This window comes from Fodinicurvata sp. EGI_FJ10296, assembly GCF_040712075.1.
In the GTDB taxonomy this organism is placed as follows: Bacteria; Pseudomonadota; Alphaproteobacteria; order DSM-16000; family Inquilinaceae; genus JBFCVL01.
This window is the reverse complement of sequence record NZ_JBFCVL010000006.1, coordinates 230,686-288,356: the sequence shown is the minus strand read 5'-3', so window position 1 is coordinate 288,356 and position 57,671 is coordinate 230,686. Positions and strand designations below refer to the sequence as shown.

Sequence of the window (57,671 nt, the reverse complement as noted above, 5' to 3'; positions counted from 1 at the left end):
CTGGCGACCCGCCCTGTGTGTGGTCCGATGAGCTCTACCACGAGGTCATGGTCTTCCTCCGAAAGGCCGGTCACCGGCTTCCCGCCGACGACCTTGGTAAGCTTGTAGAGACAATTAAGGCTGGACCTCCATCTAGGGACACGGAGGACGAAAATGGACAGCTGCGGGCAAGAGAAATCAGAATTCGCCTGGGCAAGCTTGCATCCTCAGGTGCCGCACTCGATGCCGAAGCCAAGATAATAGCTGACGCTTACCAACCTCCGCCGGACGAGCCGTCCGATAGAGACGAGTTCCTTGCCTGGAGTGGCAGCGTTCAATGGATCGGGCCGCACGATCATGTCCGACCCGATTGGCAAAACTCGCCTCCTCTAGATGAACTGATCAACCACGTGCGGCATGACAAAATAACAGAAGATGAATTTGAGGGCATTTGCAGAATTTGGCCCAGCCGCGCTTTCTTCACACTCCGCAAGCTGGCGGATGACGACAACTGGCCCGCAGTGTATTGGCGCCGTTTGTTATGGAGCACGAACGCCCTTCATCGAGAGAAAAAATTTCACCCCAGTCGACTGCGGTACCTTTCAACGCTTCTGTTGACAGCTCCGGAAGATTTTCATGTCGAAATTAGCTCTGCCGTTTCTTTGTTTGTCAAAGATCTTTCTGAAGCACTTCCGGTCGAAGACGAAGTCTCCGTCCGCAATCTTTGGAACAAAGCGTGGAGTTCGATCGTCGATCGATGCGATGTTGGCAGGGACGATGCGCTTACCCAAGCGCTAAACAGTGCCCCTGGTCGCCTTGCTGATGCAGCGTATGACCGCCTTTGGAAATACCAACCAGAAGCGGGTAGGGGTCTGCCTGAGCCTGTCTCCGACTACTTCGATTCTATTGCCAAGTCAACAGCCGGCCGTTTGGGTCGGGTTATGCTAGCCGCGAAACTCTACAGCCTTTTTGCAATCGCGCCGGATTGGACGACCCAGTCCCTGCTACCGTGTATGCGCTGGGGAACCTCCAACGAGGCGCGGGACTTGTGGACAGCATACGCTTGGGCGGCTCGCGCCGGACCGAATCTGCTTGCTGCGATTAAGGCCGACTTCGCGACTGCACTCGGGAAATACGCGGAACTTGGAGAACAGCGATCAAGACTCATCTACTTGTTTCTGGCAGCCAGCCTCGATGAACACACCATTTTCATGCCCGACGAAATTCGGGCCGTGATGGCCAACTTGCCGGAGGACGGGCTGGTCGATGTCGCCCATTTTTTTGAGAAGCGTCTTGGCGCCAACGTGACCGAGCAGGCGGAGAACTGGAGCACCGTCTGCTTCCCTTGGCTACAGGTTTACTGGCCGAAAGCCAAGGAGCGCAATACAACCAAAACATCAATTGCCCTCGTGCAATGCCTAATCAATACAGGTGACGCCTTCCCGGATGCGCTGCGATGGGCAGAGGAATATTTGCGACCGGGCACGGATTACGTGCTTTGGCGCGTTCGAAGAAGTGGCATTCATCAGCGTTGGCCTACCGAAACACTTAAATTGCTTACTCTCATTATTCCGGAAAATGACATCGAACACTCGCACAATCACTCGCTTCAGGAAATACTCAACGAGATGCAAAAAATCGACGAAGGAATCGCGCAGGATAGTCGCTTCATACGCCTTTCTCGACTGTAGGAAAAGCGATGGACCAGCCTAATGCTTTCAGGGCGTAGGTGCAAACCGGGGGTGACAGCGGCTGAACCGAAGGGTTCACGATGCACCGCTTACCTTCAACACAAAGGCACTACCAGGCGACCTCCGCCCCACCCTAAACAATTCCCGCCGACGGTCCGCCGGTGGAGGGGCGTTCCGCTGCCTTGGCCTTGCGATAGCCGCTCTGGCGATAGGTGGCCAGTGGGTCGATCGCGGCGCCATTGCGCAGCCGCAGCGTCGCCGTGATCGGCGCGACGTTGGTCTCATAGGCCGATTTCAGGATCCGGTGCGCCAGCAAGGCGTCGTTGTTCTGCTGGGCCGCGCGCAGGGCCGGACGATCAACCAGCAGCGCGCGGGTATAGGCGTGCTGGACCTCCATCGCCGACACCATAAGGCTTTCGATCGGATCGGTCACATTGTGCGACTGGTCGAGCATGTAGGCCGGATCGAATCCCGACCGGCCCTGATCCTCGGCATCGACCAGTTCGTTCATCACCAGGAAAAGCTGGAACGGATCGATGGCGCCGCTGTCCAGATCGTCGTCGCCGTATTTGCTGTCGTTGAAATGAAAACCGCCGAGTTTTTCGAACTGGATCAGCCGGGCCACGATCATCTCGATATTGGTGTTCGGCGCATGGTGCCCCAGGTCGACGAGGCAATGCGCCTTTGGCCCCAGTTCCCGGGCGCAGAGATAATTCGTGCCCCAGTCGGCAATGACGGTGGAATAGAATGCCGGCTCATAGTGCTTGTGTTCAAGAAACACCCGCCAGTCGTCCGGCAGGGCAGCGTAGACCTTTGCCATGCTGTCGAGATAGCGTTCCAGCGACTCGATGAACGGCTGTTGGCCGGGGAAGTTGGTGCCGTCCCCGACCCATACCGTCAGCGCCCTGGATCCCAGCGCGCGGCCGGTCTCGATGCATTCGATGTTGTGCTCGATCGCCTGCGCCCGCACATCCGGGTCGGTATGGGTCAGGCTGCCGAATTTGTATGACAGCGGCTGACCTTGCTGATCCTGAAACGTGTTGGAGTTGACGGCGTCGAAAGCCAGCCCCTCGGCCGCCGCCGCCTGCTTCAGTTCATCGGTGTCGTTGACGCGGTCCCACGGGAAATGCGGCGAAATGGCCGGCGTCGCGCGCACAAGCTGGTGGATGGTACCACAGTCGGCGATCTTCTCGATCACCGAGCGTGGTTCGCCGTCCATGGGAAAGCGTGCGAAGCGGGTTCCGCCGGTGCCCACGCCCCAGGTTGGCAGCGCGACGGCAAAGGCGCCGACACGCTCGCGCACCCGGTCGATGGCGACCCCGCGTCGGGCAAGCTGCTCCCCCAGATGATTGTAGTCGCGCTCCAGCGGTGCGGCGAGATCCGCGTTGGCCGCATCGATATGATCCTGCGTAACGCGATGAACCGGACTGGACATGGCACCTTCCCCCTGTTTCGTCGTTTCTGTCGCACCTCGGCGATTATCGCGTAAAGCTCGGCGGATGCCCGGCATCGACATTGATGATGTTGCCGGTGGACTTCGCCGCCTGTTCCGACGCCAGGAAATAGATCGCCTCGGCGACGTCCTCCGGCAGCACGCTGCGCTTGAGCAGACTGCGGTTGCGGTAATGCTCTTCCAGGTCGTCCTCGCCGATGCCATAGGCCTGGGCGCGTTCTTCCTTCCATTTGCCCGTCCAGATCCTGGACCCCCGGATGACGGCATCGGGATTGACGGTGTTGACCCGAATACCGTGCGGTGCGCCTTCCAGCGCGACCGAGCGGGCAAGCTGGATTTCCGCCGCCTTGGCGGTGCAATAGGCCGACGCATTGGCCGAAGCCACGAGACCGTTCTTGCTGGCCACGAACACCATGGATCCGCCGATCCCCTGACGCTTCATCAGTTTGAAGGACTCCCGCGCCACCAGAAAATAGCCGGTCGACAGGATGTCCATATTGCGATTCCAGAGCGCCAGCGACGTCTCATCCAGCGGCGCGGACGACGCGATCCCGGCATTCGACACCACGACATCGATGCCGCCGAACAACCGGGCGGCGTCGTCGATCATCGCCGTCACCCGCGCCTCGTCGGTCACATCGACACTCACGCCGGCCACCCGATCGGCGCCGGACTCACCGGCCAGCGTCTCGACCGCCGAAGTGACACCCTCGGCATCGACATCGGCCAGCACCACACAGGCGCTTTCGGCCAGCAACCGGCGGGCAGCCGCCATGCCGATGCCACCGGCGCCGCCGGTCACGACCGCGACCCGGCCCGCCATCGCCTTTTGCTTGGGCATACGCTGGAGTTTTGCTTCCTCCAGCAGCCAGTATTCGATGTTGAAGGCCTCCTGCTCGTCCAGGCCGACATACTCGTCAACGCCATCGGCGCCGCGCATGACATTGATCGCGTTGGTATAGAATTCCGCCGCGATCCGTGCCGTCGCCTTGTCGCCGGCAAAGGTGATCATACCGACCCCCGGCACCAGATAGACGACCGGGTTGGGATCGCGGATCGCCGGGCTGTCGGAATGGCGGCAGCGTTCGTAATAAGCCCGGTAGTCCTGACGATAGGCTTCCAGCGCATCCGGCAGACCGTCGACCCGGCCTTCCGCGCCAGGCTCAAGCACCAGCGGGCGGATCTTGGTGCGCAGGAAGTGATCGGGGCACGAGGTGCCGAGTGGTGCCAATGCGTGCAGACGTTGCGAGTTGACGAATGTCAGCACTTCCGGCGCGTCAGTAAAGTGGCCGATCTTGGCCTTCGCCGCGCCGATCAGGCCGCGGATTTCCGGCATCAGGGCCGAGGCGATGCGCGCACGTTCGTCTGCCGGCCGTGCCGCGACGCGTTCGCCGCCGAACGCCGGCGCCGATTCGTTGGCCGCCAGCCAATCTGCTGCCTTTTGTATGATCCGAAGCGTCGTGCGATAGCAGTCGCGGGCCGTCTCACCCCAGGTAAACAGGCCGTGGCCGCCCAGCACGACGCCTGTCAGGTTCGGATTTTCCTTCGCCAGGCGTTCCAGCTTCAGCCCCAGATCGAAGCCGGGCCGCTGCCAGGGCAGCCAGCCCAGTTCACCGCCGAAGATTTCTGTCGTCAATTCCTCGCCCCGGCTGGCCGCCGCGATCGCGATGACGGCGTCGGGATGCACATGGTCGACGTGGCGATAGGGCAGATAGGCATGCAGCGGCGTGTCGATGCTGGCGGCGCGCGGGTTCTGATTGAACGTGCAATGGGGCAGGAAACCGACCATCTCGTCTTCGTGGTCGATGCCGCGGTAGTGCTGCTTGATCTGTTCCAGCTTGTCGAGATAGAGCGTGGAAAACCCGCCCAGATCCATGGACCCGAGATCACCGCCGGACCCCTTGACCCACAGCACGTCGACCATCTCGCGGGTCAGCGGATCACGCATCGGAATCTTCGCCGAGGTGTTGCCGCCGCCGTAATTGGTGATCCGCTTGTCGCGCCCCAGCAGATTGGAGCGGTAGAGCAACTGGCCCGGCTCATCGAGATCCGCGGCGACGCGATCGTCCCAATGATCGTCGAGCGGTGGCATACGAGTGTCCTGGCCGGTGTCCTGGGTCATTTGGGCGAACTCCCTCTCGCGCGATTGGCCGACGTCGGCGGCCGCTCTGATATGGCGACTGTGGTGCCACACTAACGCCGGAGATAATCACGTTCAATCACGAATGCGCATTAAGGATGCGAATGTTGCGCTGCGATGCGCAGTTTCGATCTTATTCGATCATTTTCGATTGACAGCGTGATCGTTTATGACAGTCTGATAGCAAGGTGAGGAGACGACATGCATCAACGTGAACGCCATATGCTGATCCTGAATACGCTGGCCGAGCGGGGCCTGACCCCCGTTTCGGAACTGGCGCGAATCTGCGGCGCATCGCAGCCGACCATTCGGCGCGACATCGTTGGGCTGGCGGCGACGGGTCAGCTCGTCAAGGTTCACGGTGGCGCCGAACCGGTCGCCAACCAAAGGCGGTCGACGCAGGACACGGGGGCGCCCAGCCCGCTGTCCGCGCCGGTATTTCGGCACAGCGAAACGATCAACTATGCGCAAAAGCGCGCGATCGCCCGCGAAGCCGTCGCCCTGTGCCAGGATGGCGAATCGATCATCGTCAACGGCGGCACCACTACCTATCGGATGGTCGAGTTTCTGGCCGACCGCCATCTGCAGATACTGACGAATTCGTTTCAGATGGCAGCCGATCTCGTCGCCCACAGCGAGAACCGGATCATCCTGCCGGGCGGCGAGGTCTATCGCGACCAGAACATCATCCTCAGCCCGTTCGGCAACGACACGACGCAGAGCTACTACGCGTCGAAGGTGTTCATGGGCGCGCGCGGCATCGGCCCGCAGGGCATGATGGAAGCCGACCCGCTGCTGATCCAGGCCGAGCAGAAGCTGATCAATCAGGCCGGCCGGTTCATCCTGATGGTCGACAGTTCGAAATTCCACCAGCAAAGCGCGCTGATTCTGTGTCCGCTCGATCGCATCGACGCGGTGATCACTGACGACGGCATCGACCGCGCGGCCCGGAAAATGCTGAGCGATGCGGGAATCGACCTGGTCGTGGCGACGGTCAGCGAGGAGGACCGCGGCGCATTTCGGGCCGCATAGGGTACGACAAGGGGGGGGCAAGTCCGAAAACGGAACCCCCGCGATACAACCACAACCACTTGAAACTTTGGGAGGAAACCATGCGATTTACCAGGACCCTTACAGGCCTTGCCGGTGTTCTCGCACTGGCCCTGGTCGGCGGCGCCAACGGTCAGGCCGAAGCCCAGGACGATCTGCGCATCGCCATGGTCGTCAAGTCGCTCGGCAACAACTTCTTCGAGGCCGCACGCGACGGCGGTCAGGAGGCGGCCGAAGAACTGGGCAATGTCGAGATCATCTACACCGGCCCGACATCGCCGACCGCCGAAGGGCAGATCGAAACGATCAATTCCCTGATCGCCCAGCAGGTCGACGCGATCGTGGTGTCGGCCAATGATCCCGACGCCCTGGTGCCGACGACCCGCCGTGCCATGCAGCGCGGCATTCCGGTGATATCGTTCGACAGCGGCATCAGTGCCGATGGCCGGCTGATGCATCTCAACCCGTCCAACAACGAGCTGATCGGCCGCAAGCAGATCGAAATGATCTCCGAAACGCTGGGCGGCGAAGGCGACATCGCCATCCTGTCGGCGACGGCCCAAGCCACGAACCAGAACATCTGGATCGAGGAAATGGAAGCCGTGCTGGAAGAGGACGACTACAGCGGCCTCAACCTGGTCGACGTCGTCTATGGCGACGACCAGTCCGACAAGAGCTATCGCGAAGCCGTCGGCCTGATCCGCTCGCATGAGAATCTGCGCGGCATCATCGCCCCGACGACGGTCGGCATTACCGCCGCCGCTCAGGCGGTCGCCGACGAAGAACTGATTGGCGACGTCTACGTCACCGGCCTCGGGCTGCCGTCGGAAATGGCGGGTCACGTCGAGTCCGGCGCGGTCGAAAGCTTTGCCATCTGGAACCCGATCGACCTCGGCTACACGGCCGTACACCTCGGCTATCAGTTCGCCACCGGCGATTTCGAGGGCGCGGAAGGCGAGGAGATCCCGGCCGGGCGCATGGGCACGATCACGATCGGCGAAGGCGGCGAGGCCGCCATGGCCGAACCGTTCGAATACAACGCGGGGAACGTCCAGGATTTCGTCGACGTATTCTAATCCGGCAAATCCTGAAATGCCCGATGGACTGCGCCGGTTCGGCACCCCCTGCCGGGGGTATCGGGCCGGTCGCGACCGCCGACGACCCTAAGGATCGAACCGTGGCGCTTACCGCTGAAACATCCACCCGTTCGACGTCGGACCCGAGCTCCGCAACCGGCACCCGGAGCAACGGAACGCCGGTGCTGTCGCTGAGCGGATTGTCCAAGAGCTTTCCGGGCGTAAAGGCACTGTCCGACGTCCATCTCGACGTCTATCCGGCCAGCGTGCTGGCGCTGATCGGCGAGAACGGCGCCGGCAAATCGACGCTGGTCAAGATCCTGACAGGGGTCTACACGCCCGATACCGGCACGATCGAAGTCGACGGCCGACCCATCGTGCTGACCGGCACACAAGACGCGTGGTCCGCCGGCATCACCGCGATCCACCAGGAAACGGTGATGTTCGACGAGTTGTCGGTCACCGAAAACATCTACATGGGGCGGCCGATCCTGCGCTCCGGCGGTCTGCTCGACTGGGCCGCCATGCGACGGCAGACGGCGGCGATCCTGGAGCGCCTGGAAATTCCGGTCTCGCCCGACGACCAGATCAAGAACCTTAGCGTCGCCCAGCGCCATTTGGTAGAGATCGCACGGGCTCTGTCGCACGACGCTCGCGTGGTCATCATGGACGAACCGACCGCCGCGCTGTCGCAGCGCGAGATCGACGACCTGTATGCGATCATCCACCGGCTGAAAGCCGAGGGCAAGGCGGTCGTCTTCATCTCGCACAAATTCGATGAGATCTTCGCCATCGCGGACCGCTATGCAGTGCTGCGCGACGGCCAGTATATCGGCGACGGCGCGGTGCAGGACACCGATCAGAACGCCCTGGTGACCATGATGGTCGGCCGCTCGCTCGACAGCGTCTTCCCGAAGGTCACCGTGCCGATCGGCGACGTCACCATGTCCGTATCCGGCGCGCGCAACGCAACCGAGTTCGCGGACATCGATTTCACGCTGCGCCGCGGCGAGATCCTGGGGTTCTATGGCCTGATCGGCGCCGGGCGAAGCGAGTTGATGCGCGCGCTGGTCGGCGCCAACGCCATGACCGGCGGCACGGTCACCATCGGCGGGCAAACGGTGCGCATCCGCTCGCCGCGCGACGCCATCCGCGCCGGCCTGGTCTATGTGCCCGAAGACCGCCAAACCGCCGGCGCCGTGCTGCCGATGTCGATCAAGGACAACATCACGCTGCCCCTGCTCCGGCGCATCACCGGTTCGTTGCTGCTGAACCGGAGAAAGGAGCTGGACGTGACGCGGCGGTACGGCGAACGGCTGTCGATCCGTGCGGCATCGTGGGCGCAGCCGGTCGAGACGCTGTCCGGCGGCAATCAGCAGAAAACGGTGATCGCCAAATGGCTGGCGACGCGGCCCGACATCATCATCCTGGACGAGCCGACCAAGGGCATCGATGTCGGCTCGAAGGCAGCCGTCCATGAATTCATGGGCGAGCTGGCCGGCGACGGTCTGGCCATCATCCTGGTCAGTTCCGAACTGCCCGAGGTGCTGGGCATGGCCGACCGCGTCATCGTCATGCACGAAGGCCGGATCACTGGCGAGTTCGATCGCGCCGACGCTACCCCGGCAGCCCTGGTCACGGCGGCAACGGGAAACCGGCCCGCCCCTTCGAGCCGATCGGGAGGCGAGGCATGAGCGTCACCACCGCACCTCTGGCGGGCGTCTGGAATCCGGCCGGCTGGCTGAAGCGGCGGGAACCGGTTCTGGCCATTCTGCTGATCGGGATGATGTTGCTGATCGGCCTGCGCGCGCCGGTCTTCCTCAGTCAGCGGAACCTGGATACGGTCCTGACCGACAGCACCATCCTGGTCATGCTCGCCGCCGGACAGATGCTGGTCATCATGACGCGCGGAATCGACCTGTCCGTCGCCGCCAATCTGGCGCTGTCGGGCATGGTGGCGGCGTTGATTCAGCTGCAGTTCCCCGGCGTGCCGATCGGCTTTCTGATCGCTGCGGCCATGCTGGTCGGGCTGACATTGGGCGCTTTCAACGGCCTTCTGGTCGCCTATGTCCGGATTCCACCGATCGTGGTGACACTGGGGACGATGTCGATCTATCGCGGGCTGATTTTCGTGGTGTCCGGCGGCGGCTGGGTCACCTCGAACCAGATGACCGACATCTTCCTCAACCTGCCCCGCATGCGCTTTCTCGGCCTGACCAGCATGGTCTGGTGCGCGGTGGTGGTCGTGGCCCTGGTCTACGTCTTCCTGCGCCACACCCGCTATGGCCGCGAGCTTTATGCCGTCGGCGGCAATCCGGTGGCGGCGCGCTATCTGGGCATCGACCTGCCGGCGCGCCAGTTCATGGTCTATTGCCTCTCCGGCCTGATCGCCGGATTGTGCGGCTATCTTTGGGTGGCGCGCTATGCAATCGCCTATACCGAACTGGCAATGGCGTTCGAACTGCAGGTGGTCGCGGCCTGCGTCATCGGCGGCATCAGCATCGCCGGCGGCATCGGCACCCTGGGCGGCGCCGTATTGGGGGCATTGTTCCTGTCGGTGATCTACAACGCCCTGCCGGTCATCAACGTGTCGCCGTTCTGGCAGATGGCGATCGCCGGCATCGTGATCCTTGTCGCCGTAGCGATCAATGCCCGCGACGAAGCATCCGGAACCAGGAGAATCCTTCGGGAAAGCCATGCGGGTTCCGGTAAGGGGGAGAGACCATCGCCATGACGTCACGGCACACAGCCATACCGGACCGCCCGCCCTGGACCGTCGGCGATTTCCTGCTGCGATGGGAAGTGATGCTGATCGGGCTGCTGGCGGTGGTGGTGACGGCCAACAGCCTGATATCGCCCTATTTTCTCAACATGTACAGTCTGGCCGACAGCACGTTCAATTTCTCGGAGAAGGCCATCATCGCCCTGTCCATGGCGCTGGTGATCATCTGCCGCGACATCGATCTGTCGGTCGCGGCGATCATCGCCCTGGCGTCCACGGCAATGGGGTTGGCGGCTGAAGCCGGTGCCGGTGTGCCCATGCTGGCGGTGATCGGCATTGTAGTGGGGATCATCGCCGGCGGGGTGAATGGCGCGATCGTCACCCGCTTCGCGGTGCCGGCGATCGTCGTCACAATCGGCACGATGTCGCTCTACCGTGGCATCTCCTATATCGTCCTGGGCGATACCTCGCTGTCGGAATACCCTGCCGATTTCTGGGTGCTGGGCCAGGGCTATGCGTTCGGTCTGATCCCTTACGAGTTCATCATCTTTCTGGTCCTGGCGGCGATCATGGCGTTCGTGCTTCACGGGACCGTGATCGGCCGGAACATCTATGCAATCGGCAACAACCCCACAGCCGCACAATTCTCCGGCATCCCCGTCGACCGCTATCGCTTCTGCCTGTTTACCCTCAACGGCGCCTTTGCCGGGCTGTCGGCGGTACTGCTGACCTCGCGCATCGGCAGCACCCGGCCCAATATCGCGCTGGGCTGGGAGCTGGAAGTCGTCACGGTCGTCGTGCTGGGTGGCGTCAGCATCCTCGGCGGTTCGGGCACGATCCCCGGCGTCGTGCTGGCTGTGCTGGTGCTGGGCATGTTCACCTTCGGGCTGGGCCTGATCAATGTGCCGGGCATCGTCATGTCGATCTTCATCGGCCTGCTGCTGATCGGCGCCATCGCGCTGCCCATCCTGCTGCGCCGCGCGATGGAGCGCCTGCGCAGCCACTCATGAGTTCCGGGACCGAGATCATGGAACAGATCGCCTTCAAGATGCATCTGAACCCCGGCCAATCGGCGGCATACAAGCGCCGTCACGATGCCATCTGGCCGGAACTGGCGAAGGCGCTGCGCGATGCCGGCGTCCGTGACTATTCGATCTTTCTGGACGAGGAAACGAACACACTGTTTGCCGTGTTGAAGCGTGAGGACGGCCATACCATGGACGCCTTGCCGGAAACCGCGATCATGAAACAGTGGTGGGCGCATATGGCCGATATCATGGCGACCAATGACGACAACAGCCCTGTTCAGTCGCCGTTGACCCGGGTTTTTCACCTGCCATGACAGCCTACGCTGGCCCCATACGGCGCCCGGCCGTGCTGGACATCGGCAAGACCAACGTCAAGCTGGTCGTCCTTGACGCCGCCGGGAGAACCGAGTGGCAGGACGAAACGGCAAACACCGTGTTGCCGGGCCCGCCCTATCCGCATTTCGACATCGACGGCATCTGGCACTGGGTCCTTGATGCACTGTCGCGCGCCGGCCGGGACCATGCGATCGACGCCATCCTGCCCGTCACGCATGGGGCGGCGGCGGTACCGGTCGACAGCGGCGGCGAAGCGCTGCCGGCGCTGGACTATGAATATGACGGTCCGGAGGGTGACGCGGAGTACGACCGCATCCGGCCTTCCTTTGCCGAAACACTGTCGCCCGCCCTGCCTGGCGGCCTGAATATCGGACGTCAGTTGCATTGGCTGAAGACCGCCCATCCGGCGCTCTGGTCGAAGGCGGCCGCGGTCCTGCTGTATCCGCAGTACTGGTGCCGGCGCCTGGGGGGCCGCGCTGTCTCGGAATTCACTTCAATCGGGTGCCACACCGATTTGTGGGTCCCGGCCCGGGGTGAATTCTCCTCGCTGGCCCGGGCCGAGGGTTGGGATGCGCTATTCCCGCCCTTCGAACCGGCCGGAGCAGACCTTGGGCCGATCGGCGCCGATATCGCCAGGCATACCGGCCTGATGCCGGATTGCCGCGTACTGAACGGCCTGCACGACAGCAACGCCTCTTATCTGCGCTATCTTTCGACCCGGTCACGGCCGTTCACGGTGCTGTCGACCGGCACCTGGATCATTACCATGTCGGGCATGGAATCGGGCGAACCGCCGCCCCTGGACCCGAAGCGCGATACGCTCGCCAATGTCGATGTCAACGGCAAGCCCGTGCCATGCGCCCGGTTCATGGGGGGCCGGGAATACGCCGCGATCTCCCCGACCAAGGATGTCGCCGCCACCATCCAGGACATTCAGACTCTCATTGATTCCGGAACCATGGCGCTGCCGAGCCTGGCCGGGCACAGCGGCCCGTTTCCGCATGCCAAAGGACGGATCGCCAATCCGCCGGACTCCGATGCCGGACGGACGGCCCTCGCCGCCCTTTATTGCGCGTCGATGACCCGAACCTGCATTGAACTGGTCGACGGTCGGGGCGACATCGTCGTTGACGGACCGTTCGCACGCAACGGACTCTATTGTGGAATTGTGGCTGCCCTGTTTCCAGACCGACGTGTCATTCCAGCGGTTCCAGGCGTAGGCACGGCGGCGGGGGTGGCAACCCTGATCATGAATGCGGGGAAATCTGATGCCGACCAATCGCCAGTGTCACCCCTGCCCCTGATCGACCTTGACGCGTATTCGAGGGCCTGGTGTCACGAACTGAAATCGGAGCTTCCTGAATTGTAACTGCGCGGGCATAGCGCCACCCTCATTTGGCAACGCGGCGCCGTTGTTGCCCGGCACCGCGCATTTGCCCTGCGTCAGACTTCCTCAGGTCGGACGGATGCCGCGAATACGTTCGTTCCGGCGGCGCAGCAGTTCAAGGGTGGTCAACAGCAGCACCGAGATCAGCACCAGCAATGTTGCAACGGCCAGGATCGTCGGGCTGATCGACTCCCGAATACCAGACCACATCTCGCGGGGGATCGTTCGCTGCTCGACACCTGCAACAAAGAGCACGACAACGATTTCGTCAAAGGATGTGATAAAGGCGAACAGGGCACCGCTGATCACGCCGGGCGTTATCAAGGGGAGGATGATCTTGAAGAACGTCGTTGTCTGATTTGCGCCAAGGCTGGCCGATGCCCGGATCAGGCTCTGATCGAAGCCGGACAATGTCGCCGTCACCGTGATTACGACGAATGGCGTCCCCAATGCGGCGTGGGCGAGAATGACGCCAAGAAAGCTCTGAGCCAGACCGACCGATGAATAGAAAAAGAACATGCCAGCCGCCGAGATGATCAGCGGAACGATCATCGGTGAAATCAGGACACCCATCAGCAGGCCACGATAGGGCATGTGGCTGCGCGACAGGCCCAGCGCGGCAATGGTTCCCAACGTCGTCGCTATGAATGTCGATGCAACGCCGATGATCAGAGAGTTCCTGATGGAGGACATCCAGCGCTCGCTGCCGAAGAAGTCCTGATACCACCGCAGAGAGTATCCTTCCGGGTTCAGCGTGAGCATCTCGCGGGTATAGGTGAAATACGGCTCGGCATTGAAGGACAGCGGGATGATCACGATGATCGGCATCATCAGGAAGAAGAAGACCAGCCCGCAAATCACGAGATAGGAATAATGCCAAACCCGTTCGATCGGCGACGTATAGGACGGAAGTGCCATGATGTTGTTCCTATTCTCTCGCTCAACCGAATTTCAGCTTTTCCACACCGACGAGCCGGTTGAAGAGCCAGTAAAGGATCAGGACGCCGGCCAGGAGGATCGAGCCCAACGCCGCTGCAAGCCCCCAGTTCAGGGATGACTGCATGTGGTGGGCGATCAGGTTCGAGATCAACTGCCCCGATTGTCCGCCGACCAGGGCCGGGGTGATGTAATAGCCGATGGAGATAATGAAGACGAGAATGGCCCCCGCCGCGATACCGGGCACGGTCTGCGGCACATAGACCCGCCAATAGGCCAGGAAAGGATGGGCACCCAGCGAACAGGCAGCCCGCATATAGCTCGGCGGAATGGTTTTCATGACGCTGTAGAGCGGCAACACCATGAACGGCAACAGGATATGCGTCATCGCAATGACCGTCCCTGTCGCATTATAAACCATTTGAACGCGGTTATCGTCAGACAGCAAACCCAGTGAAACCAGTATCTCGTTGATGACGCCCTGTTGCTGAAGCAACACGATCCAGGCTGACGTTCGCACCAGCAGCGACGTCCAGAACGGCAGCAGCACGAAGATCATCAGTAGATTCGAGTATCGCATCGGCAACGTTGCCAGCAGATAGGCGATAGGGAATCCAAGCGCCAATGTCGTCAGTGTGATCGAGATGCTCAGAACGAGCGTCCGCCCGAACAATGGCAGATAAATTCTACGATTTTCGTCCTGAAATTGGACGCTGCCGTCTTCGCCGTAGCCCATATCGACCGCGGCAAGATAGTAACTCGCCGTAATCGGCGAGGCCTCGCGCTCGATGATCCGCCATGTTGATATTTCGCCCCAATTGGGATTGAGGTCGATCAGCGCTTCCTTGTAGGGCGGCTCAAGTTCATCGGCTCTACGCGCCGAACCGGAGAAAAGGCTTCTTGCACCGCTCATCTCGTAGTTCAGGCGAACAGCGACCTGTCCGATTGTCCGGTTCTCGCCGCCCACGATCAGATCGTCGACCATCGCAGCGTAGACCGCCTCGTCGGGCAGGCCGTCACCGTCCCAGGTTTCGATGGCTTCAACGGTATTGGGAAGGTATGTGACAAGGGCCGGATTGTCGACGCTGCGCCACAGCATCGAGGCAATCGGCAAAATAAAAGTAACGATGATAAATAGCAGCAGTGGTGTTACCAGGAAAAAAGCTGCCAGCTTCTTGCGCCGTTCCGCACGTTTGAGGCTGGATTTGAGCGGCACGCCGTCCGCCGTGACGAGCTTGGGTGCCGCGGCGCCATCGGCGACTTGATTTTCTGCGTGCTCTACCGTCGTCATCCGCTCAAAGCTCCGGCCTTAGGGGGCAGTCGTAACCTGGGTGATTTTTTAACGCTGGCCGGCCCGCATTTGCGGACCGGCCTCCGTCAAAGTAATACCGCGGAAGCGGACTACTGCAGCATCCAGTTGCTGAACCGTTCCCGCAGCTGGTCGCCATAATCCGCCCAGAAGTTGTTATCGAGCAGAATTGGCGCGAAGTAGTTATCGGGATTGGTCGGCATATGCTCGACCATATCGATACCCAGATCTTCGTGCTCACCAACCAGGTCCGCAGAGGACGCGCGCGCCGGACCGTACGAGATGTACTTGGCCTGGTCAGCCAGTCGCTGGGTGTCCGTCGCCCAATAGAGGTAGTCCATCACGGCGTCGAGGTTGGGCGTATCGAGCGGCACGACCCAGCCATCCCATTCCACGATCTGACCGTCCCAGATGATCGCGAAGGGCTGACCTTCGACTTCAGCGGCGTTGAAGATCCGGCCATTGTAGCCGGTCGCAAACGAAACTTCCTCGTCGGCGAGCAGCTGCGGCGCCTGGCTGCCTTCGGTCCAGAAGACCAGTTCGTCCTTGATCGTGTCGAGCTTGGCAAAGGCGCGATCGACGCCTTCGGGGGTCGCCAGGACATCGTAGATATCTTCGATCGCCACGCCGTCGGCATAAAGCGCCCACTCGAGATTGGCGGCAGGACGGTCCTGAATGGCGCGACGTCCCGGATAGTCTTCGACGTTGAAGAAATCATCGATCGAAGACGGCTGCGCATCTTCCGGGAACATGTCGGTGTTGTACGACATGATCGTCGAGTAGACGATCTGGGGAATGAAGCAGTCCCCCAGCGAGCCCGGCAGAAAATCTTCTGAAGCGGGGGTTCCGTCCGGCGCAGGCGCAAGCATCTCGTCGTGATCGATCTCCATCAGGAGACCTTCATCACAGGCCAGCTGCGCGTCGGACGGAAGCATGTCAACCAGATCCCAGGTGACGTTGCCTGCTTGCGACTGCGCACGCAGACCGGCAAGGGCATTGGCCGAGCTGTCGTCGTTGACGATCTCGATCTCCGGATTGGCTTCCATGTAGGGGTTATGGTATGCGCGCTGCTGGCTCTCGGAATAAGCACCGCCCCAGGAAACCACCGTCAGGCTCGTTTCCTGCGCATTGGCCGAACCGGCGCCGAGTGCCAGCAGTCCGCCAGCCGCAAGAACTGTCGTCGAAAGTGCGATTGATCGCATTAATAAAGCCTCCTCATTGATTTTCGTGAGCGGGTATCGCGCATTCGATCCCCGCCCGGCTGCTCGGCCGCGGACACATTGGTGCCCGCCATATACAGCCTACCGCAGTCTTCTCCCGCTTACCGATCGGCTGATCCGAACAACCTACCCGACCTGTCGAGTGACAGAGGCGAGTCAGCCGTCCAGCGCGCGGCAATCTTCGAGAGACCACCCAACATCGATGGTATCACCGACCGTCAACCTTGCGTGGCGGCTGGCGTTCGGCACCTTGACAATGAAATCGTCGTTTCCACAAACGGAGACGCGGGTTCTTATATGATCGCCCAAATAGATCAGTTCCTTGACACGAGCCGGCACGACATTTGGATAGGTACCAGCCTCCGGCGCGATCTCGACCCGCTCTGGCCGCAACGACAACGTCGTCCGATCACCCTTCTTGTCAACATTGACCTTGAGGGCTCTGATCGCCGTCCCGTCGGCAAGCCGAACCACGCACTCATCGCCGTTGATCTCAGCCACGGTTCCGTGAAACCGGTTGTTCTCGCCGATAAAGGCAGCACAGAAAGCATTCATCGGACGCTCGTACAGATCTTCGGGCGGCGCCAACTGCTGCACGATACCGTCGTCGAAAACCGCAATGCGGTTCGACATCGTCAGAGCTTCGGTCTGGTCGTGCGTCACATACACGACCGTGACGCCAAGGCTTTCATGGATGTGCTTGATCTCGTACTGCATCTGCTCACGCAGAGTCTTGTCGAGCGCGCCCAGCGGCTCGTCCATCAGCACCAGATCGGGTTCAAAGACCAGAGCACGGGCGACCGCGACCCGCTGTTGCTGTCCGCCCGATAGCTGAGCGGGTCGACGCCCGCCCATTTCCCCGAGCTCGACCATATCGAGCGCACGCTTCACCTTTTCGGCGGTCGTGGCCTTGTCCATCTTCCGGACTTGCAGAGGGAAAGCAAGATTTTCGGCGACTGTCATATGCGGAAACAGGGCATAGTTCTGGAACACCATGCCAATGCCCCGCTTGTGCGGTGCCACGGAATTGATCGCACTTCCGTTCAGGACAATGTCGCCAAATGTCGCCGACTCGAATCCGGCGAGCATCATAAGGCATGTCGTCTTACCGGATCCGGACGGCCCCAGCATTGTCAGGAACTCGCCCCGCGCGATCGAGAGGTTCAGGTTTTTGACGACAAGTGTTTCGCCGTCATAACTTTTCTGAACATTACGGAATTCGACAAATCCATCGTCCGTTTCAGGCATGCAGCCGCTCTCTTCTAGTTATTGCCCAGCCGGTAGCCGGAGAGGACCACAATAGGATTGCACCCTCGCCGCCCTGTTCAACCACGCCGTTCATCCAGCATTTGATCGATTAAATGACCGCAGCCACCTTATGTCAAAGCAAAAATTGATACGGTCCGACCCGGACGCTGCCGAGAGGCCGTCATGGCGGCCAAATATCGGACAGCATTGTTGTACCGTTTACGGGATACACCGCGCCGAATCGGGGAGTTTAGAACTGATTCATAGTGAATAATACGGATACTGGGCAAAAAACTTCGTGCTCAAACCATGAACCATTTCCTTTCATGGGTAATGATGCTGTGCATTTTTTGCCACCCGGTCGTTCCAGCTACGGCAGTCGGCTTCAGATGACACCCTGCGCCAGCTGCGGTCAGTAGCATTTATCTCAATCACTAGTCTCGAAAGCAAGATGATACGCGGATTTGCCGGCATTCACCGTTATACGCTCGCGATTCACGTGCATGAGGCTTCCCCGTATCAGGCGAGCCGGTAGAACCGGGAAGCGGACTCCGACAGGACAGCGCGGCGCTCGCTCTCTGACAGTTTCGCCAGATATTCCTTAATAACGGCAGCCCACTGCGGGTAGGTTGTCGCCAGTGTACAAACTGGCCAGTCGCTGCCGAACATAAGGCGGTCGGGTCCGAACGTTTCAAGCGCGACGTCCAGGCAGGGGTCAAGATTGGCGACCGTCCAGTCGCTCCCAGCCTCGGTTGCCAGGCCGGAGAGTTTCGCAAATACATGATCCATGGCCGCGAGGGCTCGCATCTGACGCCGCCATTCCCGCAGATCGCCGCTGGCAATTGGCGGCTTGCCCAGATGATCGAGAACCATGGGAATATCGGGACATTTGGCGGCGAAACCGAGGGCGGCATCGAATTGGCTCGCCCGGATGCAGATGTCGAAGGACAACGAATAGCGACCGAGTAACTTCACGCCCGAAATGAATTCTTCCCGAAGGCAGAAATCGGGATCCGGCTCATCCTGGATGAGGCGCCGCACGCCGCGCACCAGAGGTATTTCGGCCAACCGATCAAGGGTCGGTGCGGCGTCGTCGCCAGCTTCCAACGGCGCCCACGCGACGATTCCGCGAATCGGCATTCCCTGCGCCGCCAGGCCGGATACCCAGTGGACCTCCTCGACGGACTGATCGCGGCGGCATTCCGCCTGAACGAAAACGGCACTTTCGACACCGGCCTCGCGCATGAGCGGCATCGCTTCCGCTGGAAGATGCGGCCTGTTGATCGGCGGCACTGCGGCAAGCCAGCCATAGTCCAGATGATCCGTGTCCCAAAGGTGAAGATGCGAATCGATGATGTCCGCCGTCATGCCGGGCCTCCCTGCTGCCTGATCCGGTTTCTTCGAACCGCGGGCACCAGAGTACACCATCCCGGGCCGGCATTGCGAGACGCCCGGTTCTGCCCTGCCCGGCCCTACCCTGCCGCTGGCATGGGCGAATGCAGCGGATCCTGAAGCAGATCGCAACTTCTCGCCGGCGTCCCCGGATGTTGCGGTACCGTTCGGTTACGCCAGACCGGGAGGCGCTGCCTGCCTAACGGTGCGCGCAGCCCGACTGGGTGCAACTGTCGAGGATCGCCTGCCGCACCTCCGGTAACCGATCCATACCGCGGGGATAGCGCAAACGCAGGACGGGAACCGTGGTTGCTGTTCGGGCGAGAAGATTCAGCCGCCGTTTCTGCCACCCCAATGCGTCAACCCAATCGACAGCGAAGGAATTGCCCAGCAAATACGCCAGGACCTCGCGCGTGGACAGGCGCTCCATCTCGACCTGTTGGCTGTCATCAGCAATCATTTCCGGCACGAAAAGGCGCGCCACACGCACCGCCCGATCGTGAAAGGCTCCCAGTCGCTGTGGGCAGACATCGATGCGGCGCTTGGTGAAGGCCGGATGAACTGTTTCCGCATCGCTCCAGTCGGCCAGGAAATGGTCCGCTACGTCGGGCCACATCCGCATTTGCGGGAAACCGGGATGACCTACCACGCCTCCGGCCGTCGCTTCGAGCGGCAGGATGTCGTCGGTCAGCAGTGGGCAGTCCGTCTGCATCAGGCTGGCGGCGAGCGACGTCTTACCGCCCTTGTTGCTGGCCAGAAACCCGATGCAGGCGTCGCCGATCACAACCGCCGAGGCGTGCAGCGCGATCACCCCCCGGCGTTCCAGCCAGACCGAGAATACGTCGCCGAGCAGTTGAATCTCGACGAGGTAGTCGGAGGTCGGATGGCGCCGATGCGTGACGATGCGGTCAAGATAAAGAAAATGGTCGGCCGACTCCGGGTAGTTGAGTACCAGCACCTCGTCCGGGGTGCCGGCACGCAATACATAGATGCGAAAGAATGGCACGCTGTCACCCGGACGAATTGGACTGACATATACCGGCAACTGCGCATCGGGGTCGAAGTCCTCCGGCGCCTCGCGGACGCGGGCGAAGACAAGATCAGGCGCACCATCGCCCTTCGACAGGCGATTCCGGAAGGGAAAGTCGCTCGCCATGGTGAGGCCATACAGTCGATGGCGTCGCAGTGACGGCGCCGCGACCGCCCTTGAACCTCGATCAATCGTCACCGTCTTGTCTCCGCTGCAGAAGCCCCTTGCCGAACAGGGTTTCGGCAAGGGCCTGGAGGTCGCGGCCGAGGGTGGCGTCGTCTACATCATAAGCCGCGCGCAAGACGGCAAGGGCGGGTCTGGTGTCGCCGGTTGTCACCAGGGCCCGCCACATGTCGGCCCCGACATTATCGAGTGCATGGGTGCGCCCCGAACTGGCCTCGCCGACAAGAATGGTGTCGCCAAAATCGGCATAAAGCACGCCCTTGCCGACAACGATGGGGCCCGTGTCGTCCTTGTTCACCTGGATCCGCGCGGCATCGGGATCCCAGCCAATCCGGTTCTTGAGGCAAAGCTCGGGTGGCAGGAGATTCCAGTGCTTCTCCCGTCGGCTGGTCACCGGATTCCAGAATCCGACATCCGGTTCGTTCCAGGCAAAGCCGAAGGGGGGGTACTGACCGCACCAGTAGCCGCCATCGCCGCCTCTTTGCCGCTGGAATTCCAGCCAGTCCGCATATCCTGCACCTTGCCGGACGGGCGCTTCGTCCTCCAGGTCATTTGCACTCAGGCAATCCAGCACGCGCGGCTCCCGCTCAACGATCGCGCGGCGCAATGCCGGTGGGGAATAAAGTGGTGTGAAGATGATGTTGTCGCTTGCAAGCCTGGGCAAGAAGCCTTTGAATCGGGCGCCGCTCAGGGCGCAGTCATCGACGACGACCAGCGGGACCTGAGGCGAGTTGGGGGCCGAGTCGGGGAGCGTAAAGCGTTCGGCGGGCAGGTCGAGAGCATAGGCCAGCATTCCAAGGACGATGTGCCCGCCTCGCGGAATCGCGGCATACTGAAATTCATCCCGGGCAGCGCTTCCGAAACGCGCCTGCAGTAGAGAGGCCAGGTGCAGGCAGTCAGCTTGCGCCTGATCATAGCCGACATGGTGAAGCCTCGGCAGGTCATCCTGGATGCGGTGAAGCAGGTACTGCAGCCGCACCTCATCCGAATCATCGAAGTACCCGGCTACGGCGATGCGTGCTTCCGGTTCGGTCCGTACAATGAGGACCGCTTCGCGAAATTCACGCCAGACAGAGCTGCTCGCCAGCGCGCGGGCAATCGACTCTGCGTCTCGCGCGCTTAAAAAATTATCGAAGCTGACTCTTTCTGTTCCTGGCGGGACATGATCACATGAACCAGCCAGGAAAACAAATCTGCCTGCCTTCATCCGACGCGGTCACCGGGAGCCTTCTCCTTGTCAACGTGCCGGACCCGGCAGCATGACTGAACCACCCATAGGCCGACCACGTACCGTATCCGAGCCAGGGTTCGTAAGACCGACTCGAGTCAGTTCCTTCGCTGTCCCAAGATCTTCAAGGACGGGACGGTGATATGGCTTTTTAGGTGGGTTCATTGCATTGCCCTCGTTTCATAGTCCAAAACACGACCGAAGGATTGGCCTGCAGTCTTGGGAGGACAATCCGCTTACTACAACAGATTGGTTAACATACACACGCCTATCAAGCAAGAACAATAGCGCATTCACCGAAAAATTGTATTTACTGGAGAATCTATCGCCTTGGATGGATATGACGCTGTCATTACCGATTTCGTTGACAGAAGCGCCGATCGCAGCGACAAAAAGATATGGATGCAATTACGGTCCGATCGGTTGTTGAAGCAAAGCCGGAGCCGCTGGCGGCGCCGCTGGCCGAAGGGCTTGTAATCTTACAGGTTGAGACTGACCGCTACTACAACCTGAATGAACTGGGAACCGAGGTCTGGGGGCTGATTCAGAAGCCCACGACGGTCAACGAGATCGTCGATAATATCACCTCGACCCATGACGTCGACGCCGAGCGCTGCGAAGCCGACATCGTCTCGCTTCTGCAAGACATGGCGCGCGCACGACTGATCACGGTGCGCTGAAATGCGGATGGCCGGAGACAAGCACGAGCTGGACCGTCGGCTCACCCCAGGCGGTGCAAGCACACGTACGGGACGTCGCATGAACCGGGCAGCATCTTCGTGGCAACAAAGGATCTTGCGCTTTCTGCGCTCTCCGGCAAATGAGCGCCGGCTGTTTCTGCGTGCGGTGCCGATCCTGGCGGCCGTGCGCATCGCCCTGTGGCTCGTGCCGCTAAAAACCGCGTTGCGGCTGACCTGTCGGGCGCGGGATCGGCGTGGTCTGTCCCGCGCTGACGGGCCGGGGGTTCACGACCTGGCGCAGGCGGTCCAGCGTGCAGGCCGTGTGATCCCCAAGGCCAACTGCCTTCCCCAAGCCTTGGCCAGCCAGATTATGCTTGGCCGCGCGGGCCATGAGAGCGAGGTGCGGATCGGGATCCGTCAGGACCCTGAGCGTGGCTTCGAGGCACATGCCTGGATTGAGCATCGGGGCGAAGTCGTGGTGGGCGAACTTCCGGACATGGCGCGGTTCACACCGATGCCCTCGCTGGAGCGATATCTCGGACGACACGTTCCCCGGTGAGTGGAGTCTGCGGAATCCTCAACCTTCAAGGCGGACCGGCCAACCGGACCTCGCTGCAGGCCATGCTCGATGCCGGATCGCATCGCGGCCCCGACGGCGCCGGAAACTGGGTCGGAGACAGTGTCGCTCTCGGTCATTTGGCGCTTCATGTCACGCCAGAGGACCGGGCCCCCCAGCCACTAGTGGAAGGCGGGCTGGTTATTGCCGCCGATGCGCGGATCGACAATCGCCAGGACCTGCTGAATGCATCGACGGTGGACGGAGGAGAGGCTGCCGGCAGTGCGCGTCTCATCCTGTCGGCCTATCGCCGCTGGGGGCGCGCCTGCGTCGACCATCTGATCGGCGATTTCGCCTTTGGCATCTGGGATCGCACCGAGCGACGCCTGCTTCTGGCGCGAGATCCGATGTCATCGCGCCCGCTCTATTACCGGCTGACCGATCACCAATTGATTTTTGCGAGCGAAATCGCCCAGATCCTTGCCGTCCGGGGCGTTCCAGCCGAGCTTGACGAACTTATGGTCGCAGCGCATTTGACCGCCCAGCCGGTGGCGCTGGATCGGACCTTCTATCGCGGTATCGCGCAGTTGCCCCCGGGCCATGCCCTAACGATCCAGCAGGGACGAACGCGGGTCTGGCGATACTGGGACGTCGAGGCCGGCCGCCGGATCCGCTATCGCAACGCCAGCGAATACACCGATCACTTCCGCGAGCTTTTCAAGGAGGCGGTCTGCTGCCGGCTGCGTGGTGACCGTCCTGTTGGCTTGATGCTGAGCGGGGGCGTGGATTCCGGCTCAGTCGCGGCAACGGCCGGCTGGCTACTGGAGAATGATCCGGCGGGCCTTGGTGAATTCCGCACTTATTCCCATGCGTTCGAGCGTCTGGCGCAATGTGACGAGCGTCACGTCAGTCGCCTGATTACTGATCGCTATCGCCTCCCCGCGACCAACGTTCCGGCTGATGATGCATTTCCGCTTGCGGACCACCCCGAAAACGGGCCAACACCAGACGCGCCCACGACATTGATATTTCGCCCACTTAATGATCGCGTGCTTTCTCGCGCGCGCGCAGATGGCGTCGCGACGATGATCACCGGTTTCCGTGGTGATCTCCTGGTGGGGGTATACTACGATGCCCTAAGCTTCTTGACAGCAGGACTGTGGCAGGATCTTTCGATGGTGCTGAAACCCGACCGCCGAACATGGCGTCGGTTCCCGAAATCGGTCACCAAGCACTTGCTCTTGCCGGCGCTGATGTCATGGGGACCAAGCGGGCTCCAGGCACCGATACAGCGATGGTTTTGGCATCGAATGATCGGCCGACCCAAGGTGCCGCCATATCCGGACTGGCTCCGCTCCGAATTCGCCGAGCGGGCCGGTCTGGCGAAACAACTGGCATCCGTGGAAGCACCAACCTCGGTTCGAAACGCCTCGGTGCGCCGGCGTTATCAGACTATCTTCGATCCTCTTTATGCTTTCACCATGGTCGATTTCGAGCGCAACCATGCGCGACACGGCCTGCTACATGCCGATCCGTGGAGCGATCGACGCCTTGTTGAATTCGTGCTGGCCATTCCGCAGGAAGAACTGAACCGACCGAGCGGTTACAAGCGCTTGGCCCGGGACGCCATGAAAGGCATGATGCCGGAAGACGCAAGGCAGAAGCTGGACAAGGTGTCGCTGGGTCCGCTTTCGCAATACGCCCTGCAGATCGGAGCGCGCGACACGATCACCCATCTGATCACCGACTCTCAGGTCGCTGCCCGCGGCTTTGTCGACGACGCCAAGCTGCAAGCCCTGTATGAAGCGGCCTCCCGCGGCGGGAGCACGACGGGTCTATGGGAGATTCTTTGCCTCGAAGTCTGGCTGCGCCGGTATTGGACCTGACGTTTCCAGCCCCTGCGCATCGCTTAAGGGTTCGCAGAGCGGAACGGCCGGGCCTGTCGCTCGAAGAGTTGCGCATAACGGCCCTGCCGGGCGACCAGGGCCTCGTGGGTGCCGTGCTCCAGGACCTTGCCATCACTGAGCATGTAGATGGTGTCGGCCATGCGAATGGTGGACAGCCGGTGCGAGATGATCAGCGCCCCCCGGCCTTCCAGCCTGGCGCGAAAATTGTCGAAAAGCTCGGCTTCGGCACGCGGGTCGACGGCGCTGGTGGGTTCGTCCATGATGATGAATTCGGAATGCGGGAAGAACGCCCGCGACAGCGCGACGCGTTGCCATTGCCCGAGACTGAGTTCGTGACCGTCGTCGAAGAGTTTGGTCAACGGAGTTTCCAGCCCTTTCGGAAGCCGCCGGATGAAGTCGCTGCCCCCGCCCAGATCGGCGGCGTGCGCTATTCTCGGATCGCCACCTTCGACGGTGATATCACCGAAGCGAATATTTTCACCGACCGTTTCGGCGTAGCGTGCGTAATCCTGGAAGATGACGCTGAATATCCGCCGGTATTCGACCGGATCGAACTCGCGGATATCGACGCCATCCAGCGTTATGCTGCCCTCGGTGGGATCATAGAGGCGGCAGAGCAGCTTGATCAGCGAGGTCTTTCCCGAGCCGTTCTCGCCGACGATGGCCGTGATCTTTCCCGCCTGCAGTTCGAAATCCACGCTGGAAAGGGCGGGGGTCTCGGTGGCCGGATAAGTGAAGGTGACCCCGTGAAAGCGTATACCTTGGCGAATTGGGTGCGGTAGCAGCGCCGGCTGTGCCGGCGTCGTGATTTCGGGGCTGACCTCGAAGAAACTGAAAAGATGCGACAGGTAGAGCTGGTGGTCGTAGGTCCCCGACAATGCCGTGACAAATTCGCGTCCGCTGGCTTCGGCGCGCCGGAAAAGCAGCAGGAAAAGCACAAGATCGCCCAGCCCTGTCGTTCCTTCGATCACGCGCAACACCAGCCATGTCGTGGCACCGAAGAAGACCAGCGCCGCAGCCGCCGCAGCGCCGACCTCGGCCACCATTTTGCGCTTTTCGATGGATAGCTGTTCCGAACGGATCTGGCGGCGCAGGCGACTGTAGCGGTCGCGCAGCTCGCCCCCGAGCCGGCCTATACGCAGTTCCTTGGCGTGTTCGGCCGACGTCAGCAGCCAGTCCAGATACTCGGCGCGGCGTTCCATCTGCGCACGGCGATGCCGCCACAGATGGAGCAGACGCGTGAAATGCATCCGCACCACCAGGGCCGCCGCCATGCTTACCACAATAATCGGGACCAGCCGCCAGTCCAGCGCCGCCATCAGGACGAGAATTGCTACGAGAAAGAGCACACTGCGGAGAAGCTGCGAAAGGGTGGTGATGACCATCGCCGGCCGCTGGCTTCCGGCCGCACGGGCGCGCTGCAGTGAGTCGTAGTATTGCGGATTTTCGTAGAACGATAGGTCTACCTGGATGGCGCGTTCGTGGATCAAGCGGTCGACGTAGTCCGCAACCTCCATGCCTTGCCGCTGACCCGCATAGTCGCCGAGGCGCTGAAAGGCGACGGCCAGCACCATCATCAGGCCGATCAACCCGAGATACAGGAATATCTGCGCCGGATTCGCGATGCTGCCCCCCTCCCCGAGTTGCTCGGAGACGACATCGACCAGCAGCTTGACGAAATAGAGCAGCGCGATCCCGAAGACCGCCTCGGCAACTAACAGGACGGCCACGACGAGGCTCAGGCCACGGCTGCTGAAACGCAAGAGGTCGTAAAGCTTGCGCCACAGGCTCAGGCTCTGGCGCGCTCGGGCAGTGAGGGTCATTGCCGTCGAGCCCGTTGCAGCCGTTGAATAGCGTAGCGGGGAATCCGGTAACCGGTCGCCAGCGCATAGCGTAGTCGACGCAGCCTGAACCCCCCTGGCAAGGCGCGGAAATCCGCGTAACTCGGCCTGAACTTCTTCAACAACGTCAATTGCAGGAAGCGCCAGCGCGACACCGGCATTCTCTGCCATTCGAAGGAGAAGGCATTCAGGACTTGTCCCTGACGCATCTGCGCCTCGAGTTCGTCATCGCCGGCAAGGCCGTCGACGCAGGCGCGCAGCAGATCGCCGCCGGGCGTCGCGCGATCGAGATCGGCCGGGTGAAGCGCGTTCGATGCCAGTTCGTGGAATTCGAGCGTCGCGGCGACCGTGGTGTCGAGCTTTACGGCGCGCGCATAGTCCAGAACCGCGCCCCGGTCGAATTCGGGATGCGCACAGATCGCGTCGAGATCGGCGAGCCAGTTGAGCTTGCTCCACAAGTGGCGTGTGTGGTGATAGCAGATGAAGGTAATATGCGGGGCATCCGGCAACACCTTGATGCGGTGGTTCCGGGTCGCCGTTTCCTGTGCATCGCGCAGAAGATCGTCGGTGCGGAACAGCTTCGTGTGCTGGTCGATCTCTCCATGGATTTCCACCAGTAATCCCTGCGGCATCAGCACGCTCGGGACCGGGTTCATATACACGAACTCTGCGAGCTTATCCTCGGTGCTCAAGTCAAATTCAGTGTCCGGTTCGTCTTTCAGAAAGACTGTGCAGCCCTGATTGATCGCGCAAAGCAGCATCTCGGGCAGGCGATCGGGCGGCACCAGAATGTCGACATCCCGGAACATTCGCAGTGCCGGGTCCGGATAGAAACGGGCCGCCAGGGCGCGGCCCTTCAAATATGCATAGGGCACGCCCGATGCGAGGACGCAGCGTTCGTGGAACCAGTCGAAGGCCGCGTGCCAGCGGAGCATTCCCGACGTCCCGAGCAGAGCAAGGGGGCGCATGATCGCCAATACGTCGTCGGTAGGCGCGCCACGCCCCAGCGCGGCAAGGTTCTGGTAGACCAGGGGCAGGACGTATTTGCGCCATGCGGTGTCGACGAGTGCCTGCCAATCAACAACCTGCCGAACAAGCACGCGCGCGCGTTCCTGCTGCGCGGCCGACAGGGCGGGGCGCGACAGCAAAAGCAGAAGTCGCACCTCGGAGGGCAGGAGAACCGGATGGATCAGGGCGAGAGCAGACGCCTGGGTCATGAAAGCTCGCTGGTATCGCGAAAAGCAAGCATGGCGCTGTAACCCGATACCTGACCGAAACCAAAGCGGGTAAATGTTAATGAAATCGCGGCTTTGAGGCAAGACGCATCACACGGGGTGTCGATAACCCGTGACCAGGCGTTGGCGGTCGCCGCATCTGCCCGGCTGGCGCGAACACGGCGTGCACCGGTTGACGGGCACACCGGATAAGTCCGCCGAACCACGTTCAGGTTCATTGAACCGGAACGCAGTCCGTAACCTAAAAGTCAAATGATTGAAAATCTTGGTGGGCCCGGAGGGACTCGAACCCCCAACCAGACCGTTATGAGCGGCCGGCTCTAACCAGTTGAGCTACAGGCCCCAACCGTTGCGAAGGGTTAGCCTTCCCGGTCGTTCGCGTCAACGATCAATTGCCGCTGTCGCGCCACCGATGCCAGGGCCGATGGCACGGCAGCCCTAGTCGTCGGTCTGGCGGAGAGAAACTATATAAGCTACAAGATCGGCTTTTTCCCGTTCATACAGGACATCCGTCGGCATATCGATCGGAGCGCCGAGGCTGTAGACCGGGTGGGTCTCATCCATGAAGTCCAGAAGCGAACTTCGCGTCGTGTCCGGTCTGTTTGCCACGGCAACAAAGGCCGGCGCTCCGGCCTCGACACCCGGCGCCGTAGCGTCAACCTGGTGACACGACGAACACCAGCGCTGCGCGGTGAACCGGCCCTGAACGACACTGCCGGTCATCGCGTGCGCGTCTTCTTCTGCGCCAGAACTGGCGACGTCCCCGGTTCCAGCGGAATCACTGCACGCCGCAACAAGCGACAGAGCCAGAAACACGACGCAACCTTTCACCGGGCGCGAATTCACGGCATCACGGCCGAAACCGGGCTTCAGCGCCATCCCTTTAGCTGCCATCTATCTTTTGTCCTGCCACTGAAATGCTGCGAAAATATCCCGTGAACGAGGGGCCGACGCCACCCGGCGCCAACAACCGCCCCCAGCGCCTCAGGTATCCAGAAACGAGCGCAGCTTACGCGACCGTGAGGGATGCTTCAACTTGCGCAGGGCCTTGGCTTCGATCTGCCGGATACGCTCCCGGGTCACCGAGAACTGCTGCCCGACCTCTTCCAAGGTATGGTCGGTGTTCATCCCGATGCCGAAGCGCATGCGCAGAACCCGCTCCTCACGCGGGGTCAAGCTGGCCAGGACCCGCGTCGTGGTCTCGCGCAGATTGGACTGGATCGCAGCGTCCAAAGGCTGAACCGCGTTCTTGTCCTCGATGAAATCGCCAAGATAGCTGTCTTCCTCGTCCCCGATCGGCGTTTCAAGGCTGATGGGCTCCTTGGCGATCTTGAGCACCTTGCGGACTTTTTCCAGCGGCATCATCAGCCGCTCCGCCAGTTCTTCCGGCGTCGGCTCGCGGCCGATCTCGTGCAGCATCTGCCGGCTTGTCCGGACCAGCTTGTTGATCGTCTCGATCATGTGGACCGGGATACGGATCGTCCGCGCCTGATCGGCGATGGACCGGGTAATCGCCTGACGAATCCACCATGTCGCATAGGTCGAGAACTTGTAGCCACGCCGGTACTCGAACTTGTCAACCGCCTTCATCAGGCCGATATTTCCCTCCTGGATCAGATCCAGGAACTGCAGGCCGCGGTTCGTATATTTTTTCGCAATGGAAATCACGAGACGCAGGTTTGCCTCGACCATTTCCTTTTTCGCCCGGCCAGCTTCCTTTTCTCCCTTCTGGACGGTCGCGACGATGCGCCGGAACTCGGACACCGGCAGACCGGCCTGTTCGGACACGTCACGGATCGCGGATCGAATCACCTGCGCCTGCTCGCCGCTCCGATCGACGAACCGGCCCCAGCGCTTGTCCTTGGCCTTGACCCGCTCGACCCATGTCGGATCCAGCTCACGGCCGAAATATTCTTTCAGGAAATCGTCACGCGGAATCTTGGCGTCGGTCGCCAGGCGCATGAGCTTGCCCTCGTGCCCCACCAGCGTCCGATTGAGCACGTAGAGTTGCTCGACCAGTTGTTCGATACGGGCGTTGTTGAGACGCACGCCGTCCATCAGGCGAACGAGGTCCGATCGCTGCTTTTCGTATTTTGCGTCCGCTGTTTTGGGTGGTGGCTCGCCGCGCTGAAGATGAGACAGCCGCTGCTCTTGCAGCTTGTACATCTTGCCATACGTTTCCTCGATCTGGTCGAACGTTTCGAGGACCTGTGGCTTCAGCGCCTCTTCCATCGCCGATAGCGACATGCCCACGCCGTCGTCATCGAGGTCGTCTTCGTCGCCGTCATCGACCCTGGGCTCGTCATCATTCGATGCAGATGTGCCCGGTACCGCGCCTGATGCTTGCGTCGATGCGGCATTGCCGGACTGTCCGCCGCCGGTCCGGAGCGCCGAATGGACGGCCTGCCCGGCAATCGGGTTGGTTCCTGCCCCATCTCCGGATCGATCCGCATTCGGCTCGCCGTCAGCCGCTCCGGCGGCATCGGCGGTTTCCGATTGGCCCGTCCCCGACTGGCCCGCTCCGGCGCTATTGTCCGGCCCGTTTCCGCCATCAGGTCCGGCGCCATAGGTAGCGTCGAGATCGATGATATCGCGAAGCAGCAGTTTGCCTTCCTTGATGGCATTATGCCATTCGATGATGGCGCGAATGGTCAGCGGACTTTCGCAGATGCCGCCGATCATCATCTCGCGGCCAGCCTCGATCCGCTTGGCGATGGCGATCTCACCCTCGCGCGAAAGCAGCTCCACCGACCCCATTTCACGCAGATACATCCGAACGGGATCGTCCGTTCGACCGATCTCATCATCGTCCAGATTGCCTGATACGCGGGAATCGCCGTCCTTGTCGGCTTCCGGAGCCGCACTGGCGGAGTCGTCGGCCTCCTCCGGTTCGATCACATTGATCCCCATCTCCGACAGGGCCGCCATGACGTCTTCGATCTGCTCCGATGACGTCTGGTCGGGGGGAAGAACGGCGTTCAGCTCATCATACGTGATGTAGCCCCGTTCTTTGCCCTTGGAGATGATCTTCTTGATCGACTGGCCGACATTGTCCAGAAGCGGACCTTCACCAGCATCGTCGCGGGCTTCGTTCGTCTCCGCGGAATTCGTCGTCTTCGCCATATACTACTCGCAATTTCCGTCCGACAAACGGGACCGTCCGATCAGATTATCCTCGTCGAAAGCGACGATGGGCCGCGCGGCAACCCGCGCCATCCATTGCCTGTGTTCGGTCGCACTGGGCGCCGAAAACCTGCGACGAGGCCGGAACCCCCACTGAAACGTCGATGCCCGCAAACGACCCGGGTCGGCTGCGGGCATGGACGAAACGTGCAGAGGTCAACTCAATGGAACCATAGCCACCGGCATTGCGCTATGAACTGCACCAAACAGGACAGTATAAAAGAGCCTGAACATCCGCATTCATTCGTGTCTCCTTATTGAAAAATGGGCCGTGTTGCGAGCCTGGCAAGCGATCTGCAGCTGACCCATCCGTATGGAGCCGCGCCGAGTTCACGGGCCGGTGCCACGGTTTTCCGCAACGATGGACTTGAGGGCCGATATCCGCTGCCGATTGCCTTCGGACGGATCGCCCTCGAGCAGTGACAGTGCCCGCCTGATCTCGTCACGCACCTCACGAACGCCATGTAAACGCCATGTTTCTCGCCACCCGTCGATCGCAGCCTCGTCGCTCCTGTCGGATCCCACATATGGCGCATGGTCGTAAACGCCCGAAAGGTCAAGTCTTTTCAGCGCATCAGTATCGAGTGAATTGATTAGATGGCCTTTGGCGGCTTCCGAATCAAGGACGGTCTCACCCTGCGCGTCCGCAGCGCCCGGCACTGGCCCCGGTTGAGTCTCCAAGTCGGCCCCGGTTTCCGATTCATATGCCGAAAGCACGGCTATTACCTTTTGGCGCAGTCTGTCGAGTTGGGCATCCTCGATACGCAGCAGCCCCAGAACTTCGCCATATTCGTCGAAGGCACGCGGGTGATTGATGATCAGGGCCAACAATATCAGCGGCATCAACGATCGCGCGTTCGTTACCCGCGACGGCGGCTCGACCGGCAATGGCGCGTAGCGGGACACATGGGAACCACCCGCACCAGCCGCGCGAGCACCATTCGCGCGGCCCTGGTTCCCGAACCAGCCGCCTCTCCCTCGTCCGCCGGATTTCCACGCTCCGCGCGAATCGGATCCCGAACCCGGTCGGGCACTTCTGCCGTTATCGTTACCCCATCCTGCGAATCGGTTGCCCGATGGGAAAACTTCGGCCAGGCGGTCCCGGAAATGCTGCTGATAATAGGTACGAACCGTTGAGTCTCCGATCGACTGCGCCCGTTGGTCGAGCCCTGCCCTGAGTCCCGCCAGACCTTCCGGTGCGCTGACATCGTGACGGGCATATTCCTCGCGCCACACGATTTCGGCCAGGGGCAGCGCCGCCGTCAGGACCTTGCGCACAGCCTCTGTGCCGTCACGACGCACCAGCGAATCCGGATCGTCGCCCGACGGCAGAAACGCGATCTTGATCGTATGGTCCGGACGCAGTCGGGGCAACACCCGTTCCGCTGCGCGAAATGCAGCCCGAAGCCCGGCATTGTCGCCATCGAAACAGATCACCGGCGCGCGCGAGACCTGCCAGAGAACATCGACCTGCTCTTCGGTCAGCGCCGTTCCCAGCGGCGCGACGGCGCCGTGAAAACCGGCCCGCACCAGTGCCACGACATCCATATAGCCTTCGACCACGATCAATCCGTGCCCGCGCTGCACGGCGGGTGCGGCACCGGCAAGGTTGTACAGAAGCCGGCCCTTGTGAAAAATCGGGCCATCGGGACTGTTGAGATATTTCGGGCCATTGTCGTTGAGCGCACGGCCTCCGAACGCCACGACGCGCCCACGTCGGTCGGTGACGGGAAAGACGATCCGGTCGCGGAAAAACGCGTACGGCTTGCGACCGTCCTCCGGTGTACGAATGAGACCGGCCTCTTCAATTGCCGCCGGGTCGAACTCTCGCGCCGTCAGGTGCTCCACCAGCCTTTGACCGGCCGCGGGCGCGTATCCGATCCGGAACCGGGTGATCGCCGCATCGTCCAATCCGCGTCCCTTAAGGTAGTCACGTGCGGTTTCACCGTCACGCGTGTTCAAAGCACCTTGAAAATAGCGGCACGCCTCCTCGACCAGATCATGAAGGGTCTTGCGACGCTTTTCCCGCGCCTGATCACCAGGCGCCGGCCTCGGCACTTCCATTCCCGCCATCGACGCGAGCGTCTCAACGGCGTCCATAAAGGACAGGCCGTCATGATCGGTCAGAAAGCCGATGTGATCGCCATGGGCACCGCAGCCGAAGCAGTGAAAGAAGCCCTTGTCGTTGTTGACTGTGAAACTGGGGGATTTTTCCTTGTGAAACGGGCAGAGGCCGGAATATTCCCGCCCTGCCTTCTTTAGACGTACGGACCGTCCGACCAGATCAGACAGCCCGATACGGCTCTTTACGTCCTCAAGGAACGACGGCGGTATCGACACGTCAGCCCCTCCGGTTTCTACGCACGCTTTGCCCGATCAGCCACTGAGCGCCGCTTTGGCGACGCCGCTCGCCTTCGAAAAATCCATGGTCCCGCCGTGGCGGGACTTCAATGTCGCCATTGTACGTCCCATATCCTTCAGCCCGGTAGCGCCGATTTCCGCGATGACCGCATTCACGGCCTCGCGGATCTGGTCGTCCGACATCTGCTGGGGCAGGAACCGCTCAATGATCGCGATCTCTGCCTGCTCCCCCTCGGCCAGATCGACCCGCGCACCCTGCTCGTAGAGCGCAATGCTCTCGCGGCGCTGTTTGACCATTGTCTGGAGCAATGAAACGATCTCCTGATCGTCCAGGCCGTCCTGGCGTCCCGTCTTGGTTCGAACCGCGATATCCCTGTCCTTCAGCGCTGCAAGGATAAGACGAATGGTGCGCACCGTCCGATCGTCACGCTCCTTCATCGCCTGCTTCAGGCTATCGGTCAGTCTTTGGCGAATCATCGAATCAGGCCTCCGGCAAGCCATGCCGACGATCGACAGGCCGAGATTGTCCCTATTGCTGCCGCGCCCCGATCTGGGGTTTCCCGACAGAAGTCTACTGATCTGCTGCAGCACGCAACACCTAAAGATCGGATTTTCATGAACGGAACTGGATGAATGGGCCGCAAACCGTAATCCGTGACGCCGCTTCGCGAACCCTCGCGGCACGACCGCTCAACCCGCAGTTCCAAGGCCCGCCTGTCGTTGATCCTGTTCCGGATCAGGCGTTCTGCACGGCACTCGGTCCAGACATGCTCCGGGATCACTGGCGTTCTACCCCGGAATCATGCTTTATCGGATTGCCGATCCTCGTGGCCGACCGCCCCGAGTTAGGAGGTCGGCGCGTCTTCGTCAATTGCAAAGTCGATATCGGGCAGACATACCTATGATGCAGTCCACACCTTTCAGCTCAACGGCCAGCGCCCCGGCACCTTCGTCGGGCTCCCGATCGGGAGTGCGCGAGGCCACCGGCGCTCTCGTCCTTGCGGATGGAACTGTCTTCCGCGGCCGCGGGATCGGCGCCCACGGCCGTGCCGTCGGCGAGGTGTGCTTCAATACCGGCATGACCGGCTATCAGGAGACCCTGACCGACCCGTCATATGCCGGCCAGATCGTTACGTTCACCTTTCCCCATATCGGCAATGTCGGCGCCAATGTCGAAGACGTTGAAACAACGACGCCGGCCGCTCGCGGCCTCATCGTCCGGCATGACCCGACCGCGCCATCAAACTGGCGCTCTGAACGGTCGCTGGACGACTGGCTCAAGATGAACGGCATCGTCGGCCTGTCGGGCATCGATACCCGGCGGCTCACCCGGCGCATCCGCGACGGCGGCCCGCCGGTCGGCGTGATCGTGAATGCCCCCGATGGAAATCTGGACATCGATGCCGCTCTCGACGAGGCCAGGGCATGGCCGGGTCTGGAAGGTATGGATCTGGCCCGCGACGTGACGTGCACGCAGACGTACAGCTGGCGTGAAACGTGCTGGTCGCTCAACGACGGCTATGGCGTGCAGGACAACCCGACCCGGCACGTCGTCGCCATCGACTATGGCGCCAAACGCAATATATTGCGGTGCCTCGCCACGGCGGGATGCCGTGTGACCGTTGTACCGGCGACGGCCACGGCGGAAGACATTCTGTCCCATCGGCCCGACGGAATCTTCCTGAGCAACGGTCCGGGCGATCCGTCCGCCACGGGCGCCTACGCGGTTCCGACACTGCGGTCAATTCTCCAGACGGACGTGCCGGTCATGGGAATTTGCCTCGGGCACCAGCTGCTGTCGCTGGCCCTGGGCGGTCAGACACGAAAGCTGGAGCGCGGCCACCGGGGCGCCAATCACCCGGTGAAGGATCTGGCGACCGGCAAGGTCGAGATCACGAGCCAGAATCACGGCTTCGCGGTCGTTCCGGAATCCCTGCCCGAGGGCATCGTTCCGTCGCATGTCAGCCTGTTCGATGGTACCAACGAAGGGATCCGGTTGCAGGACCGTCCTGTCTTTTCGGTTCAGTACCATCCCGAAGCATCGCCCGGGCCGGTCGACAGCCATTACCTGTTCGACAGGTTCATGGAAATGATCGACCGCAGGGCCTGACTGTCGCATCGACAGGCCTTCCAACGTTCCGGCGACGGCGCTATAACGGCGCCGCCCCTTGCAGGGCGGCGGGTTGCCGTCACAACCGTTCCTTACTGTTCCTTGCCCAAATTGGGCGCAATTGGCCGAGAGACCTTCGATCCATGCCCAAGCGCACCGATATCCGCTCGATCGCCATCATCGGCGCCGGCCCGATCGTCATCGGCCAGGCGTGCGAGTTCGACTATTCCGGGGCTCAGGCCTGCAAGGCGCTCAGGGCGGAGGGCTATCGCGTCGTTCTGGTCAACTCCAATCCCGCAACGATCATGACCGATCCGGAACTGGCCGACGCGACGTACATAGAGCCGATCACCCCGGCCACGGTCGCGCGCATCCTGGAACGGGAGCGCCCTGACGCGCTTTTGCCGACCATGGGCGGCCAAACTGCGCTGAATACGGCCATTGCCCTCGCGGAGGACGGCACGCTTGAGCGGCTCGGCATCGAAATGATCGGCGCCGACAAGGACGTGATCGCCAAGGCCGAGGACCGGCAGAAATTCCGTGAAGCCATGGACAGCATCGGCCTGGACAGTCCCCGGTCGCGTCTGGTCAGCGACTTTAATCAGGCAACCGATGCGCTAGAGTATGTTGGTCTGCCCGCCATTATCCGGCCCAGCTATACCCTTGGCGGCGCTGGCGGCGGCATTGCCTACAATCGGGAAGAATACGAAAACATTGTCCGCAACGGGTTGAGGCTCAGCCCGGTTCACCAGGTCCTGATCGAGGAATCCGTACTGGGTTGGAAAGAGTACGAGATGGAAGTGGTCCGGGATCGGGCCGACAACTGCATCATCATCTGCGCCATCGAGAACATCGACCCGATGGGGGTGCATACCGGCGACAGCATCACCGTCGCGCCGGCACTGACACTGACAGACAAAGAATACCAGATCATGCGAAGCGCCTCGATCGCGGTGCTGCGGGAGATCGGCGTCGATACCGGCGGTTCGAATGTGCAGTTTGCCGTCGACCCGGAGACTGGCCGACTGGTCGTGATCGAAATGAATCCGCGGGTATCGCGGTCGTCCGCCCTGGCGTCCAAGGCCACCGGATTTCCGATCGCCAAGGTGGCCGCAAAGCTGGCCGTCGGCTATACGCTTGACGAACTGACCAACGATATCACCCGCGTCACGCCGGCCAGTTTCGAGCCGACGATCGACTATGTGGTCACCAAGATTCCCCGGTTCACCTTCGAGAAATTCGCCGGCGCGGAACCGATGCTAAACACGTCGATGAAATCCGTCGGCGAGGCTATGGCCATCGGCCGCAGCTTTTCCGAGAGCTTTCAGAAAGCGCTGCGATCGTTGGAGACCGGCTGGACCGGCCTGAACGAGATCGCCATCGAAGGTCTCGACGACGGCGCGCCGGTCAAGGATCTCAATCCGGTGCGCGCGGCCCTGTCGCGGCCGACACCCGATCGAATTCTCGTCATCGCCCAGGCGCTGCGCCTCGGCATGTCGCCGGCCGAAATCACCAGTATCTGCAAATACGATCCGTGGTTCGTCGATCGGATCAACGAAATCGTGACTGCCGAAGCGGATTTGAAGAAGAACGGCCTGCCCGAATCACGCGGTGACTGGCTCGACCTGAAGATGATGGGGTTCGCGGATGCGCGCCTGGGCGAACTGGTCGGCATGGATGAGCGCGCGGTGTCGGCGGTGCGGCGGGCGCGGGACGTCACGCCGATTTACAAGCGGATCGATACCTGCGCCGGGGAGTTCTCGACCCCCACTTCGTACATGTATTCGTGCTATGAACCCGACGACGGCAACCCGCCCGATTGCGAAAGCCTGCCGACGGACCGCCGCAAGATCATCATCCTCGGCGGCGGGCCCAACAGGATCGGGCAGGGAATCGAGTTCGACTATTGCTGCGTCCACGCCGCCTATGCCCTGAAGGAGGCCGGCTACGAGACCATCATGGTCAACTGCAACCCGGAGACGGTATCCACTGACTACGATACATCGGACCGGCTCTATTTCGAGCCACTGACGACCGAAGATGTCATCGAGATCGTGCGCACGGAACAAAGAAACGGCGCCCTTCTGGGCGTCATCGTCCAGTTCGGCGGGCAGACACCGCTGAAGCTCGCCGGTGATCTCGAAGCCGCCGGCATACCGATCCTGGGCACACCCAAGGACGCCATCGACCGTGCGGAGGATCGCGAGCGGTTCGCCGACATGCTCAATGACATCGGCCTTCGCCAGCCTGCGAACGGTCTTGCCCGGTCGGCCGAAGAAGCCGAGCGGATCGCTGAACGGCTGGGCTATCCCCTGCTTCTGCGGCCGAGCTATGTCCTCGGCGGCCGCGCCATGGAGGTGATCCACAACCGCGAGGAATTGCGCCGCTACATCACTACGGCCGTTATCGTTTCGGGGCGCAACCCGGTACTGATCGACAGCTATCTTCAGGATGCCGTGGAGGTTGATGTCGACGCCGTCTCCGACGGCAGCGACGTCTATGTCGCCGGGATCATGGAGCACATCGAGGAAGCCGGAATCCACTCGGGCGACAGCGCCTGCGCCCTGCCGCCTCACAGTCTGACCGACGCCGTCATGGCGGCGATCGAGGATCAGACACGGCTTCTGGCCAAAGAGCTGGGCGTCGTCGGACTGATGAACGTGCAGTTCGCCATCAAGACACCCGAGGGAGGCCCCGAGAACGGGCCGGCCGAAATCTACATCATCGAGGTCAATCCCCGCGCCAGCCGGACCGTGCCGTTCGTCGCCAAGGCGACCGGCACGCCAATCGCCAAAATTGCCGCGCGGATCATGGCCGGCGAACCGCTGTCGACATTCCGCGACCAGAAGCTGCTGCTCGGCCACCGGCCACCCCATGTCGCGGTCAAGGAAGCCGTGTTCCCGTTCGCCCGATTCCCCGGGGTCGACACACTGCTCGGGCCGGAAATGAAGTCCACCGGCGAGGTCATGGGTCTCGACCGAAGCTTCGGCCGCGCCTTTCTCAAGTCACAGCTGGGCGCAGGGGTAACCCTGCCGCGGGAGGGACGGGCTTTCCTGTCCGTTCGCAACCGCGACAAGGCCAACCTGGAACCGATCGCCCGCGGTCTGGCCGCACTCGGCTTCACCCTGGTCGCTACGCGCGGCACCCAGGCCTTTCTCGCGTCGCACGGCCTGACGGTGACCACCGTCAACAAGGTGCTGGAAGGCCAGCCCCACATCGTCGATGAAATGAAGAACGGGGTCATCGACCTCGTCATCAATACGACCGATAGCGCCCAGGCCGTACGCGACAGCATGGGGTTGCGGCGAACCGCTCTGGTCAATACTATTCCCTATTATACGACGATCGCTGGGGCGCGCGCTGCGGTAGAGGCCATCGCCGCACTGAAGGAAGGTGAGCTTGAAGTCGAGGCGCTGCAATCTTATGTCTTCGGATCGTAACCTGCCGGGTGCCGGCCGGGAATTGTAACTGGCCGGGTATCATGACCGGCCTGGAACCGTGACTTGCCGGAGCCGCCGCAGCAGAGGTTGCGGCGGTTTATGTTCGTTAACGACTGGCGGGCGGCGTTAAGGTTATCGCCGCTCGAATTTTCCTTAGAAGGTAGACAGAATATGGAGAAGGTCCCGATGACCGCAACGGGCTACGCCCGTTTGCAGGACGAGCTAAAGTTTCTGAAATCGACCGCGCGACCGGAAGTCATCCGTGCGATCGCCGAGGCTCGAGAACATGGTGATCTCTCCGAGAATGCCGAATATCACGCCGCGCGGGAGCGTCAAAGCTTCATCGAAGGTCGTGTTCTGGAACTGGAAGACAAAATCGCCAGAGCCGAAGTTATTGATGTTTCCAAACTGTCGGGCGATATAATCAAGTTCGGCGCAACGGTAAGCCTCGCCGACGAGGATACTGATGAGGAAATCACCTATCAAATCGTCGGAGAAGACGAGAGTGACATCAAGGATGGCCGTATCTCCATCACCGCGCCGCTGGCTCGTGGCTTGATCGGTAAAAGTGTCGGCGATCTTGTCGAGGTTACGACCCCCAGCGGCGCCCGCTCGTACGAAGTGATTTCCGTCACCTATAACTGACCCATCCCGGGGGTTGCGTTTGCCCTGCTCCGGCGAATGCTACCCGGGGTCTCAATGTCGCTCGGGTAGCATATGAATATTGATCGGCGGATTGTCGTCTGGTGCCTGATCGCGGGCGTCGGCATACTGTTTCTGTGGTTCGTATCGGATATTCTGGCGCCTTTTCTAGTCGGGATACTGCTGGCGTATCTTTGCGACCCGGCCTGTCGCTGGCTTGAAGAGCGCGGTGTGCCCCGAATTGCGTCCGGTATGCTGATCGTCGGTGGATTCTTCGTCGCCATTGCGGGGCTTATCGTGGCGGCCATGCCGATCCTTATCTCGCAGGCTGCAGGGTTCGTCACTGCGCTCTCCGATCTTCAGCAAGCGATCGCCAACGAAGAACTGACACCGCTGATCATCCTGGACGAGTTCCTTCCCGACGGATGGGGCGACCGCATTATCGACATCGGCAGTGAATCCGTCGGCTGGGCAATGGAATCAGCCGGACAGGTCGGGCTGCAGCTACTTAGCGGCGGCATGGCTCTCTTCGACTTCGTCAGCCTGATGTTCATCACGCCGATCGTCGCGATTTTCGCAATGCGCGACTGGCCCGCCTTGCTGACGCATATGGACGATCTCGTTCCGCCAAAGCAAAGGCCGATCGTGCGCAGCCACGCACAGGCCGTCGATGACGCCATCAGCGCATGGATGCGCGGTCAGGTTCTGGTGTGCCTGATTCTGGCGGCTTTCTACAGCGTCGGATTGACTCTCCTTGGCCTTCAGTACGGCATCTTCATCGGGGTCGTTGCCGGCATTGCTGCATTCATACCGTTTCTGGGATTTGCAGTTGGGCTGGCACTGAGTCTCATCGCAGCCCTGGTGACCTTTGACAGCTTTTATCCGATCCTGGCAACGATCGGAGTCTTTCTGGCGGGACAAGCGCTGGAAAGCTATTACCTGACGCCTCGGCTGGTCGGCCGCAGCGTGGGATTGAGCGAGGTGTGGATTCTGTTCGCACTGTTGGCCGGCGGCGCGACGTTCGGCTTCGTCGGCATACTACTGGCCATGCCCGTAGCGGCGGTGCTCAACGTCCTCATTCGCAGTGCCATCACGGCCTACAAACAAAGCGCGCTCTACTACAACGAACTCTAGAACAGACCACGTTCGGCAATTGCCGCCTGCCCCTCATTCCTCGTCATGGTCATCCCCTGCGGGACCGACATTGACGTCGACGGGCACTCCGGGAAGGCTCTTGCCCGTCCGGATTGCGAGTGAAGATTTCACATGACTGACATTCGGCGCAGCCGTGAGTTGCGTCGTCAGAAACTTCTGATAGCTGTCCCAGTCTTCCGCAACGACTTTAAGCAGGAAATCGGTCTCCCCGGCCAACATGTGGCATTCCCGCACGAGAGGCCAGGATGCCACCAGATCCTCGAATGCCCGAAGATCGTTCTCGGCCTGGCTCGTCAGCCCGACATGGGCAAAGACCATAACGCCATAGCCCAAAGCCTCCGGGTTGATGTCCGCGTGGTAGCCGCGAATGAACTGGGCTTCCTCCAGCGCCCTGACGCGACGCAGACACGGCGGCGCCGAAATACCTGCCCGACGAGCCAGTTCGACATTGGTCATACGGCCATCGTCTTGCAGATCACGCAGGATCCGACGGTCGATTCGGTCAAGTTTGACGCGGCGCATTGATATCTCGCGGAACACTTTGAGGGTCATTTGGGTAAAGATATTACTCGTGCCGCATCAAACGCAAGGAGTAATAATATTCCCCTGCAGACCAGTCACAGCATCCGACCGAAGGAATGCAGCGGCCGGTCACACATCTGAAAATTTGAAATGGCCCCGGTCCGCTGTCAATTTGAACGATAACAAAAAGAAAAGGCGTCAGGCTGCAGCCGCCGCATCCGCATGCCCCGAAGCGTCGGCGACATCGTCTCCCCATTCCTCCTTGAGTTCGGCCTGCCGCGCGGTCATTTCGTCGATCTCTGCCTGATAGCGCATCGCCATGAACGTGCTCACCGCAGGCGGAACCGAAAAATAGAGCAGCCACCCGAGCGCAGCCGCAGCATACATGACGAGCCATGTAAAGGGATCCGCCAGCACCGATGCAACGCCATCGAGCGAATGGGTACCCCCCCACAGCGGTATGGCCGTCGACATCACGCCGCAGAAGTTCAGCGACCCGACCGTGATCGGCGCAAACTTGTTCGGGTCCCGATCGACGATAAGGGCCACGATCGTCGGCGCCATTCCCACCGCGAACAGCAGGGTCGTCGGCAAGGCAAGCAATGCAAAAGGAAGCGCGCAGATACCGATGAGCATCCCCAACTTCCAGCCGGTCGCCGGTCGCCTCCGGGCCTTACCCTGACGGGATACCAAGGGCGCGGTGCCGGACTTGGGGCCGCCCTGTTTCGAGACCGTCGTCATCGAGCGTACTTTCCATTTCCATTCGTGCGTGCCGATTGACAGGAGTCGGACGGCTCGCCAGTGGCTTCATCGACGGGAAGGGCCGGCCCGCCCGCCATCCTAAACGGCCTGAACCAGTATGATCCCAACCAACAGCACCATCGACATGACACCGGCGGCGACGGCCGCGATCTGGCGGCCAAGTTCGCCGTTGACGGCCGGACTGTCCTGAATGTCTTTTCGGCGCTGGGCGATTCCCCGGTTGGTGTACTCGAATTCGCGTCTGGCCATGTCGAACCCGGCGGCGTCGCGACGGGCAAGATCGCCATTGTGGATCAATGAATAGAGGTTTCTCACCATACCGGTCTTCGCCTGCGCCGCGAGTTCCTCTGTCATTCGGGTTCGCAGGGTTCGGCTATGGTAGAGCGCCACCGCCGGTTCGATCAGGGCCGCGAGCCACACGCACAGGTTAGGCACGCTCTTGATACGCGCCTGCTTCTGCAGTTCCAGGAAGATGTCGAGAATGGCGATACGCCGGGCAGGGTCCTCTCGGTCGCGATTCAGCTTCTGCACGAGTCTGTCATCGAGCCCGCCGTGGCGGGAAAGCATGAAAGCCATGACATGACGGTCCACGGGTTCCTGCGGTCCCGCCCCCTGCTGGCCGCTGCCGTGCTTTCCCTTCTCCGCCATGGATTCCAGGGCCGTCAGCAATGCATCGAGTTCGGTGACATAGTGCCCCTGAAGGATGGAGCTTTGGCAGGGTAGCGATTGGTTCAGTTCATACAGGCACCGCTCAATTCCAAAGCCGATGCCGGTATTCTCCAGATAGCCGCGCATCTGGTCGAATTTCTTCGCCAGAGGAACGAATTCCGGCCGGAACGTGCTTTGAACATTGACCCAGAACATGGGGAGTTGAGCCGACACGATTTCGGCCAGTTCCTGGGTCGACCGGCCGGTGCCCAGCGCCTCGGCCAATGCGCCGCCGAGCCCGTCGGGCATCACCGCGACGCCCTTGTAGCGAACGGGTCCTTTTGGATCGAGCGCCATGATCACGCGGGCGACACGGCGTTCCTCGATTGAGCCGCCGCGCCCCATACCCGCCGTTCGCATGGCCTCCAGCACCCGCTTCAGCGTCGCCTCGTCATCAAGGCTGCGATTGAGCCAGTGTTCCAGCCCGCCGCTTTCAATGACGCCATTGGCCTCGGCCGTCTGTTTGCGCATGGCATGGGCAAGCGATCGGGCGGTCCAGTGCTGACCACCACTGAAATCGATAGGCCGGACCGCCCGTTTCGGCGGCTGCGCCTGCTTTGGCGAAAGGCGCCGGCCGCTCGCCCAAAGGTCGAGATCGTCAAGCGACCAGCGCTGACCGCTGTCATCGATGAGCAGACCGCGCACCGGCTCTATCAGCGCAGCCGGCAATTTCACATCGCCGGCCAGAAGCTGGAAAGTGCCCTTTTCCATTTTCTGAAGGGTGATTTCCTCGTCGGACAGATGAGCGACAGGATTGTAGCCGAGCGCCAGGAAAACACAGGTAACGCCGAGCGCGTAGAGATCGTCCTCCAATACGCCGGTACCGCGGCCACTGGGCATTGCCATGCCCCGTTCCAGCGGTTCGAAGACGGTCGGCTGCATCGCCCCCGGAAGACAACTGACGCATTCGCCCAGCTGCACGCCACCGCCGTCGTTCATGAACAGGTTCGTCGGATTGATAGAGCCGTGAAACACACGCCGAACCCGAAGCTCGCGCATTGCCGCGACCATCGGGACCAGTATTTTGCGAGCGATCTGATCTTCCGACATCGGCTCCCGCCGATCGTTGATCGTCCGCGCCAGACGGGGGCCGTTGGGCTGTTCGAAAATGACCACCAACCGCTCGGTTTCGTCGCGCCCCCACGGAACGACGCCGAATTCGATCATGCGCAGGATGGATACCTGGTCGATGCCCCGGAGCGACCCCATGACATCCAGGCGATTCGGCCGCAGCGGGTCGAGCACGAGGCTGAACAGACTGCGGCCCGCTTCTTCCCGCCCCCGTGCCGCATAGGCCGACGCGGTGTGCGAATCGAGGTCCGGCAAGGGGCTTTCGGCATCGATTTCGAAACGATTGTGCAGCCGGACTTTCAGCGACGCGGCCGATGGCGCGCCACCCGCCGGTCCCTGTTGTCCGCCCTGACCCGATACGCCGTCACCATCCAGTGCGGCGCCATTGCCGGTCTCCGTGGCCTGATCGGGCAAAAGCGTATCGTCGGTGGCCATGTCAGTTGCGCGTCCCGTATCGGCGAGAATGGTTGACACTCGCGGGTTGCCCCGCAGTCTCACCGACACGCTAGCGCCATAAGCCAAACGAACCGTTAACCCGGATCAGACAGGTCGCGGCCGGATATCTGCCGGCGTCATTGATTTAAGCGGTCCGTAGCCCTCAATCGCCGAATGGATCGGCGGTAACGATCGTGTCGTCCCGCTCCGGGCTTGTGGACAGCAGGATGACGCGCGTTTGAATCAGCTCCTCGATCCTGACGATGTATTTGATCGCATTGGCCGGCAATTCCGCCCAGCTCCGGGCGCCCTGGGTGCTGTCGGTCCATCCGGGAAGGGTCTCGTAAACCGGCTCGACCTCGGCCTGCGCCACCTGAGAAGCCGGCAGATGATCGAGATCGCGGCCCCGCCACCGGTAGCCGACGCAGATTCTGAGATGTTCGAAGCCGTCGAGGACATCCAGTTTGGTCAGAGCGATGCCGGTGATACCGCCAGTCTTGACGGCCTGACGGACGAGAACGGCATCGAACCAGCCGCATCGCCGTGCCCGGCCTGTAACGGTCCCGAATTCGCGCCCCCGTTCCCCCAGGCGCTGCCCGATATCGTCGTCCAGTTCCGTTGGAAACGGCCCCGAGCCTACGCGGGTCGTGTAGGCCTTGGTGATGCCCAGAACACGGCCCAACGCGCCGGGTGCGCTGCCGGATCCCGTCGCGGCCTGCCCGGCAACGGTATTGCTGGAAGTCACGAACGGGTACGTCCCATGGTCGACGTCGAGCAAGGCGCCCTGCGCACCCTCCCAGAGGATCCGCTTGCCCTCCTGGCGGGCGGCATCCAGCGTGCGCCAGACGACGCCGGTATAAGGCAGGACCTTCGGCGCGATCGCCCTGAGTTGCGCAACCAGTTCGTCGGCCTTGAACTCCGGGGCACCGAGACCGCGCAGCAGGGCGTTGTGGTGGAGCAGCAAATCGTCGATCTTCTGGGCTAGGATGCCCTCGTCTTCGAGATCGCAGACGCGGATCGCCCGGCGGGCGATCTTGTCCTCATAGGCCGGGCCGATACCACGGCCGGTCGTGCCGATCTTGTTCTCACCCCGTGCCACCTCGCGCGCCTTGTCGACGGCGCTGTGGAGGGGAAGGATTAATGTCGCGTTCTCCGCGAGCATCAGGGATTCCGGCGTGATATCGACGCCGAGCGCACGGACCCGCTCGATCTCGTCGATCAGCGCCCACGGATCGACGACGACGCCATTGCCGATCACCGACAGCTTGCCGCCGCGCACGACGCCTGACGGCAGCAGGCTCAATTTGAATACCTTGCCGTCGATGGTCAGCGTATGGCCGGCATTATGGCCACCCTGGAAGCGCACGATCACATCCGCGCGATTCGACAGCCAGTCCACAACCTTGCCTTTGCCCTCATCGCCCCATTGAGAGCCGACGACAACCACATTCGTCATCTGTGCGTCTTTCCGTAATTCGGCGGGTCCCAATTGCCCGCATCTGCATCATCGCGATTCATCGGACGATTCGGCGCTACGCCTCAATCGACCGGATGGACCGCACCATCAACCAGGATGTCCGCGCAGCCGAGGCGGCGCGCTTCGTCGCGCGGCCCAGCATCGGCAGAGAGACCGGAGATGACGATCCGTCCGCTGTCGCGCAGTGCGGCCACGGCCGCCGCATCGGCCCCATAGGGGGCATAGATGCGGCGCATTGGCGTCGCTGCCGGTATCGTATGGAGAATACTGTCCAGATAGAGAGTTACCCCCGTCGCGGGCTCGCCCGCGCGTCCGGCAGGCGAGGCCGTGATATAGCGTCCGCCACGCCCGAGTTCGCCCCGGCCGCGCCGTGCGAACAACGAGAACGTCACGCCGGTATGATAACGAAAACCGCGATGCTCGACGAAGTCGATCGTCAGCGTCGTTCCGGGCGCCAGAACCCGCAGGCGCGCCACGATATCGGCCAGTTCGTCAAGGTCTGCGGCGACGCTGTCGGGAAGCGCCAGTTTTCGTGCGGCATCCAGTGCCTTTTCCGCGGCCCCCTCGGCCCGCAGCAAGGCATGCAACAGCTTGGCGACCGGGGTTCCGAGCGCCCGCACATCGGCCGCGTCCTTGCGGTCGAGCGCCGCCATGATCCGGTCGCGATCGCCGTCCCCGTCGCCCTCCCGATCAGCATGGGCATGAGCGTCGAGTATTTTTCCCACCAGTGTTGGCACCGTCAGATCGAGGGACAGCCCCGTGACGCCAACCTTCTCCAGAGCTTTGAGCGCCAGAGCGGCCACTTCGGCATCGGCGGCCGGACCGGTCGCACCGATGAGTTCGGCGCCGACCTGCGCGATCTGACGTTCAGGACGGATCTGGCCGCCGGTCACCCGCAGCACCTGACCGGCATATCCAAGACGAAGCGGCCGCGGCGCGCTGCTCAGGCGTGACGCCGCAAGCCGCGCGATCTGTGTCGTCATGTCGGCCCGCAGACCCATCATCCGCTGGCTGGCAGGATCCATGAGCCGAAACGTCTCTGACGCAAGGGCCTGTCCGGCACCGGCGAGCAGCGATGTTTCGAACTCGCAAAGCGGCGGCTTCACCCGATCATAGCCATGCGACGCGATACAGGCCATCAGCCCGTCCACGACCTTGGCCTCATGCTCGGCAAGAGGCGGCAAGCCGTCGTGAAATCCGGTCGGCAGCAGCGCCCAATGGGCATCGGTGCCCGGCGGTGCTGAAGCGCCGCTGGCCTGACTGTCGGGGTGAGTGGCTGTGTCGGTCATGGTCGCGATGATGTGGTGGCTGTGACTGGCGGCGCAGTGCCCTCCGTTGCCGGCATCGATCCCAACGAATCGATCCCGGACGCGGTGGCCGGAACGGGCGGATCAGATACCAACCGGGTATCGATCCGCCGCGCACCAGTCTCTTTATGGCACTTTCCGACCATCAGGCACAATGCCGGCCGATCAGAACTTCAAAGCGCGGACGTTGGTCACGCTGGGAAGGTGACGCACATCCTCGACGACGTTCTGCGGTACGGCTTCGTCGACCGAGACGAGCGCGACGGCGCCGCTGCCGTGCTCACGGCGGCCGAGATGGAAGTTGGAGATGTTGAGCCGGCTGTTGCCGAGCAGCGTGCCCAATGCGCCGATAAGGCCCGGCTTGTCCTCGTTCGTGACAAAGAGCATGAAATCGGACAGTTCGGCTTCCAGGATGATGTCGTCGATTCCTACGATACGGGGCTTCTCGCCGGCGAAAACCGTACCGCGCACGGTGAACTCGCCCTTGTCGGTGACGATCTGGAGCCGCACCAGCGTGTGGTAGCCCTTGGCCTTTTCGCGCTTGGTCTCGGAAACGTCGATGTTCCGTTCCTTGGCGACCATAGGCGCCGACACCATGTTGACGCTGTCAAGCTGCGGCCGCAGAACGCCCATCAGAATGGTCGCCGTCAGTGGCTTGACGTTGAGGCCGGCGATTTCGCCTTCGTAGGACACGGCGATCGACTTGATGCTGCTTTCGGCCAATTGACCGCCGAAACCGCCCAACTGCTCGGCCAGCTTCATATAAGGCCGCAGACGCGGCGCGTCTTCGGCGCTGACCGACGGCATGTTGAGGGCATTGGTAACAGCGCCCGTCAGCAGGAAGTCCGACATCTGCTCGGCGACCTGAATGGCGACGTTCTCCTGCGCCTCACTCGTGCTGGCGCCCAGATGCGGGGTGCACACGACGTTTTCCATACCGAACAGCGGATGCTGTTTTGCCGGCTCTTCCTCGAAGACGTCCAGCGCCGCACCGGCAACGTGTCCGCTGTCGAGAGCGTCCTTCAGGGCCGCTTCGTCGACGAGTCCGCCGCGCGCGCAGTTGATGATCCGCACGCCCTTTTTCATCTTCTTGAACGCCTCGGCATTCAGAATGTTGCGGGTCGCGTCAATCAGCGGCGTGTGCAGGGTAATGAAGTCGGCTCGGCGGAACAACTCGTCCAGTTCGACCTTCTCGATCCCCATCTCCTCGGCCCGCTCAACGCTGAGGAACGGATCGTAGGCAGCGACATGCATGGACAGGCCGACGGCACGGTCCGCGACGATCGCGCCGATATTGCCGCAACCGATCAGACCGAGAGTCTTGCCGTAGACCTCGGTCCCCATGAATTTGGACTTTTCCCATTTGCCGGCATGGGTGCTGGCATTGGCCTGGGGAATCTGCCGGGCGAGAGAAAACATCATCGCGATGGCGTGTTCTGCCGTCGTGATGGAGTTCCCGAACGGCGTGTTCATGACAACGACGCCCTGAGCCGTCGCCGCCGGCAGATCGACGTTATCGACACCGATACCGGCGCGCCCGACCACCTTCAGGTTGGTCGCTGCTTCAAGCACGGGCGGGGTGACCTTGGTTGCCGACCGTATGGCCAGGCCATCATAGTCGCCGATGATCGACATCAGGTCTTCGGGAGACAGTCCCGGCTTGAAATCGACCTCGATACCGCGCTCGGTAAATATCTCGATCGCGCGATTGCTGAGTTTGTCTGAAATCAGAACCTTGGGCATTTAAATACCTCCATTGTCCCGATTGCCGGGACGGTGGCGTCGCCACCACCCCGAGCCATCGGAATCCGCGTCGGGCGCTTTGCCCGATCGCCTGTAAATGCAAGAATGAGAGTCCGGCGCCGCAGCGGGCGACTGGAATCGATGATCAGGCGGCTTTTGCTTTTTCCGCCTTGACCGCCTGGTACGCCCAGTCGAGCCAGGGCAGCAACGCCTTCATGTCGGTCGATTCGACAGTGCCGCCACCCCATATCCGGAGGCCGGGCGGGGCGTCGCGATATCCGTTGATGTCGTATGCGACGCCTTCACTTTCGAGCAGCTTGGTGATCGCCTTCGGCACCTCACCCTGCGCCTTTTCATCAAGGCTCGTGATGGCCGGATCGACGATCCTCAGGCAGATCGAGGTCGAAGACCGGGTCGCCGCATCGGCGGCAAGGAAATCGACCCAGGGAGTCCGCTCGACCCATTCGGCCACGGCGGAGAGATTGGCCCTGGAACGGTCGATCAGGGCGGGCAATCCGCCGATCGACTCCGCCCAGCGCAAGGCGTCGAGATGATCTTCGACCGCCAGCATGGACGGTGTATTGATCGTTTCGCCCTTGAATATGCCCTCGTTGAGTTTTCCGCCCTTGGTCATGCGAAAGATCTTGGGCAGCGGACGGCCGGGAGAGAACGATTCCAGCCGCTCGACCGCGCGCGGGCTGAGCACGATCATGCCGTGCGCGCCCTCGCCGCCAAGGACCTTTTGCCAGGACCATGTGGTCACGTCGAGCTTCTGCCACGGCAGATCCATGGCGAACGCCGCCGACGTTGCGTCGGCAAAAGTCAGGCCCGTGCGGTCGTTGGCGATCCAGTCAGCATTCGGGACCGCGACACCCGATGTGGTACCGTTCCAGGTAAAGACCACGTCGCGGTCGGCACCGACACTGCCGAGATCCGGCAGGTGACCGTAGTCGGCGGTCATGGTGCGTACGTCGTCGAGCTTGAGCTGCTTGACGACATCGGTGACCCATCCCTCGCCGAAACTTTCCCAGGCGAGCATGTCGACGCCGCGCGCACCGAGCATCGACCACAAGGCCATTTCGACGGCGCCGGTGTCCGACGCCGGCACAATACCAATTCTGTAATCGTCGGGAATACCGAGTATCGACCGGCTTCGATCAAGGACCTCGGCGAGGCGCGACTTGCCGATGGCAGCGCGATGCGAGCGTCCGAGAGAGTCGGTCTTCAGTTGTGATAGGGACCAGCCCGGCCTTTTGGCACACGGACCGGAAGAGAAATTCGGATTCGCGGGGCGAACCGTTGGCTTCGTCATGGCTATTCCTTCCAGAATAGTTGCACCCCGTTGGGGAGGTGTGGCCCGCCGCCGACCATACAGATATCGATCCCCGCGTCAACCGAGCCTTCAAAATGATCGTGGGTTGCTGCTGCGCGCCTGGGTCATGGCGACGGGACCGGCACCAGGCCGGGCCGACAAGACACCGTCCGTCGCCGCGCCTGATGACGCGCGGCTTCGATCGCGGTAAACATGGGCCGAATGATGACAAACGGCAAAGCGGATACCATGACCGACACGGTGACCGTCGCCTTGGGCGAACGGCGTTACGACATCCTCATCGGCAAGGGGCTGCTCGCCCGGGCCGACCGCCTGATCACCCCGGTAATGCGGTCGCGGCGGGCCGTTATCGTCACCGACGAGACCGTCGCCCGGGCTCATGCCGGCGACCTGGTCGCTGCGCTGGATGCCGCAGGGATCGCCGCGGCGGTCGAAACCGTACCGGCGGGCGAATCGTCCAAGAGCATGACCGTACTGGCGGATCTGGTTGAACGGCTGCTGGCTCGGGGCATCGACCGATCGACGACAATCGTCGCGCTGGGCGGCGGCGTGGTCGGCGATCTCGCCGGTTTCGCCGCGGCCGTGCTGCTGCGGGGCGTGGATTTCGTTCAGGTGCCGACCAGCCTGCTGGCCCAGGTGGACAGCTCGGTCGGCGGAAAAACCGGCGTCAATGCCGCTGCGGGCAAGAACCTGATCGGTGCCTTCCACCAGCCGCGCCTCGTTCTGGCCGACACGGGGACGCTCGACACGCTGCCAGACCGCGAAATGAAGGCAGGGTACGCGGAAATCGTCAAATACGGAGCCATCGACAGGCCCGACTTCTTCGACTGGCTCGAAAGCAATGGTCGCAGCGTGCTCGCCCGGGAACAGGCTGCCCTGGCCCACGCCGTCGCTGAGAGCTGCCGCTCGAAAGCCGCCATCGTCGCCGCCGACGAGCGCGAACATGGCGGTCGCGCATTGCTCAATCTCGGCCATACCTTCGCCCACGCGCTCGAGGCCGAGGCGGGATATGACGGGTCTTTGCTTCACGGCGAAGCAGTGGCGATCGGCATGGTCATGGCGTTCGAGTTTTCCGTCGAACTCGGGCACTGCTCCGCGCCCGACGCAAGGCGCCTTCGCGATCATCTGGCCGATGCCGGCTTGCCGACGACGATCGGTGAACGCTTTGCGGCGCCACCGCCGGCGAAACGGCTGTTTCATCACATGACGCACGACAAGAAGGCGTCGGGCGGTCGGGTGACCCTGATACTGACGCGCGGCATCGGCGGTGCCTTTACCACAGCCGAGACGCCCGAAACGCGGATCCTGTCGTTTCTATCTCACGCGATCACAGAGGTTTGAGGGCCGAAAGATGGACACAGCCATGTGGCTGACGATTGGCGGCATTGCCGTGCTGCTGCTCCTTTCCGCATTCTTCTCGGGGTCGGAAACAGCATTGACCGCAGCCAGCCGCGCAAAGATGCACCAGCTGGAACAGGACGGAAATACCCGGGCCGCGACGGTCAACCGTCTGCGCCTCGACAAGGAACGCCTTATTGGCGCGATCCTGCTCGGCAACAATCTGGTCAACATCCTGGCGTCCGCGCTGGCAACGACGCTCTTCATTGCCGTCGTCGGCGAAGGGGCGGTCCCGATCGCGACCGTAGTCATGACACTTCTCGTTCTGGTTTTCTCCGAAGTGCTGCCCAAGACGGTCGCCATTCAGCAATCCGATCGGATTGCGCTCGCCGTCGCGCCGCTGCTCCGCATGGTCGTGATGGTCCTGGCCCCGATCACCTATGGCATAGGATTTCTGGTCCGGCTTTTGATGCGAGGCATGCGCCTCAGCACCGACAACATGTCGATGACCGACTATGTCGACGAATTGCGCGGCGCAATCGAGCTGCACAGGGGACCTGAAGAGGAAACCCAGCACGAGCGCGCCATGCTGCGGTCGATCCTGGACCTCAGCGATGTCGAGGTCGGCGAGATCATGACTCACCGCCGCAACATTCTTGCGATCGATGTCGACGAGCCGCTGGACGTCATCGTGGAAGCCGTCCTCAACAGCCCCTTTACCCGCATCCCGTTGTGGCGGGATGATCCCGACAACGTCGTCGGCGTTTTGCACGCGAAGGACATGTTGCGCACACTCCGGCGGCAGGGCGCGTTAACCGATGCCTTCCGCGAGAGCATGGGCGACAGTGCCCCGGGTACCTATGCGACCAGTTCCGACGCATCGGCAGCGCCTGACGCAACGGCGGCAATCGACGAGCAGCCGGCAGTTGACGCCGGCAAGACAGCCGGATCAGCCGACGACGACCGGACCGATGGCGACTCAACCGACAACCAATCAACTGACGCGGGGGGCTTCGACCTGCTCTCGATCGCGGCAACGCCGTGGTTCATTCCGGACTCGACGTCGTTGCTGGATCAGCTGCACGCCTTTCGCAAGCGGCGCGAGCATTTCGCACTGGTCGTCGACGAATATGGCAGCCTCCAGGGCGTCGTTACGCTGGAAGACATACTTGAGGAAATCGTCGGCGATATTACCGACGAGCACGATATTCCGGTTGCGGGTGTTCGCCCGCAGACCAATGGCAGTTATATCATCGACGGCACGGTGACGCTCCGGGACCTGAACCGGCAATTCGAATGGCGGCTTCCCGACGAAGAGGCGGCGACTCTCGCCGGGCTGATCCTCCACGAAGCCCGCCGCATACCCAATGTCGGACAGTCGTTCCTGTTCCATGGCTTCCGGTTCGACATTCTTCGCCGGCAACGCAACCAGATCACGCTGATCAGGGTTACGCCGCCGACGCCAGGGCAGGAGGAGGCTCCCGACTGACAACGGGACTTGAACAGAGCGGGCCCAAAAACCTGGCGATAGCTAGGCCATAGCCTGGCCCATCCCTCGCCCCGCTTTCGATTTTCTGCATTCCGTTGTAGGTTCGCCCCGCAAACAACGACAGCAAGAACCCCTGCACGAGGAAACGCAACGGATGACGGACATTGCATTTTTGGGTTTGGGAATCATGGGCACCGGCATGGTGCGCAATCTGCTCAAGGCGGGGCACGACCTTGCCGTCTGGAATCGAACCACGCGGCCCCTGGCCGAGGAACTCTCCGGGGCTCAGGTCGCCCCGAGTATTTCCGAAGCTGTCGGGGACCGCGACATCGTCATGCTCTGCCTGACCGGACCGGACGCCCAGCGTGCCGTGTTCTATGGGGGAAGCGCGACCGGCAATGGCGGCGCCGACGGGCTGATTGCCGCCCTCACCCCGGGGAAAGTCGTCATCGATCTGACGACCACCGACCCCGAGTTGACGAAGGCTTTGGCTGCGGCCGTCACGGACAAGGGAGCCGCCTACATCGATGCACCCGTCTTCGGGAGCCGCAACGAGGCATGGGAAGGGACGCTCGACATCGTCTGCGGCGGGCAGCGGGGAACATTCGACAAGGTGAGACCACTTTTGGACGTGCTGGCCAAATCCGTGCACTACATGGGGCCGACCGGCAGTGGCGCAACCATGAAGCTTGTCGGCAACCTGCTGGTCGCCGCCCAGATCCTGTCGACCGGCGAGGCATTGTCCATGGCCCGCAAGGCCGGGCTTGATACCGACGCCATGATGGGTGTGCTGAACGTTACCGATTACAGCTCAGGTGTGGTGGTCGGCACAGCATCGGCCACGCTGGCTGGTGACTTCTCGCCCAATTTCTACCTCAAGCATATGCTCAAGGACGCCCGTCTGATCGGCACCCACGCCCAGGCGCTGGGCATCGCCGCGCCATCGGCAGCCCTGATCGCCGAAATGTATCAGGCGGCTCTCAACGCCGGTCTCGGCGATGAAAACGCCTCGGCACTTCACAAACTTTCATTCACGCTTTCGGGGCTGGACACGCCGTCGGCATAGTACCAAGGGCCGAGAGGGGCGGAACGTCGATTATCGGCGCCGCTCCCCGGCCATCCGGATCAATCGACGGATAGGCCCTCTGCTCTGCCGCGTCGCCGCTGACGGCCGATGGATGCGATTGCTGAAGGCCCAGCGCAAACATCATGGCCAGAACCAGAAGCGTGCCTATTCCACTCAAAGCCAGAAAAGAATGCCGTCTCATCGTGTCGCCGCTTCAGTTAGTGGTTAAAAGGCATCTAATCCGGGATCGGCGACCGACGCCAACGTCCCCGAAGCCACCCTCACGCAGATGGGTACGCCGGATCGTGCGACGCGGTCAATTGATCCGGCATCTCCCCCCAAGGGGCAAAACGTCTCAGCACATTGTGTGCTGCGGGGGGCTGCCAACGGCACTTGTCGGCAAAAACGGCGAACTGCCCTTGCAATCGGGAGCGACTCGGCTTTAGGTGACGAGCGCGCGCAATCGGGCGTGCGTTGTTGAGCGAAACGAGGCGGTTATGGGGTACAAGGTCGCGGTCGTCGGTGCCACGGGCAATGTCGGGCAGGAAATGTTGCAGATCCTGGCTGAGCGGGACTTCCCTGCCGACACAGTGGTTCCACTGGCGTCATCCCGGTCTATCGGGACGGAAGTTTCATACGGCGAGGAGACGATCCTCAAAGTCAGGGATCTGGATGACTACGACTTTGCCGGCACTGATATTGCGCTGTCATCGCCCGGCGCGAGCGTGTCGGCGCAATTCGCCCCTCGCGCTGCCGAGGCGGGATGTGTCGTCATCGATAACACCTCTCAGTTCCGCATGGACCCGGATATCCCGCTGGTCGTGCCCGAAGTGAACCCGGAGGCGTTGTCAGGTTACGCCCGGCGCAACATCATTGCCAATCCGAATTGTTCGACGATTCAAATGGTCGTCGCGCTGAAGCCGCTTCATGACCTCGCCGGCATCAAGCGCGTGGTGGTTTCCACCTACCAGTCCGTTTCCGGTTCGGGGCGCGAGGCCATGGACGAGCTTTTCAATCAGACCCGGGGCGTCTTCGTCAACGACCCCGTGGAGAAGTCGAAGTTCACCAAGCAGATCGCCTTCAACGTCATCCCGCATATCGATGTCTTCATGGACGACGGCGCCACCAGGGAAGAATGGAAGATGGCCGCCGAGACCAAGAAGATCATGGGATCGTCGATCAAGGTGCACGCCACTTGCGTCCGCGTCCCGGTCTTTGTCGGCCATGGCGAAGCCGTGTCCATCGAATTCGAAAACGAGATCGACGTCGAGAGCGCCCGGCGCGCATTGCGGGCGGCACCCGGCGTGATCGTCGTGGATCATCGCGCGGACGAAGGCTATGTCACGCCCATCGAATGCGCGGGCGAAGACGCGGTGTATGTCAGCCGGATTCGTGAGGACCCGACGGTCGAAAACGGGCTGTCGATGTGGGTTGTCTCGGATAATCTGCGCAAGGGCGCGGCCCTGAACACGGTTCAGATCGCCGAGCGGCTCATTGCCGACCATCTCGGCTGAACGCCGCGGCTCAGTTCCAATCCTGCGCCCGAAGGAATGCACGGGCGCGTCCGTCTGAATAATCGAGGAAGAATTTGACCATGGCAGACAAGAGCTACGACGTCGTCGTCATCGGCAGCGGTCCCGGGGGCTATGTATGCGCCATTCGATGCGCGCAGCTCGGCCTCAAGACCGCCTGTATCGAAAAGGACGCCACGCTCGGCGGCACCTGCCTGAATGTCGGCTGCATCCCGTCGAAAGCTCTGCTCCAGGCGTCCGAGAAATACACCGAAGCCCGTGAACACCTGAAAGACTTCGGCGTATCCGTCGGCGAGGTTGGCCTCGACCTAAAGGCTATGATGAAGCACAAGGACAAGACGATCGACGGTAACGTCAAAGGCGTCGAATTCCTGTTCAAGAAGAACAAGATCGATCGGCTCAACGGTCATGGCCGGATTACGGGCAAGAATGCCGTCGAAGTCACCGGCGCTGACGGCAAGACGACGTCGGTCGAGGCGAAGTCGATCGTCGTCGCTACCGGTTCGGAATCCATTCCTCTGCCGAATGTACCTGTCGACGAAAAAAAGATCGTCTCGTCCACCGGTGCGCTTTCCCTGCCGGAAGTGCCGAAATCAATGGTCGTTGTCGGCGGCGGTTATATCGGCCTGGAGATGGCATCGGTCTGGTCGCGTCTGGGAGCCGAGGTCACGATCGTCGAGTTCCTCGATCGCATCGTCCCCGGCTGCGACGGCGAAGTGGGCAAGGCCATGCAGAAGATCCTCCAGCGTCAGGGTCTGAAGTTCAAGCTGTCGACAAAGGTGACCAGCGCCGAGGCGACGAAGAACGGGGTCAAGCTGACCGTCGAGCCGGCCAAGGGCGGTGACGCGGAAGTCATGGATGTCGACGTCGTCCTGGTCGCCATCGGGCGCCGACCCTTCACGCAGGATCTCGGTCTCGAAACCGCTGGCGTCGAGGTCGACGATCGAGGACGGATCAAGACCGACGGCGAATGGAAAACGACGGCCGACGGCGTCTATGCAATCGGCGACGTGATCGAAGGCAAGATGCTCGCCCACAAGGCAGAGGATGAAGGCGTCGCGGTGGCTGAGATTCTTGCCGGCCAGTCGGGTCATCTCGACCCCGACACGATCCCGGGTGTGGTTTACACCGCACCGGAGGTCGCGCAGGTCGGCAAGACCGAGGAAGAGCTGAAAGAGGCAGGCGTCGACTACAAGGTTGGCAAGTTCCCCTTCACGGCCAACGGCCGCGCCCGGGCGATGAATGCGACGGACGGCTTCGTCAAGGTGCTGGCCGACAAGACAACCGACAAGGTTCTGGGCGTCCATATCCTGGGCGCGGAAGCCGGAACCATGATCGCCGAATGCGTCCTGGCAATGGAGTTCGGCGCATCGGCCGAAGACATCGCCCGCACCTGCCACGCTCACCCAACGCTCAACGAAGCGGTCAAGGAAGCCGCACTCGCCGTGGATGGCCGAGCCCTCCATATGTAGGATGACCGGAGCCGGCCGAGGGGGTCACAGCCGCGACCTCAGCGCGGCCGGTTCAATGGCTCCAACGCCTCATCGAGCGTATGCGCAACAAGCGCGCGCTCGATGGCGGCGTCGAGAACGTCGGCAAATTCGCTGGACAGAAGTTTCCGGAGAATTATATCCGCCGACCCGAACCGTGCCTCCAGAACGCGGACGAGGCTGTTGGCCCGACCCCTGGCTTCTCCTTCTGCCAGTCCCTGGGACGCCCTTCTTCCTGCCACTGGCGGATGGCGATCGACATCACTTCATCCTCCTCACCCGGTCTGGCGGCGGCGACAAGATCCCGCCATTTTTCGCTGTCGATAGACGGCTGATTTATCAGAATATAATGGATCAGCTGTTTCAGCAATTGGCTGTCGCCGCCGGGCAGCTTCATGATTCGAACCAGAATTTCGGCCGGAACGTTCTCATCGCGTAAATGCTTGAATGCCAGAAAGACCGCCTCCACCTCGCGGTTGCCGGACAATGTTTCTTCGGGTCTCTGGTTCAGATGATGCACCATATACCGGAAGTCGCGGATTTGGTCCGTCAGCGCTTCGTCCGCATCAATGCAGTCCGCAATCGTCGTCGGAACCGTCCAGCGCTGCATTCCGTGATAGAAGACGATGGGAATGATCGGTGGCAGCCGGCGCAAATCACCACTTGGTTCAGCGCCGTATCGCCGCCAGATCCGCAACAGGTATGTACCAAGCTGGAGCGGCGTGGCGACATCCACCGCGCTCTTGTGTTCCAGCAGCGTATAGACGAAGCCGGCCCGCCCGTCCCGGGTCCGGATCCTGAACAGGCGATCGCTCTGGCTGCTCGCCAGAGCTTCGTCAGCGAAACTGCCGTCGACCGGTTCGGGTAAAGAGTCCTCCAG

Annotated in this window: 44 protein-coding genes and 1 tRNA gene (2 of these 45 only partly in view); 20 read left to right on the top strand and 25 right to left on the bottom strand. The window is 61.8% G+C overall.

What is annotated here, in order from left to right:
• Nucleotides 1-1,670: the 3' portion of an SIR2 family protein gene (locus ABZ728_RS14995; RefSeq protein ID WP_366657026.1), read on the top strand. The gene continues 1,975 nt to the left of window position 1, outside the view; the window shows 1,670 of its 3,645 coding nt (coding positions 1,976-3,645); the start codon falls outside the window, past its left edge; its stop codon occupies nucleotides 1,668-1,670.
• Nucleotides 1,671-1,803: 133 nt separating this feature from the next.
• Here the strand turns inward: ABZ728_RS14995 and rhaI are convergent, their stop codons facing one another.
• Nucleotides 1,804-3,105, bottom strand: a complete 1,302-nt coding sequence (gene rhaI / locus ABZ728_RS14990) for an L-rhamnose catabolism isomerase (RefSeq protein WP_366657024.1) — start codon at nucleotides 3,103-3,105, stop codon at nucleotides 1,804-1,806.
• Between the two features lie 43 nt (nucleotides 3,106-3,148).
• The gene (locus ABZ728_RS14985; RefSeq protein ID WP_366657023.1) at nucleotides 3,149-5,245 is read right to left on the bottom strand and encodes a bifunctional rhamnulose-1-phosphate aldolase/short-chain dehydrogenase; all 2,097 of its coding nucleotides are present in this window, start codon (nucleotides 5,243-5,245) and stop codon (nucleotides 3,149-3,151) included.
• 219 nt (nucleotides 5,246-5,464) lie between these two features.
• On the opposite strand from ABZ728_RS14985, the gene ABZ728_RS14980 reads away from it, so the two are divergent.
• From ABZ728_RS14980 to ABZ728_RS14950, 7 genes are all read left to right on the top strand, one after another.
• On the top strand, nucleotides 5,465-6,295 hold the full coding sequence (locus ABZ728_RS14980; protein WP_366657022.1) for a DeoR/GlpR family DNA-binding transcription regulator: 831 nt from the start codon (nucleotides 5,465-5,467) through the stop codon (nucleotides 6,293-6,295).
• A gap of 80 nt (nucleotides 6,296-6,375) precedes the next feature.
• Nucleotides 6,376-7,389, top strand: a complete 1,014-nt coding sequence (rhaS, locus tag ABZ728_RS14975) for a rhamnose ABC transporter substrate-binding protein (protein WP_366657021.1) — start codon at nucleotides 6,376-6,378, stop codon at nucleotides 7,387-7,389.
• Between the two features lie 101 nt (nucleotides 7,390-7,490).
• The gene (locus ABZ728_RS14970; protein ID WP_366657020.1) at nucleotides 7,491-9,083 is read left to right on the top strand and encodes a sugar ABC transporter ATP-binding protein; all 1,593 of its coding nucleotides are present in this window, start codon (nucleotides 7,491-7,493) and stop codon (nucleotides 9,081-9,083) included.
• Nucleotides 9,080-10,123 (top strand): ABC transporter permease, encoded by a 1,044-nt coding sequence (locus ABZ728_RS14965; protein ID WP_366657019.1) that lies wholly within the window; start codon nucleotides 9,080-9,082, stop codon nucleotides 10,121-10,123. Before ABZ728_RS14970 ends, ABZ728_RS14965 begins: the two co-directional genes overlap by 4 nt.
• Entirely contained in the window at nucleotides 10,120-11,121 is a 1,002-nt protein-coding gene (locus ABZ728_RS14960; protein ID WP_366657018.1) for an ABC transporter permease, read from the top strand. The genes ABZ728_RS14965 and ABZ728_RS14960 overlap by 4 nt, the downstream gene beginning before the upstream one ends.
• A 17-nt stretch (nucleotides 11,122-11,138) precedes the next feature.
• On the top strand, nucleotides 11,139-11,453 hold the full coding sequence (gene rhaM, locus ABZ728_RS14955; protein WP_366657202.1) for an L-rhamnose mutarotase: 315 nt from the start codon (nucleotides 11,139-11,141) through the stop codon (nucleotides 11,451-11,453).
• The gene (locus ABZ728_RS14950; RefSeq protein ID WP_366657016.1) at nucleotides 11,450-12,844 is read left to right on the top strand and encodes a hypothetical protein; all 1,395 of its coding nucleotides are present in this window, start codon (nucleotides 11,450-11,452) and stop codon (nucleotides 12,842-12,844) included. The genes rhaM and ABZ728_RS14950 overlap by 4 nt, the downstream gene beginning before the upstream one ends.
• Before the next feature lie 84 nt (nucleotides 12,845-12,928).
• On the opposite strand, the gene ABZ728_RS14945 is transcribed toward ABZ728_RS14950, so the two are convergent.
• The 7 genes from ABZ728_RS14945 to ABZ728_RS14915 form a co-directional block, all read right to left on the bottom strand.
• A complete protein-coding gene (locus tag ABZ728_RS14945; protein WP_366657015.1) occupies nucleotides 12,929-13,780 on the bottom strand; it encodes an ABC transporter permease in 852 nt (283 codons plus the stop codon).
• Between the two features lie 22 nt (nucleotides 13,781-13,802).
• Complete coding sequence (locus tag ABZ728_RS14940) at nucleotides 13,803-15,089, bottom strand: ABC transporter permease (RefSeq protein ID WP_366657014.1); 1,287 nt, start codon at nucleotides 15,087-15,089, stop codon at nucleotides 13,803-13,805.
• Between the two features lie 110 nt (nucleotides 15,090-15,199).
• A complete protein-coding gene (locus ABZ728_RS14935) occupies nucleotides 15,200-16,309 on the bottom strand; it encodes an ABC transporter substrate-binding protein (protein ID WP_366657013.1) in 1,110 nt (369 codons plus the stop codon).
• Between the two features lie 174 nt (nucleotides 16,310-16,483).
• A complete protein-coding gene (locus ABZ728_RS14930) occupies nucleotides 16,484-17,575 on the bottom strand; it encodes an ABC transporter ATP-binding protein (protein WP_366657012.1) in 1,092 nt (363 codons plus the stop codon).
• 519 nt (nucleotides 17,576-18,094) lie between these two features.
• Complete coding sequence (locus ABZ728_RS14925) at nucleotides 18,095-18,943, bottom strand: amidohydrolase family protein (protein WP_366657010.1); 849 nt, start codon at nucleotides 18,941-18,943, stop codon at nucleotides 18,095-18,097.
• Between the two features lie 223 nt (nucleotides 18,944-19,166).
• Nucleotides 19,167-20,195, bottom strand: a complete 1,029-nt coding sequence (locus ABZ728_RS14920; RefSeq protein WP_366657009.1) for a hypothetical protein — start codon at nucleotides 20,193-20,195, stop codon at nucleotides 19,167-19,169.
• Nucleotides 20,185-21,159, bottom strand: coding sequence for a PqqD family protein (locus tag ABZ728_RS14915; RefSeq protein WP_366657008.1), 975 nt, complete (start codon nucleotides 21,157-21,159; stop codon nucleotides 20,185-20,187). The genes ABZ728_RS14920 and ABZ728_RS14915 overlap by 11 nt, the downstream gene beginning before the upstream one ends.
• 647 nt (nucleotides 21,160-21,806) lie before the next feature.
• Here ABZ728_RS14915 and ABZ728_RS14910 point away from each other — a divergent pair.
• The 3 genes from ABZ728_RS14910 to ABZ728_RS14900 all read left to right on the top strand — a co-directional run bounded on the left by ABZ728_RS14910 (nucleotide 21,807) and on the right by ABZ728_RS14900 (nucleotide 24,530).
• Nucleotides 21,807-22,088 (top strand): PqqD family protein, encoded by a 282-nt coding sequence (locus ABZ728_RS14910; protein WP_366657007.1) that lies wholly within the window; start codon nucleotides 21,807-21,809, stop codon nucleotides 22,086-22,088.
• Between the two features lie 79 nt (nucleotides 22,089-22,167).
• A complete protein-coding gene (locus ABZ728_RS14905) occupies nucleotides 22,168-22,647 on the top strand; it encodes a lasso peptide biosynthesis B2 protein (protein WP_366657006.1) in 480 nt (159 codons plus the stop codon).
• On the top strand, nucleotides 22,644-24,530 hold the full coding sequence (locus ABZ728_RS14900; protein ID WP_366657005.1) for an asparagine synthase-related protein: 1,887 nt from the start codon (nucleotides 22,644-22,646) through the stop codon (nucleotides 24,528-24,530). Before ABZ728_RS14905 ends, ABZ728_RS14900 begins: the two co-directional genes overlap by 4 nt.
• Nucleotides 24,531-24,553: 23 nt before the next feature.
• On the opposite strand, the gene ABZ728_RS14895 is transcribed toward ABZ728_RS14900, so the two are convergent.
• From ABZ728_RS14895 to ABZ728_RS14860, 8 genes are all read right to left on the bottom strand, one after another.
• Nucleotides 24,554-26,374 carry an ABC transporter ATP-binding protein gene (locus ABZ728_RS14895; RefSeq protein WP_366657004.1) on the bottom strand — a complete coding sequence of 607 codons (1,821 nt, stop codon included), beginning with the start codon at nucleotides 26,372-26,374 and terminating at the stop codon, nucleotides 24,554-24,556.
• Nucleotides 26,371-27,540 (bottom strand): nucleotidyltransferase family protein, encoded by a 1,170-nt coding sequence (locus tag ABZ728_RS14890; protein WP_366657003.1) that lies wholly within the window; start codon nucleotides 27,538-27,540, stop codon nucleotides 26,371-26,373. The genes ABZ728_RS14895 and ABZ728_RS14890 overlap by 4 nt, the downstream gene beginning before the upstream one ends.
• A 65-nt stretch (nucleotides 27,541-27,605) precedes the next feature.
• Complete coding sequence (locus ABZ728_RS14885; RefSeq protein ID WP_366657002.1) at nucleotides 27,606-27,845, bottom strand: hypothetical protein; 240 nt, start codon at nucleotides 27,843-27,845, stop codon at nucleotides 27,606-27,608.
• Between the two features lie 48 nt (nucleotides 27,846-27,893).
• A tRNA-Ile gene (locus tag ABZ728_RS14880) sits at nucleotides 27,894-27,970 on the bottom strand.
• Between the two features lie 95 nt (nucleotides 27,971-28,065).
• Nucleotides 28,066-28,521, bottom strand: coding sequence for a hypothetical protein (locus ABZ728_RS14875; RefSeq protein ID WP_366657001.1), 456 nt, complete (start codon nucleotides 28,519-28,521; stop codon nucleotides 28,066-28,068).
• A 90-nt stretch (nucleotides 28,522-28,611) separates the two neighbouring features.
• Nucleotides 28,612-30,750 carry an RNA polymerase sigma factor RpoD gene (rpoD, locus tag ABZ728_RS14870; protein WP_366657000.1) on the bottom strand — a complete coding sequence of 713 codons (2,139 nt, stop codon included), beginning with the start codon at nucleotides 30,748-30,750 and terminating at the stop codon, nucleotides 28,612-28,614.
• Nucleotides 30,751-31,140: 390 nt separating this feature from the next.
• The gene (dnaG, locus tag ABZ728_RS14865) at nucleotides 31,141-33,150 is read right to left on the bottom strand and encodes a DNA primase (protein WP_366656999.1); all 2,010 of its coding nucleotides are present in this window, start codon (nucleotides 33,148-33,150) and stop codon (nucleotides 31,141-31,143) included.
• 36 nt (nucleotides 33,151-33,186) lie between these two features.
• Nucleotides 33,187-33,648, bottom strand: coding sequence for a GatB/YqeY domain-containing protein (locus ABZ728_RS14860; RefSeq protein WP_366656998.1), 462 nt, complete (start codon nucleotides 33,646-33,648; stop codon nucleotides 33,187-33,189).
• Between the two features lie 424 nt (nucleotides 33,649-34,072).
• On the opposite strand from ABZ728_RS14860, the gene carA reads away from it, so the two are divergent.
• The 4 genes from carA (at nucleotide 34,073) to ABZ728_RS14840 (ending at nucleotide 40,497) form a co-directional block, all read left to right on the top strand.
• On the top strand, nucleotides 34,073-35,281 hold the full coding sequence (carA, locus tag ABZ728_RS14855) for a glutamine-hydrolyzing carbamoyl-phosphate synthase small subunit (RefSeq protein WP_366656997.1): 1,209 nt from the start codon (nucleotides 34,073-34,075) through the stop codon (nucleotides 35,279-35,281).
• Between the two features lie 143 nt (nucleotides 35,282-35,424).
• Nucleotides 35,425-38,721: a carbamoyl-phosphate synthase large subunit gene (carB, locus tag ABZ728_RS14850; protein WP_366656996.1), complete on the top strand. Its 3,297-nt coding sequence runs from the start codon at nucleotides 35,425-35,427 to the stop codon at nucleotides 38,719-38,721.
• A 171-nt stretch (nucleotides 38,722-38,892) separates the two neighbouring features.
• A complete protein-coding gene (gene greA, locus ABZ728_RS14845) occupies nucleotides 38,893-39,366 on the top strand; it encodes a transcription elongation factor GreA (RefSeq protein WP_366657201.1) in 474 nt (157 codons plus the stop codon).
• A gap of 72 nt (nucleotides 39,367-39,438) precedes the next feature.
• Complete coding sequence (locus ABZ728_RS14840) at nucleotides 39,439-40,497, top strand: AI-2E family transporter (protein WP_366656995.1); 1,059 nt, start codon at nucleotides 39,439-39,441, stop codon at nucleotides 40,495-40,497.
• Between the two features lie 33 nt (nucleotides 40,498-40,530).
• On the opposite strand, the gene ABZ728_RS14835 is transcribed toward ABZ728_RS14840, so the two are convergent.
• The 7 genes from ABZ728_RS14835 to ABZ728_RS14805 all read right to left on the bottom strand — a co-directional run bounded on the left by ABZ728_RS14835 (nucleotide 40,531) and on the right by ABZ728_RS14805 (nucleotide 49,855).
• A complete protein-coding gene (locus ABZ728_RS14835; RefSeq protein WP_366656994.1) occupies nucleotides 40,531-41,040 on the bottom strand; it encodes an Lrp/AsnC family transcriptional regulator in 510 nt (169 codons plus the stop codon).
• Between the two features lie 198 nt (nucleotides 41,041-41,238).
• Nucleotides 41,239-41,781, bottom strand: coding sequence for a hypothetical protein (locus ABZ728_RS14830; protein ID WP_366656993.1), 543 nt, complete (start codon nucleotides 41,779-41,781; stop codon nucleotides 41,239-41,241).
• A 99-nt stretch (nucleotides 41,782-41,880) separates the two neighbouring features.
• Nucleotides 41,881-44,016 (bottom strand): serine/threonine protein kinase, encoded by a 2,136-nt coding sequence (locus tag ABZ728_RS14825; RefSeq protein ID WP_366656992.1) that lies wholly within the window; start codon nucleotides 44,014-44,016, stop codon nucleotides 41,881-41,883.
• A gap of 163 nt (nucleotides 44,017-44,179) precedes the next feature.
• Nucleotides 44,180-45,472 (bottom strand): adenylosuccinate synthase, encoded by a 1,293-nt coding sequence (locus ABZ728_RS14820; protein ID WP_366656991.1) that lies wholly within the window; start codon nucleotides 45,470-45,472, stop codon nucleotides 44,180-44,182.
• 83 nt (nucleotides 45,473-45,555) lie between these two features.
• Nucleotides 45,556-46,782 (bottom strand): ATP phosphoribosyltransferase regulatory subunit, encoded by a 1,227-nt coding sequence (locus ABZ728_RS14815; RefSeq protein ID WP_366656990.1) that lies wholly within the window; start codon nucleotides 46,780-46,782, stop codon nucleotides 45,556-45,558.
• Between the two features lie 183 nt (nucleotides 46,783-46,965).
• A complete protein-coding gene (gene serA, locus ABZ728_RS14810) occupies nucleotides 46,966-48,543 on the bottom strand; it encodes a phosphoglycerate dehydrogenase (protein ID WP_366656989.1) in 1,578 nt (525 codons plus the stop codon).
• A gap of 145 nt (nucleotides 48,544-48,688) precedes the next feature.
• Nucleotides 48,689-49,855: a phosphoserine transaminase gene (locus ABZ728_RS14805; RefSeq protein WP_366656988.1), complete on the bottom strand. Its 1,167-nt coding sequence runs from the start codon at nucleotides 49,853-49,855 to the stop codon at nucleotides 48,689-48,691.
• A gap of 249 nt (nucleotides 49,856-50,104) precedes the next feature.
• On the opposite strand from ABZ728_RS14805, the gene aroB reads away from it, so the two are divergent.
• From aroB to lpdA, 5 genes are all read left to right on the top strand, one after another.
• Entirely contained in the window at nucleotides 50,105-51,217 is a 1,113-nt protein-coding gene (gene aroB, locus ABZ728_RS14800) for a 3-dehydroquinate synthase (RefSeq protein ID WP_366656987.1), read from the top strand.
• A gap of 10 nt (nucleotides 51,218-51,227) precedes the next feature.
• A complete protein-coding gene (locus tag ABZ728_RS14795) occupies nucleotides 51,228-52,703 on the top strand; it encodes an HlyC/CorC family transporter (RefSeq protein ID WP_366656986.1) in 1,476 nt (491 codons plus the stop codon).
• A 154-nt stretch (nucleotides 52,704-52,857) separates the two neighbouring features.
• Nucleotides 52,858-53,769, top strand: coding sequence for an NAD(P)-dependent oxidoreductase (locus ABZ728_RS14790; protein ID WP_366656985.1), 912 nt, complete (start codon nucleotides 52,858-52,860; stop codon nucleotides 53,767-53,769).
• Nucleotides 53,770-54,266: 497 nt separating this feature from the next.
• Nucleotides 54,267-55,283: an aspartate-semialdehyde dehydrogenase gene (locus ABZ728_RS14785; RefSeq protein ID WP_366656984.1), complete on the top strand. Its 1,017-nt coding sequence runs from the start codon at nucleotides 54,267-54,269 to the stop codon at nucleotides 55,281-55,283.
• Nucleotides 55,284-55,363: 80 nt separating this feature from the next.
• The gene (gene lpdA / locus ABZ728_RS14780) at nucleotides 55,364-56,773 is read left to right on the top strand and encodes a dihydrolipoyl dehydrogenase (RefSeq protein ID WP_366656983.1); all 1,410 of its coding nucleotides are present in this window, start codon (nucleotides 55,364-55,366) and stop codon (nucleotides 56,771-56,773) included.
• Nucleotides 56,774-56,927: 154 nt separating this feature from the next.
• On the opposite strand, the gene ABZ728_RS14775 is transcribed toward lpdA, so the two are convergent.
• Nucleotides 56,928-57,671: the 3' portion of an Rpn family recombination-promoting nuclease/putative transposase gene (locus tag ABZ728_RS14775; protein WP_366656982.1), read on the bottom strand. It continues 111 nt past the right edge of the window; 744 of the gene's 855 nt are visible here — the last part of the coding sequence; its start codon lies off the right edge, out of view; its stop codon occupies nucleotides 56,928-56,930.

Excerpts from the sequence above, each read along its gene's own strand:
- ABZ728_RS14795 (WP_366656986.1), top strand. The coding sequence starts at position 51,228 with ATGGACACAGCCATGTGGCTGACGATTGGCGGCATTGCCGTGCTGCTG.
- ABZ728_RS14785 (WP_366656984.1), top strand. The coding sequence starts at position 54,267 with ATGGGGTACAAGGTCGCGGTCGTCGGTGCCACGGGCAATGTCGGGCAG.
- carA (WP_366656997.1), top strand. The coding sequence starts at position 34,073 with ATGATGCAGTCCACACCTTTCAGCTCAACGGCCAGCGCCCCGGCACCT.
- ABZ728_RS14940 (WP_366657014.1), bottom strand. The coding sequence starts at position 15,089 with ATGACGACGGTAGAGCACGCAGAAAATCAAGTCGCCGATGGCGCCGCG.
- rhaS (WP_366657021.1), top strand. The coding sequence starts at position 6,376 with ATGCGATTTACCAGGACCCTTACAGGCCTTGCCGGTGTTCTCGCACTG.
- aroB (WP_366656987.1), top strand. The coding sequence starts at position 50,105 with ATGACCGACACGGTGACCGTCGCCTTGGGCGAACGGCGTTACGACATC.
- ABZ728_RS14820 (WP_366656991.1), bottom strand. The coding sequence starts at position 45,472 with ATGACGAATGTGGTTGTCGTCGGCTCTCAATGGGGCGATGAGGGCAAA.
- ABZ728_RS14860 (WP_366656998.1), bottom strand. The coding sequence starts at position 33,648 with ATGATTCGCCAAAGACTGACCGATAGCCTGAAGCAGGCGATGAAGGAG.
- ABZ728_RS14825 (WP_366656992.1), bottom strand. The coding sequence starts at position 44,016 with ATGGCCACCGACGATACGCTTTTGCCCGATCAGGCCACGGAGACCGGC.
- ABZ728_RS14935 (WP_366657013.1), bottom strand. The coding sequence starts at position 16,309 with ATGCGATCAATCGCACTTTCGACGACAGTTCTTGCGGCTGGCGGACTG.
- ABZ728_RS14905 (WP_366657006.1), top strand. The coding sequence starts at position 22,168 with ATGAACCGGGCAGCATCTTCGTGGCAACAAAGGATCTTGCGCTTTCTG.
- ABZ728_RS14830 (WP_366656993.1), bottom strand. The coding sequence starts at position 41,781 with ATGACGACGGTCTCGAAACAGGGCGGCCCCAAGTCCGGCACCGCGCCC.
- rpoD (WP_366657000.1), bottom strand. The coding sequence starts at position 30,750 with ATGGCGAAGACGACGAATTCCGCGGAGACGAACGAAGCCCGCGACGAT.
- lpdA (WP_366656983.1), top strand. The coding sequence starts at position 55,364 with ATGGCAGACAAGAGCTACGACGTCGTCGTCATCGGCAGCGGTCCCGGG.
- ABZ728_RS14945 (WP_366657015.1), bottom strand. The coding sequence starts at position 13,780 with ATGGCACTTCCGTCCTATACGTCGCCGATCGAACGGGTTTGGCATTAT.
- ABZ728_RS14980 (WP_366657022.1), top strand. The coding sequence starts at position 5,465 with ATGCATCAACGTGAACGCCATATGCTGATCCTGAATACGCTGGCCGAG.
- greA (WP_366657201.1), top strand. The coding sequence starts at position 38,893 with ATGGAGAAGGTCCCGATGACCGCAACGGGCTACGCCCGTTTGCAGGAC.
- serA (WP_366656989.1), bottom strand. The coding sequence starts at position 48,543 with ATGCCCAAGGTTCTGATTTCAGACAAACTCAGCAATCGCGCGATCGAG.
- ABZ728_RS14875 (WP_366657001.1), bottom strand. The coding sequence starts at position 28,521 with ATGGCAGCTAAAGGGATGGCGCTGAAGCCCGGTTTCGGCCGTGATGCC.
- ABZ728_RS14835 (WP_366656994.1), bottom strand. The coding sequence starts at position 41,040 with ATGCGCCGCGTCAAACTTGACCGAATCGACCGTCGGATCCTGCGTGAT.
- ABZ728_RS14895 (WP_366657004.1), bottom strand. The coding sequence starts at position 26,374 with ATGACCCTCACTGCCCGAGCGCGCCAGAGCCTGAGCCTGTGGCGCAAG.
- ABZ728_RS14910 (WP_366657007.1), top strand. The coding sequence starts at position 21,807 with ATGGATGCAATTACGGTCCGATCGGTTGTTGAAGCAAAGCCGGAGCCG.
- ABZ728_RS14965 (WP_366657019.1), top strand. The coding sequence starts at position 9,080 with ATGAGCGTCACCACCGCACCTCTGGCGGGCGTCTGGAATCCGGCCGGC.
- ABZ728_RS14840 (WP_366656995.1), top strand. The coding sequence starts at position 39,439 with ATGAATATTGATCGGCGGATTGTCGTCTGGTGCCTGATCGCGGGCGTC.
- ABZ728_RS14885 (WP_366657002.1), bottom strand. The coding sequence starts at position 27,845 with ATGAACCTGAACGTGGTTCGGCGGACTTATCCGGTGTGCCCGTCAACC.
- ABZ728_RS14790 (WP_366656985.1), top strand. The coding sequence starts at position 52,858 with ATGACGGACATTGCATTTTTGGGTTTGGGAATCATGGGCACCGGCATG.
- ABZ728_RS14925 (WP_366657010.1), bottom strand. The coding sequence starts at position 18,943 with ATGACGGCGGACATCATCGATTCGCATCTTCACCTTTGGGACACGGAT.
- ABZ728_RS14985 (WP_366657023.1), bottom strand. The coding sequence starts at position 5,245 with ATGACCCAGGACACCGGCCAGGACACTCGTATGCCACCGCTCGACGAT.
- carB (WP_366656996.1), top strand. The coding sequence starts at position 35,425 with ATGCCCAAGCGCACCGATATCCGCTCGATCGCCATCATCGGCGCCGGC.
- ABZ728_RS14815 (WP_366656990.1), bottom strand. The coding sequence starts at position 46,782 with ATGACCGACACAGCCACTCACCCCGACAGTCAGGCCAGCGGCGCTTCA.
- rhaI (WP_366657024.1), bottom strand. The coding sequence starts at position 3,105 with ATGTCCAGTCCGGTTCATCGCGTTACGCAGGATCATATCGATGCGGCC.
- ABZ728_RS14805 (WP_366656988.1), bottom strand. The coding sequence starts at position 49,855 with ATGACGAAGCCAACGGTTCGCCCCGCGAATCCGAATTTCTCTTCCGGT.
- ABZ728_RS14930 (WP_366657012.1), bottom strand. The coding sequence starts at position 17,575 with ATGCCTGAAACGGACGATGGATTTGTCGAATTCCGTAATGTTCAGAAA.
- ABZ728_RS14950 (WP_366657016.1), top strand. The coding sequence starts at position 11,450 with ATGACAGCCTACGCTGGCCCCATACGGCGCCCGGCCGTGCTGGACATC.
- rhaM (WP_366657202.1), top strand. The coding sequence starts at position 11,139 with ATGGAACAGATCGCCTTCAAGATGCATCTGAACCCCGGCCAATCGGCG.
- ABZ728_RS14960 (WP_366657018.1), top strand. The coding sequence starts at position 10,120 with ATGACGTCACGGCACACAGCCATACCGGACCGCCCGCCCTGGACCGTC.